The following is a 54,716-nucleotide window of genomic DNA, read 5'->3' as shown; positions in this document are numbered from 1 at the left end:
CCAGGTAGCCCCTGTCGTAGGAGGCCACCCAGACAAGCGCAGCAGATATCAGTGCGATCATGCCAATTTTGATGTTAACGCTACGTAGCTGGCCAGAACCCAGCACCCAAAGGCAGATCAGCGCGACCAGAAGCACAGCCAGTCCGTATTTGTGTCGTTCAAGAAAGTCGGGTTTGAAAAGCAAGTACGATGAATGCTGCGTCCACAGCGCCAAAAGCACTCCAAGCGCCAATGCATCGGTACGAAAGGCCATTAGTGCAGGCGTACGCACCAAGAAGAACTGCAGCAGTACCAACAAGATCATGGCGTGCAACAAATAGCGGCGCGCTAAGAGGATCACCAGAGGGAACAACAGGTAAAACTGCTCTTCCAGCGAAAGGCTCCAGTAAACGAAGCTCGCTCCATAGGGCCATTGCATAAAGGCCTCGGCGAAGCGGAAGTTGGCCACCTGTAAAAGCCCGGCAACCGTTGCCTCCAAGTTAGTGCGAAACGGGCCGAATGCGCCGGTTTGATTGACGGCTAGCGAGGCAACTAGCATTACCAGCAGCCATAGCCATGCCGATGGCAGCAGCCGCCAAGCCCGACGTACCCAGAAGGCCAGCACCATACGTGTGGTCGCTTCGCCGCGCGGTGCCGCCAACAACCGTGGCACCAGATCGCGCGCAATCACAAACCCAGAGATAGCGAAGAACAGATCCACTCCGACCCAACCACTAAAATAGGCATAGAAGCGCTCCATATTGGGGGTGGTCCAGGTAAACAGGTTGCCGGAGGCGTGGTGGAAGACCACCATCAACACCGCGATTCCACGCAGGATTTCGATATCACCGATGCGGGTTCTCATTGGATAACGGTGACCTCAGGGTTTGCGCGCAACTACAACCTGGCTTTTCGGCATAACAGTATCCAGCGCCGTCTTGATACGCGGCCCGGCGGGCAGCGACAGTAGCGTCGACCAAGTCTCCGACCAATTTTCCAGCAACGGATGCCAAGGCGGGCTGAGCGGTTGGTTCTCGCAGGCCCAGTACAACGACCACCATACGGCGTGATAGAAACCGTACTGCATGGTGCTCTCCACGCTCAGTCCCGCCTCCAGCGCCAATTGTTCCAATTCGCCGCGCTTGAAGATACGAATATGGTTGGGGCGTTCGAAATAGACAGAGGGGGCGATATGTTTCTGCACGCCCTCGATGATTTCGTCCGGGACCGTCAGCAGAAACAGAGCGCCCGGCCTGGCGACGCGCACCAGCTCGGCCATGAACTGGGCGGGGTCGTCGACGTGTTCGAGAACTTCCATGGCGACGACCCGACTGATTACTCCATCGTCCAGCGGTATAGGATTGGCATCGGTAACCAGTGTGCGAACGCTGCGCGCGCCCTCTTTCTCAAGCCGCGCGCGAGCGGTATCGAGCTTATCGGCATCGACGTCGGCGAGAATGATCTCGGCCCCTTGCCGGGCGCTAAAGAGGGCATAACCGCCTTCGCCACAACCGATATCAAGTACTACATCTTCAGCCGATATCGCAAAGCCACGAACCAGCTCGCCTGTGTCGTTCTGCAGCCAGCCGCTCTGATGAATATCGATCAGGCCGATATCGATCTCGGGTTCTGTGGGTGCAAGCATCTTGGGAGCTGGCTCGCGGGTGGGCTGGAGCTCGGAAGATGAAGACAGTAGGCGCTTGAGCCGATTCAGCATGTGCTAATTCTCATAATGGGACGGTGAGTCTGACTGCACGGATCAAAAGGGTTTGCGCGCAACAATGACCTGACTCTTGGGCATCAGGCGATCCAGTTGCTGTTTAACCGGGGAAAACTCGGGCATCTGGATAAGTCGGTGCCACAGGCCCGCCCAGTCATCAAGCAGTGGCGAGTAGGGTGGATGCACAACGTCATGGGTTTCGCCTGCCTGTTGCTCGCCGGAGGCCTTGAGCTGCGACCAGTAGATCATCATCCACATGCTCCAATAAAAGCCGTATGAGGCGCGCCGTTCGATAACGAGGCCGGCGTCTTCCACCAATCGGCCAAAGGCTTCGCGCTCGAAAATGTGAATATGATTGGGTGTTTGGAAATAATGCGCAGGCGCACAACCCTGCTGGATGTGTTCGCCAACTGGATCGGGTACCGCTAACAGGTAGAGAGCCCCCGGACGTCCCACCCGAACCAGCTCACGCAATACGGTTGCCGGATCATCGACGTGCTCAAGCATCTCCAGGGCAATTATCCGACTTGCGTAGTCAGCTGCCAGTGGCAGTGGGTTGCTGTCTGACACCAGTCCTTCTACGACCCGAGCTGGTGTTTGCTCAAGTTTCTGCCGCAGGGCTTCGATTTTCTCTGGTACGACATCACTGAACACCACATGGGCACCACGGTTGGCGCAAAACAGGGTCGCGCCGCCTGCACCGCAGCCGACGTCGAGCACTACGTCCTGCGGTCCGATGGCGAAGCCGGAAAACAGTTCGTCGCTGGCGTTCAGAAACCAGCCGCTCTGCACCGCATCCACCAAGCCACAATCGCGGGCGTCGACATAGTCGGGCGCTGGAGTTGGGGCGGGAGGGGGAGGGCTCTGTAATTTAGGGCCGCCGATCAGCCGATGCCACCAGGCCAATACCCGTCTCATGCGCTCACCCTTTGATCTATCTTAAGAAATGCGGACAGCGCTTCTTGCGCAACATGCCGGGAGCAGTGGCCGCGCATGCGTTCAATCGCATTCTGGGCGAGTTGCTGGTAGCGCTCGGGTTGGTGCTTGGCGCAGTCATAGGCTGCCAGGTAGGCCTCTTTCAGGGAGGCCCAGTCAATCTGGTGGCGCTGCGTGCGATAAGCCAGGCGCGGATCATGAGACCAGGCGGTGGCGTCAAGCCAACTGTCGACAACAAACCCCACGTCTTCGTCCATGTAGTCGACCATTGCCGAGTGGCGGGGCGCAATCGCGGGTTTGCCGCAGGACAGGAACTCCATCAATGGCAGGCACTGGCCTTCGCCATGCGAGGCATTGACTGCGAAGGCGCTCGCTCGGATCAGTGCATCGAACTCGCTGCCGTCGAGGTAGCCGTGAAGCAGGACTACCCGGCATTGGAATTTGGGCATGCGCGCCATCCAGATCAGCATGTCGTGCATGGCGGACAGGTACTCGTTATGCCCAAGCTTGAACACTAACGTGGCATCGGGGGTGTCGCGGAACGCTGCGCAGAATGCGGTCAGCATATCTGCCCAGTTCTTGCGGCCGTCATAAGGATTGAATAGTGCGGTAAAAATCACCCCGGACAATTTCAGCTCAGAATCGCCCGGCAGCCATTCGGGCATCAGCGGTTTGACGCCTGTAGCGAGCGGATGCGGCGGCTCGACGGTGTTACGCGGCTCCAAGCGCTTGTCCGGATCTTCGCGAACCAGTTCGAACCGCGGAAGCGCTTTTTCTTTGGCGTTGGGCAGGAAGGGTATGTTCTGCCGCAGCACCTTCAGGTACCACTCGCCCAGATAACGTCGAGTTACTTGGACGCGTGATTGCTGGCGAGTGGCGGGGGCTGCAACGGTGTTCTCGGCGGGCTGTTGGCGGACCATGGCCTGTTCGTGTTCGCGGATGGCCTGCACCACTCTGGCCGTTGCATGCTCGCCGAAAATATAGGGGCTTAATGCCGGGTCGTGGCTATCGACGACTACTCCCGCGCGGACGCTGATGGCGATAGTGCTGGTCAGAGGCAATTCGGCGGGTTGCGCCCTGATCGTGGCAAATTTGTCCCAGACCGGCGAGGGGATCGCCACGATCGGGAATTGCGGGCCCATTTCCTTGCGCACGGCATCGACGATCATCTGCGAGTGCGTGATACCACTGCCGCAAGTATTCAAGACATATCGCCAGTCCTGCTGTCGCTCATCCAGCCAGCATTCAGTGGGGATACTGTCGAACTCCCAGGCAAACACCGGGGTGGTCGGACAGCGGAGCCCCAGCAGGGTTTTCTGGGGGGGCGAGAATGACAGAAACAGGCAGCGTTCGCCTGCTGCACAGGCTTGATCATAGAGCGCATCGACTTGCTGTTCGGGGTCTTCGACCACCTGCACATCGCCCAAGGCCTTCAGTACAGGCAAGAAGTCACGCAGAACAAAGTAATAGCTGTACTCCGGCAACCCCATGCTGGTGGCAATACGTGCAGCCGAGACTTCCGAGTAAACCAGAAACTTCATGGCAGCATGCCCTCTTCCCGTTGCACGAACGTCTCGCTGTTGCGGTCGTTTACCAGCGCGCGCAGGAACACATCCAGTGGCGTAGTCACTACATCAACCGAGGCGAATGCCTGCATTCTCTTAAAGGCATGTTGCGACATGTTGCGGTAATGCTCAGGTCCCGCTTGGGCAACCTGATAGCTGTCTTGATAAGCCTTCACCAGGGAGTGCCAGTTCAGGCGATGACGATGGGTCATAAACACGCCCGTAGGATCGTGGGGCCAGCAAAAGGGTTCGAGTGAGCACTTGAGGAGAAACGCCAGGTGTTCGTCGACATAGTCGCTCATGGCGCTATGTACGGGCGCTATGCCTGGTTTGCCGGCGGAAAAGAACTCCATAAGAGGCAGGCACAGGCCTTCTCCGGAAGAGGCGTTCACGTAATAGGTCGACGCGTTTATAAGCTCACGGTACTGCTCATCCTCGAGAAAGCCATGCAGCACAATCACCCGGCAGCTGAAGGGGGCCAGCCGCGATAACAAGGTGATCAATACGATGCGGTAATACTCCAGGTCGTGATGGGTCATTTTCACGACCAGGGTGGCATCCTCGCGCTCCTTGAATGCCCAGCAGAAGGCGGTAATCAACTCGACCCAGTTTTTGCGACTGTCTGCGGGGTTCAGCACTGTTGTGTAGACCACGCCGGAGACATGAATCTGATGCAGCGGCGGTGCTGCAGGTGCTGCGTCATCGGCTGGCGCAACGGCAGGTGTCGAGGTCTCTGTCGTGGGGGCGATATGTGAGGTGGGCTGTAGAGGGCGGCGAATTTCTTCCAGCCAGCCATTAAACAGCGCTTTGCTGAGTTGCCAAGCCTGGGTAAGTGCTCCTGATGGCGGTGGAAGCTCTGGTTCTGGTTCTGGTTCTGGTTCAGTGGGCACTTCGCTTGGCTTGCGTACCAGGCCATCGGCGGACAGCCCCAAGAGGGGGCTGTCAATAACGATGCCGGCGAATGGGAATACCCGGTCGCCTAGTTCGACGGGCAATCCGTCGGCGCTACCAAGGCTTTTATAGCGATCCCAGACCGGTGCCGGCAGCGAGATAACCGGAAAGTCCTCAGCCGTGGCCTGTTTAACCAGGTTGGCGGTTTCCTGGCTGGTGCAAATGGCTCCTTGCAGGTTGGCCAGCGTATAGCGCCAATCATTCTGCGGGTTGTCATCCCAGGCGACTGACGGCAGGGTATCGAACTCCCAAGCGAAGACCACCACGGTAGGGCAGCTCAGGCCGAGAGGGACCTGGTGCGGCGGGCTGAAACTGAGAAATACTACCTCTTCGCCGGCCGCCCGGTACTGCTCGGACAGCCGTTCTATCTCATCGGTACTTTTGACCGGCAGCACAGTCCCCAGGCGCTCCAGCGCCGGAAGGAAGTCCTTCATCAGGAAAAAGTAACTGTATTCCGGCTTACCGAGAGAGCCCTGGATGCTGGCCTGATCGATTTTCGACCCAACGAGGATGATCATGTTGCGAGAAGAACTCCTATACGCCGTACCCATGTGCCCCGGTCAGCGCAATTAATTGTTATTTAGTTGCCAATATCCAGAAAGGTTCGCTGCCCTGCAATTGCCTTCTTCCACGCCTCATCCAGTGTCTGCAACTTAGCTTGCAGAGCGTACATGATCTATGACAAATCGCACCATTACGCGGATATTGGCCGCAGTTTACACAAACCTGCACGGCTAATCTTCGCCCAGAACAGCCTCTTGTCCGCTACCTCGTACGCCGTTTCAGCCTTATCTTGCCGGTTGGGATTGGCATCCAGTAATTGACCCGAGCCAGCATGCTTGAGCTAGTCTTGCAATCGCAAGCAGCGACTGTGCTGTTTGCGTTGTCCTCGCTTGTACGGAGCTTCGTCATGACCCTTTTTCGTCTTTTTAGCGCTGCCGCACTGCTGACCCTGGCCAGTGTTGCTTCGGCCAGCAGCTTTGTAGTGACCACCGACTCCCTGGTTTCCGGTCTGGCCGCGTCTTCGGAAGCCACATCCGATATTTCCTCCTCGCTGCGCGATGACAAGGTCGTGCTCGCCGCGCGTGATGATGCCGCCAGTTTCGTCGCCAGCCAGGGCAGCATTCGCGGTGTGCAACTGGAGGCCGCGCTGCTGCATATCCGTCAGCAGGCACCGCAGTTGCAAGCGGATGACCTGCAGCTGGCGCAGGCCATCCTCAGCCTCTAACAGGGGGGGCGTGCCGGCTGCGGATCTGCTCCTAAGCCGGTATTTTGCTGCGCCGCGGCTTGGCGCTCAGGCTGTTGTTCGTACTGCCGGAACCGAGCCGCGGGTTGTGGGTTCCAATCAGTGTCCTTCCTGCTTTTCCCTGCCTTACCGGAGATTGCCATGTACCGTTCCCTGCTTAGCGCTGTAGTCGTTGTTGCCCTATTTGCCGGCAGTGTCCAGGCGCAGACCCTGGTGGCCAGCAGCAATGTGATCATCCGAGCGGTGGATCGCACGTTTGATTTCACCTCGGATACCACCACCTCGATTCGCGATTCGAAAATCGTCCTGGCGGCCCGTGACGATGCCGCCAGTTTCGTCGCCACTCAGGGTGCCATCCGTGGTGTGCAGCTGGAGGCCGCGCTCGGTGCCATCCGTAGCCGTGTGCCCGAAGCCCAGGGTGCCTCCGACCTGGTACTGGCCGAAGCCATTCTGGCGCTGTGAGTTTGCCGCGTGCCTGGCTGTTGATGCTGGCGTTGTTGGTCAGCGTCGGCAGCCAGGCCGAACTGCGCCTGGTACTTAGCGAAAGCGACCTGAGCCCGGCCGAGCGCCAGGCCACTCAGGTGCTGCTCGACGAGGCCCTGCAGGCCCTGCCGCCACGCTTCAAGCAGCAACTGGATCGGCGGGTAAAACTGCGTTGGCGCGACCTGCCGGCCGAGGTCTATGGCCGCGCCGGGCGCTTTAGCGGTATCGAACTCAACGCCCTGCTGCTGCCGGCCCTCACCGATGGCCGCGCCGCCACTGCGCGCACCGAGCGCCCCCACGGCAGCGTGCGCCGCGAGCTGCTGGCCACCGTGCTGCACGAATTGACCCACCTCTATGACCGCGCCCAACTCTGGTCGCCGGCGCAGAAAAGCCTGTTGCAGCATTGTCGCCAGCGCCTCAATAGTTTCGGCCCGGTGGGCTTGCCCGATGACTGTCGCGGCCAGAGCGCGCGGCGCTTTACCCTTAGCGACGACCCGCAGCTGCTTGACCTGGCAGGCTGGCCGCAGCGGGTTGGCAGCCGTGGCCAGCGCGAGGCAGAGAACGGCCAGCTGGCACGCAGCCCCGACAGCTATGAGCTGAGTAACCCGCGGGAGTTCGTTGCGGTGAATATGGAGTACTTCCTCCTCGACCCCGCCTATGCCTGCCGCCGCCCGTCCCTGGCGCGCCATCTGGCCCGGCACTTCGCCTGGACGCCGCCTGACCAGGCGCAGTGCGATGATGGCCATGCCTACCTGAATGCCGGCCGCGACTTTGCCCGTCAGCCCCTGGGCAGGCTGGAGCCGGCGCGGGTCTATGCCGTCGACTATCTACTGGCCGAGGCCAACGATGCCTGGGCCAGCCGCTGGGGCCACAGCATGTTGCGCCTGGTGATCTGCGCGCCCGGTCGGGCGCTGGGGCCGGATTGCCGGCTGGACCTGGATCAGCACCTGGTGCTGTCCTACCGCGCCTTTGTCGGCGACGTGCAGCTGTCCAGCTGGGACGGCCTGACCGGTGCCTACCCCTCGCGGCTGTTCGTCCTGCCGCTGGAGCAGGTGGTCGAGGAATACACCAAGATCGAGCTGCGCAGCCTGGCCTCGATCCCGCTGCAGCTGACCCGCGAGCAGCTGGAAAACCTGGTGACCCGCGCCGCCGAGCAGCACTGGAGCTATGACGGCGACTACTACTTCATCTCCAACAACTGCGCGGTGGAAACCCTCAAGCTGTTGCGCAGCGGCAGTCAGCACCCCGACCTGCATGCCTTGGACAGCATTATGCCCAACGGCCTGCTCGACAGCCTGCTGGCCCGTGGCCTGGCCGATGGCAGCGTGCTGGATGACCCCCGCGAAGCCCTGCGCCTGGGCTATCGTTTCGACTCCTTTCGCGAGCGTTACCAGGCCATGTTCGCGGTGCTGCAGCAGCGTCTGCCGATCGAGCAGAGCAGGGTCGAAGACTGGCTGGAGCAACCCGCCACGGCGCGCCAGCCCTGGTTTGCCAAGGCCGATCTGCGCGCCAGCGCCGCGCTGCTGCTGCTTGAGCAGGCGGCTTTGCGCCGTCAGTTGCTGCTGGCTCAGGAGGAGCTCAAGCAGCGCTACCTCAGTGGTCGCGCCGGCCAGGATGCAAGCCTGGGCAAGGCCGGTGGCGCGCTGGAGCAGATCCTGGCCAACAGTGGCTTTCTCAGTCGCCCGGCGGAGTTGCTCGAAGGTGGCTATGGCCTGCCGCAAAGCAGCGAATGGCAGCGCCTGGAAGCCGAAAGCCGCAACCGTCAGCAGCACTTGCGCCGGCTTAGCGACGACCTCGACCAGGAGGTGCGCAGCCTGCTGGAACCTGAACGTCTGGCCGAGCTGGAGGCCAGCGAGAACAACCTGGCGCAGCTTGGCGCGCACCTGCGCGGGCTGCACAAGGCCAGTGGCGGCCTGACGCTGCCGTAGCTATGACGAGTGCCGAGTAAACCCGCTGGTGAGCGGGATAGCGGTTACAGGGTTCTTTTCGGCAGGTGCGGCGGCAGGTAGAGGCCCAGATAGGCATCGAACACGCGCATGCCTTCCTCGGCCATGCGTGGGGTGATCACCCCGTGCAGTTGCACCGAGCGTGCATACACCCGATCCCCCAGCTCCATGGCCAGGGCGAATACATCCACATCCTCCGGCAGTTGCGGCAGGGGGAAGTGGTGGTCGAACAAGGACTGCATCAGGTGCCCCAGCTCGATGTCGTGCTGACGGTCGGCCTGGGTCACTTCCGCCAGGCCGTGCTGGGCCAGAATCAGCTGGCGCGCCGCGGCGTCGGCGGCGTAGATCGCCAGCATGCGCTGTTCCACCAGTCGCGAAAGATCACGCCAGTCACGCAGCTGATCATGCTCGATCGGCTCCTGCAGGCAGGCGCGAAACGCCCCGTGAATATCTGCCGTCAGCGCTTCCAGCAGGGCCGGTACGCCGGCGAAGAAGTGATACACCGAGGACGGCGGAATCCCCGCGCGCTCGGCCACACTGTAGATCGACAGGCTGGCCACGCCCTGCTCGGCTAGCAACTCGCGGGCAGCGGCCAGGATGCCGGCGATACGGCTCTGGCTGCTGGCGCGGGGTTTGCGGGCGATAGGTAGGCGTGACATGGCGAGACTCGGGGCAGGGAACCAAGGGTGGGTAACGTTTCGCCGCCCACCCTACACCGAACCCGTAGCCCGGATGAAATCCGGGAACGGTTTTACAGACAATTAAGGCTCCCGGATCGCATCCGGGCTACCAGAGCTATGTAGGGTGAACATGGCAGAGCCTTGTCCACTCTACCTGGGCTGATTAACCGCGCGCGCCGCGCACACCTTCAGCCAGCTGGCTGCACAGGCTCAGCACGCCCTCCACCGCCTGCTCGCTGCTGGTGGCGTTAGCGATCTGGTCGATCAGCGCCGAACCCACCACCACACCTTCGGCCAGACGGGCGATGGTCGCGGCATGTTCCGGGGTGCGGATGCCGAAGCCGATGCACAGCGGCAAATCGGTGTGCCGGCGCAGACGGGCAACAGCTTGCTCGACGTGGTCCAGAGTCGCCGAACCGGCACCCGTCACACCGGCTACCGAGACGTAATAGACGAAGCCGGAGCTGCCGTTGAGCACCTTGGGCAGGCGCTTGTCGTCGGTGGTTGGGGTGGTCAGGCGGATAAAGTCCAGGCCCGCGACCTGAGCCGGATCGCAGAGGTCGACGTTATGCTCTGGCGGCAGGTCGACCACGATCAGGCCATCGACGCCCGAGGCCACGGCTTCGGCAATAAAGCGCTCGACGCCGTACTTGTGAATCGGGTTGAAGTAGCCCATCAGCACCAGCGGCGTGGCCTGCTCGCCTTCACGGAATTCGCGGACCATCTGCAGGGTCATGGCCAGGTCCTGACCGCCTTCAAGGGCGCGGATATTCGCCAGCTGAATCGCCGGGCCATCGGCCATGGGGTCGGTAAAGGGCATGCCCAGCTCAATCACATCGGCACCGGCAGCCGGCAGGCCCTTGAGGATCGCCAGGGAGGCGTCGTAGTTCGGGTCGCCGGCGGTGACGAAGGTCACCAGGGCGGCGCGGTTCTGTTCTTTCAGCTCGGCAAAGCGGGTTTGCAGGCGGCTCATCAGTGTTTCTCCTGCGAAGTGTTTTCCATGTGGTGCATAACAGTCTGCATATCCTTGTCGCCACGGCCGGACAGGTTGATCACCATCAGGTGCTCCTTGGGCAGCTTCGGCGCACGCTTGAAGGCTTCAGCCAGGGCGTGGGCGCTTTCCAGGGCGGGGATAATGCCCTCCTGACGGCAGCAGGTGTGGAACGCGGCCAGGGCTTCTTCGTCGGTCACCGAGGTGTATTCAACCCGGCCAACGTCGTGCAACCAGGCGTGCTCAGGGCCAATGCCGGGGTAATCCAGGCCGGCGGAAATCGAGTGAGCGTCGATGATCTGGCCGTCGTCGTTCTGCAGCAGGAAGGTACGGTTGCCGTGCAATACGCCGGGTACGCCACCGTTGAGGCTGGCGGCGTGCTTGCCGGTTTCGATGCCGTAACCGGCCGCTTCGACGCCAACGATCTGTACATCCTTATCGTCGAGGAAGGGGTGGAACAGACCGATGGCATTGGAACCGCCGCCGATGCAGGCCACCAGGCTGTCGGGCAGACGGCCTTCCTGGGCGAGGATCTGCTCGCGGGTTTCCTTACCGATCACCGCCTGGAAGTCGCGCACCATCGCTGGATACGGGTGCGGGCCGGCCACGGTGCCGATCATGTAGAAGGTGTTGTGCACGTTGGTCACCCAGTCGCGCAGCGCTTCGTTCATCGCGTCTTTCAGGGTGCCGGTGCCGGCGACCACCGGGATCACGGTGGCACCCAGCAGCTTCATGCGGAACACGTTGGCCTGCTGGCGGTCGATGTCCGTGGTGCCCATAAAGATCACGCATTCCATGCCGAAACGCGCAGCCACGGTGGCGGTGGCCACGCCGTGCATGCCGGCACCGGTCTCGGCGATGATGCGCTTCTTGCCCATGCGCCGAGCCAGCAGGGCCTGGCCGATGCAGTTATTGATCTTGTGCGCGCCGGTGTGATTGAGCTCTTCGCGCTTGAAGTAGATCTTCGCCCCGCCGCACATCTCGGTCAGGCGCTCGGCGAAATACAGCGGGCTCGGACGGCCGACGAAATCTCGCTGGAAGTAGGCCAGTTCCTTCTGGAACTCGGGATCGAGCTTGGCCTTCTCGTATTCGGCGGCCAGGTCGTGGATCAGCGGCATCAGGGTTTCGGCGACATATTGGCCACCGAACGAGCCGAACAGGCCGTTGGCGTCTGGGCCAGTGCGCAAGGAAGTCATGGCGTTCTCCACAGCAAGATAAAAAGGCGTGGTCGCGGGTAGGGCGACTAGGCGTCCCCCCGCTTCTACGGCGATGGGCACAGGATAAGGCTGTGGCGCGCGCGGTAAAAGCGATAAGATCGCCGCAACCTGTCAGGAAAACTCACATATGAGCCAAGACCTTCCGCCGCTTAATGCCCTGCGCGCCTTCGAGGCCGCCGCCCGCCTGCACAGCGTCAGTCAGGCGGCAGAAGAGCTGCATGTCACCCATGGCGCGGTCAGCCGACAACTCAGAACCCTGGAAGAGCATCTGGGCCTCGCCCTGTTCGCCCGGGAAGGTCGCGGCCTTAAACTCACAGATGCGGGTGTGCGCCTGCGCGATGTCAGCAGCGAGCTGTTTGCCCGCCTGCGCAGCACCTGTGCCGAGCTGCAGCAGGGCCAGGCCGATGCACCCTTTGTCCTGGCCTGCCCGGGCAGCCTGCTGGCGCGCTGGTTTATCCCGCGCCTGGACCGGCTCAACCGCGAGTTGCCAGAACTGCGCCTGCAGCTGTCCGCCAGCGAAGGCGAGCTGGACCCGCGTCGCCCCGGGGTGGACGCCACCCTGTGGTTCGCCGAGCCGCCCTGGCCGGCAGATATGCAGGTTTATGAGCTGGCCGTCGAGCGCATCGGCCCGGTGCTTAGCCCGCGCTACGCACGCTTCGCCGAATTGCATCAGGCACCGCCCGCCGCCTTGCTCGGCGAGCCACTGCTGCACACCAGTTCACGGCCCCAGGCCTGGCCGAGCTGGGCCAGCGGCAATGCCCTGGATAGCGGCGCGCTGCGTTACGGCCAGGGCTTCGAGCACCTCTACTACCTGCTGGAAGCGGCCGCCGCTGGCCTCGGCGTAGCTATCGCGCCGCAGCAACTGGTGGCCGACGATCTGGCCGCTGGTCGCCTGGTCGCGCCCTGGGGCTTTGTCGAAACCGCGGCGCGCCTGGTGCTCTGGCGGCCGCTGCGCAGCCGCGACAACCGCGCCGAACGGCTGGCCCAGTGGCTGGCCAGTGAACTCGGCGAGCCGCATAACAGTCACACGCCGTAGCGCCGATAGCGGCCGGTGTCCTTGTGCTTTCCCCTGGCTTGGCTAGCGTGAAGCTATGGCACTTAAGCCTAACTGCCCGAGGAAATGCGCATGTCCGATCATCATGTCTACAAGAAAATCGAAGTCGTCGGCTCGTCCAAGACCGGTATCGAGGACGCCATCGAAAACGCCCTGGCCGAGTGTGCCAAGTCGGTGCGCAATATGGACTGGTTCGAGGTGGTGGACACCCGCGGCCATATAGTCGACGGCAAGGTTGGCCACTATCAGGTCACCCTGAAGGTCGGTTTTCGCCTGAGCAACAGCTGAACGCCCGGCGCACCGATACCCCCTCAGTTGCAGCACCAGCGGCCTCGTGGGTGGGGTGAGGCCTCATCCATATAGCAACTGCAGGGGTGGATGAAAATCCAACCCACACAGCCGCCGCAGGGCCTTGGCGCAATCCGGGATTGCAACCCCGGATTGCGCTGCGCCTATCCAGGCGATGAGGCCGAATAAATTCCTGTGATTATCCCCGCGTCAGCTCGGTGCCCTTGGAATCCGCAGAATAAGCCCCACTATCTAACTCAGGTATTGGCACATTGCTGCGCCCACGCAAACGGATAACCAACAGGCAGGCCCGATGAGCACACTCGCCCAAACTAAATTCTCCACCCTCGACCTGGCACCGATCCGCGATGACGGCAACGCGGCCCAGGCCCTGCGCAACTCCCTGGCGTTGGCGCAACATGTCGAGCGCCTGGGCTTCGAGCGTTTCTGGGTCGCCGAGCACCATAATATGGACGGCATCGCCAGCTCGGCCACCGCCGTGCTGCTCGGTTATCTGGCCGCCGGCACTTCAACCATTCGCCTGGGCTCCGGTGGGGTGATGCTGCCCAACCATGCGCCGCTGGTGATCGCCGAGCAGTTCGGCACCCTCGCTACGCTCTACCCCGGCCGTATCGAACTGGGCCTGGGCCGCGCCCCTGGCGCAGATCACTTCACCGCCCAGGCGCTACGCCGCGACCGCATCGGCAATGCCGACGACTTCCCGGCGGATGTCGAAGAGCTACAGCGCTACCTCGGCCCGCGCACGCCGGATCAGCGGGTGATCGCCGTACCCGGCACCGACACCAATGTGCCGATCTGGCTGCTCGGTTCCAGCCTGTTCAGCGCCCAGCTGGCCGGGGAAAAAGGACTGCCCTATGCCTTCGCCTCGCACTTCGCGCCGCGCTATATGCACGAGGCGATTCGTGTCTACCGCAATCACTTCAAGCCCTCGGCAGTGCTCGACAAGCCCTATGTGATGCTCGGCGTACCGCTGATTGCCGCCGACAGCGACGAGCAGGCCGAATACCTGGCCACCTCGGCCTACCAGCGCATCCTCGCCCTGATCCGCGGCCAGAGCCTGGTGCAGAAGCCGCCGGTGGCGAGCATGCAGGGCCTGTGGCTGCCCCATGAGAAGGAGGCGGTGGGCAGCTTCCTCGGTATGGCGATGATCGGCGGCCCGGAGAAAATCCGCGCGCGCCTGGAGGTGCTACTGGAGCAGACCGGTGCCGACGAGCTGATCTTCACCTGCGACCTCTACGACTTCGCCGACCGCTTGCACGCCTTCGAAATCCTCGCCCAGGTGCGCGCCGGCTAAATCGCCGCGAACTTGTCGCGCCGATAGCTCTCTGAACTCTGTAGTCCTTAAAGCAATGGAGAGCTCAGATGAAAAAGACAGCATCGGCCCACTGGCAAGGTGGCATCAAAGATGGCAAAGGCACTATCTCGACCCAGAGCGGTGCCTTGTCGAACAGCCCCTACGGCTTCAATACGCGCTTCGAGGATCAGCCCGGCACCAACCCGGAAGAGCTGATCGGCGCGGCCCACGCCGGCTGTTTTTCCATGGCCCTGTCCAAGGAGCTGGGTGACGCCGGCATGACCGCTGAAAGTATCGAGACCACGGCCGAGGTTACTCTCGACAAGTTTGACAACGGGTTCGCCATCACCGCCGTGCACCTGACCTTGCGCGCCAAGATTGCCGGTGCCGACCGCGCGGCCTTCGAACAGGCGGTGGCAGCGGCCAAGAACGGCTGCCCGGTATCCAAGCTGTTGAATGCCGAGATCACCCTGGAAGCGGTGCTCGACGCCTGATCCGCTGGGCGTCGTGAAGGGTTTCGCAGGCCGCTGTGCAACAGCCTGCTAGAACATCCCGCAACGCAGCACCTTGGCTCGCGCCAGCACATTGCGCTGCTCGTCGTAGAGCCAGGCCTGGGCGCTCATCGCCAGCGTCCGGGCTTCGATCCGGTAGCGCTGGCCTGCGGCGAAATCGTCGTAACGCACGCGCAGCTCACAGGTGCGCTCTATCGGCTCGGCCATCAGATCGCCGCCGCCCTGCACTTCGAAGCGAAAACGCGCGATCAGCTCATGGCTGCCGGGGCTTACCTGGAAGTAGCGGCCATCGTTGAGGCGTTTGCCGTCGAGTTCCTCGGCCATCAACAGATCGCTGGCAGGGGTGTACAGATCGACCCAGGCCATCCCCGGGTCGCGGACAGGTAGCGGCGAGGCGCATGCGCCGAGAAGCAACAGACTGACAAGCAGGGCCAGGTAACGCATGGGAGCCTCCGGGGTGTTGGCGTGATGCAGTCAGCTTACGCCTGTTAGTGGCTGTTGCCTTTCGTCGCGAGCCGCGAACGAAACGGCAACAGACCCTAGTGCGGGCAGTAGCAGCAATGCGCTAATTTGGCGGGCATGACCACTCGCCTTGCTCGTTTCCTTATCGACTTCGCCTGCCGCCTCGGGGTTCCATTGGCCGCGGCGCTGCTACTGGGCGGCTGCAGCACGCTGGATTACTACGGCCACCTGGCGAGGGGCCACCTGCAACTGCTGCAGGCCCGTGAACCCATCACCGAACTACTCGCCGATCCGGGCACCGATGCCGGCCTCAAGCAACGCCTGGCCATGGCCCTGCAGGCGCGCCGTTTCGCCAGCACCGCGCTGCACCTGCCCGACAACCGCAGCTATCGCCTGTACGCGGATATCCAGAGGCCTTTTGTGGTGTGGAATGTGTTCGCCACCACCGAGTTTTCCCTGGACCCGCAGCAGCACTGCTTCCCGATTGCCGGCTGCGTGGCCTATCGCGGCTTCTACAGCCAGGGCCGGGCGCGGGGCATGGCCGCCCTGCTCAAGCAGCGCGGGCTGGATACCTACCTGGGCGGCGTGGAGGCCTATTCCACCCTGGGCTGGTTCGACGATCCCATTCTCAACACCATGCTGCGCTGGAGCGATGAACGCCTGGTGGCGGTGATCTTCCATGAACTGGCGCATCAGCAGCTGTATGTCGCCAACGACACCGCCTTCAACGAATCCTTCGCCACCTTTGTCGAGCGCCAGGGCCTGCGCCAATGGCGTGCGGCCCGCGGTCTGGCCCCGGCGGACCATCAGGGCGAACGCCAGCGCGAACAGTTCACCGCCCTGGTGCTGGCAAGTCGCGAGCGCCTGGAGCGGCTCTACGCCAGCGGGTTGGCGGAGGAGCAGATGCGCGCCGGCAAACAGGCCGAATTCGCCCGCCTGCGCGCCGAGTACCAGGCCCTGCGCGAGGGCGAATGGGGCGGCACCGGTCGTTACGATGGCTGGATGGCCGCGCCATTGAACAATGCCAAGCTGCTGCCGTTTGGCCTCTATGATCGCTGGGTGCCGGCTTTCGCCGCCCTGTTCGCGCAAGCCGAAGGCGACTGGCCGCGCTTCTACCAGCGTGTCACGGCTCTCGGTAAACTGCCTGAAAACGAGCGCCAGCAAGCCCTGCAGGCCTGGTCTGACGGGGCGAGAACTTGCCCAGCCGAGCAGCGGTCAAAACCCCACAACTGCCATTCCGGCAAAGGAGCGATGCAATGAACAAATGGACCCTGGCCATGCTGCTTGCTGTGCTCAGCAGCACCGCCCTGGCGGCAGCCAAGCCCTGCGAAGAGCTGAAGCAGGAAATTGAAGTGAAGATCCAGGCCGCCGGCGTTGCCAGCTACACCCTGGAGATCGTGCCCAACGACGAAGCCCAGGACCCCAATATGCTGGTTGGCAGCTGCGACGGCGGCACCAAGAAGATCATCTACCAGCGCAACGACTAGGCCTGCACCTGCGCCCTATGTAGGAGCGGTCTTGACCGCGATGTTCGCCCAGTTGCCGTGCCCTTGGCGGTGAAAGGTTTTTCACCGCCCTGGCTAGCCCATAAAAGCCCGATGCAACTCGGCCAGGGTCGAAAAGTGATAGCGCGGCGCTTCGGCCTGCAGCTCCTCGACACTGCCGAAGCCATAGCCCACCGCTGCCGCGTCCAGGCCATTGTGCCGAGCGCCGATCAGGTCGTGTTTGCGGTCGCCGATCATCAGGGCAGTGTCCGCCGCGAAGCCTTCCTGCTCGAGCAGGTGAGCGATCAGCTCGACCTTGTCGGTGCGCGTGCCATCCAGTTCGCTGCCGTAGATAACCTTGAAGTGCCGAGCAAAATCGAAATGCCGGGCAATCTGCTCGGCAAACACCCGTGGCTTGCTGGTGGCGATATACAGGGTGCGGCCCTGCTCGCCCAGCAGCTGCAGCAGCTCGCCAACGCCAGCAAACAGCTGGTTTTCATACAGCCCGACCTCGGCGAAACGCTCGCGATAGTGCCCCACGGCCCGCCAGGCCGTGGCCTCGTCGAAGCCATAGGTGTGCATAAAACACTGCAGCAGCGGCGGCCCGATAAAGTGCTCCAGCGTCTGCAGGTCGGGCTCGTCGATACCCAACTGCGCCAGTGCATGCTGCACCGAGCGGGTGATGCCCTCGCGCGGGTCGGTCAGGGTGCCGTCGAGGTCGAAGAGGATGTGCCGGTAGTTCAAGTCCCCCTGGATCATCGACTGCTATAGCCTTCCATCAGGTGCTGATCCTTCAGGCGCACATAGTTGTCGGCGCTGTAGCGGAAATAGCTGCGTTCCTTCTCGGTCAGTGCACGGGCCTTCTTGGCTGGGCTGCCGACGTACAGGTAGCCGCTTTCCAGATGGCTGCCGGCGGTGACCAGGCTGCCGGCACCGAGCAGCACTTCCTCTTCGATCACCACGCCGTCCATGATGATGCTGCCCATGCCGATGAGGACCCGGTTGCCGATTTCGCAGCCATGCAGGGTGACGTTATGGCCGATGGTCACATCGTCGCCGATATTCAGCGGGTAGCCACGGGGGTTGAAGGGGCCGGCGTGGGTGATATGCAGCACGCTGCCATCCTGAATGCTGGTACGTTCGCCGATGCGGATGCTGTGCATGTCGCCGCGGATCACCACCAGGGGCCAGATTGAGCTGTCCGCACCGATTTCCACATCGCCCAGAACCACGGCCGAGACGTCGACAAACGCCCGCGCGCCGAGCAATGGAGTGAACTGTTGGTAAGTACGTATCGCCACGATAGAAACCTCTTAAGCTGCGCCTAGCCTTGATTGTAATTAAGATGGCACCCATGTTCAGAACATTGCCGCGATTTTTGCCCCGGCTTTTGTTCACTCAAGCCAGTCACCGGAAGCGCTTTGCGGCCACCGGGGCATGGCTGCCAACCCATTTCGTTACAGGTGACCCGTAGTGACTGCCACTAATCCTCTGCTGCAAGCCTTCGATCTGCCGCCCTATTCCGCTATTCGCCCCGAGCATGTGGAGCCGGCGGTGGACGCAATTCTTGCCGACAATCGCAAGGCAATTACCGAGTTGCTCAAGCAACAGTCTGGCACACTGAGCTGGAAAGGGCTGGTGCTGGTCCTCGACGAGTTGAATGCGCGCCTGGGCCGCGCCTGGAGCCCGGTTAGCCACCTCAATGCGGTGTGCAACAACGCCGAGTTGCGTGCTGCCTACGAGGCCTGTCTGCCCAAGCTGTCGGAATATGCCACCGAACTGGGACAGAACCGCGCGCTGTTCCAGGCCTACGAGGCCCTGGCAAGCAGCCCGGAAGCCGAAGGCTTCGAGGTGGCGCAGAAGACCATCCTGGAACACGCCCTGCGCGATTTCCGCCTGTCCGGTATCGACCTGCCGGAGGCCGAGCAACAGCGTTACGGCGCGGTGCAGATGAAACTCTCGGAGCTGGCCAGCAAGTTTTCCAACCAGTTGCTCGACGCCACCCAGGCCTGGACCAAGCAGGTAACCGATGAAGCGGCCCTGGCCGGGTTGACCGATTCGGCCAAGGCGCAGATGAAGCAGGCCGCCGAGGCCAAAGGCCTGGACGGCTGGCTGATCAGCCTGGAGTTCCCTAGCTACTTCGCGGTGATGACCTACGCTGACGACCGCGCGCTGCGCGAAGAGGTCTACGCCGCCTACTGCACCCGCGCCTCCGATCAGGGGCCGAATGCCGGGAAGTACGATAATGGCCCGCTGATGCTGGAAATCCTCGCCCTGCGTCAGGAGCTGGCCAAGCTGCTGGGCTTCGCCAATTACGCCGAGCTGAGCCTGGCCAGCAAGATGGCCGAGACCACCGATCAGGTACTGCACTTCTTGCGCGACCTTGGGGTGCGCGGCAAGCCGTTTGCCGAGCAGGACCTGCGCGAGCTGCAGGCCTTCGCCGCCGAACAGGGCTGCGCTGATCTGCAAAGCTGGGATGTCGGTTACTACAGCGAGAAGCTGCGCGAGCAGCGCTACAGCATTTCCCAGGAAATCCTTCGTGCCTACTTCCCGGTGGACAAGGTACTCAGCGGCCTGTTCGCCATAGTCGAGCAGCTCTACGGCATCCAGATCGAGGAATTGAGCGGTTTCGACAGCTGGCATCCGGACGTGCGCCTGTTCGAGATCAAGGAGAACGGTGCGCACGTCGGGCGCTTCTTCTTCGACCTCTACGCCCGCGCCAACAAGCGCGGCGGTGCCTGGATGGACGGCGCGCGCGACAAGCGCCGCGACGCCGATGGCAAGCTGATCAGCCCGGTGGCCAACCTGGTGTGCAATTTCACCCCGGCGGTGGGCGACAAGCCGGCACTGCTGACCCACGACGAAGTCACCACCCTGTTCCACGAATTCGGCCACGGCCTGCATCACCTGCTCACCCGCGTCGAGCATGCCGGCGCGTCCGGGATCAACGGCGTGGCCTGGGATGCGGTGGAGCTGCCGAGCCAGTTTATGGAGAACTGGTGCTGGGAACCCGAGGGCCTGGCGCTGATCTCCGGCCACCATGAGACCGGCGAGCCGCTGCCGCAGGACCTGCTGGACAAGATGCTGGCGGCGAAGAATTTCCAGTCCGGCCTGATGATGGTGCGGCAGATCGAATTCAGCCTGTTCGACTTCGAACTGCACGCCACCCACGGCGACGGTCGCAGCGTGCTGGAGGTGCTCGAAGGCATCCGCAACGAGGTCTCGGTGCTGCGCCCGCCGGCCTACAATCGCTTCCCCAACAGCTTTGCGCATATCTTCTCCGGCGGTTACGCGGCCGGTTACTACAGCTACAAATGGGCCGAAGTGCTCTCGGCCGATGCGTTTTCCCGGTTCGAGGAAGAGGGCGTGTTCAACCGCGACACCGGCCGCGCCTTCCGCGAGGCGATCCTCGCTCGCGGCGGTTCGCAGGAGCCGATGCAGCTGTTCGTCGATTTCCGCGGCCGTGAGCCGAGCATTGACCCACTGCTGCGCCACCTCGGCCTGAGCCAGGAGGCGGCATGAGCGACGCGCCCAAGGTGAGCAAGCGACGCTTTATCGCCGGGGCCGTATGCCCGGCGTGCAGCGAGATGGACAAGATCCAGATGTGGGACGAGGCCGGCGTGCCGCACCGCGAATGCGTGGCCTGCGGCTATGCCGACACCCTCGACGAGCGCGGCAACTCGGTGCCCCGTGAGCTGCCGACCCGGGTCAATATCAGCGCCCTGAAACCCAAGGCCGCCGACCCCAAGGTGCAGGCTGTGCAGTTTTTCCCCAATCCCAAGCTGAAAAAATAGCCGGGAGTCATTTTTAACGTCGCACAGCGACGGCCCGTAGGGTGGCCGCCAGGGATGGCGGGCCATAAAAAGCCAAGCGAGTCAGCGCAGCGCTCGCTTCCTGGCTGTCGTCTGGCGCTTAAGTGCACGGGTGGGGGTGGCTGTGGCTGCCTCATCAGCCGTTCGGTGCTGTCGGCTCACCTGCTTACGTTTTAATCGACTAACTCAGCCGACCAGTGACCCGACCTCCGTTCCCCCACCTTCCATACTTAGCAACTGGGATTTGCCACCCGTGTTTCCCCGTATCTGCCGGGTACCTCCATGGTGACGTGGTTGCCAAAACCCGAGCACGGCGCGAGCCATGGAAGCAGCGGCGTGAGTTCAGCTCAACCATGCATTGAAAGATGTTGCATGCGCTCTGGGGTCGGCTAATACAGACGCCCCCACGCTAATGGCCGTATTTGCCAAACGCCAGGGGGCGATTCACTCCACTCGATATGAGCTGGATGAATTTGTAGGGGGCTTTAGCACGAGGGTGCATGCACGCGGTGAGTGTGCCCTAGAGATCGAAGGAGTTAGCTGTATGTTTCGGCCTCCCCGCACGGAGCAACAGGTGCCAACGGCGAACTTCCCTGGCCATGCCCGCAGCTACTTTTCGTGCAGGAGAGCTATCATGCACAACATTCGCAAAACCTTGGTCGTGGTGGACCCCGATCAAGATCAGGAGCCACTCCTTGATAAAGCCAAGATGATCGCAAGCGCCACTCGCTCGCACCTGCATCTACTGATTTGCGATAAACAGCTTAACCATACCTCCCTCCTCGAAACCCTCGAAGCGGAACTAACCGCCCAAGGCTTCAGCATCACGGCTCAGCATGCCTGGCATGGCTGCCCGGCCAACACCACCATCACAGTCGCTGCCGCCGAAGGCTGTGGCCTGGTGATCAAGCAACACCGCCCCGACAACCCGCTGCTCAAGACCATCCTCACTCCGGATGATTGGAAACTGCTGCGCGACTGCGCCTGTCCGGTGCTGATCGTGAAAAACGCAATCCCCTGGCCTGGCGGGATCATCCTGGCTGCAATCGACGTAGGAAATACGGACGTCCAGCACCGTCTGCTCCAGGCCGGCATTGTCAGCCACGGTTACGATATAGCTCGGCTGATGGGTGGCACCTTGCACCTGATGAGTGCCCACCCCTTCCCTACGCTTGCCGCGGCTGACCCTGTCTTTCAGCTCAAGGATAGCCTTGCGGCCTTCTATCGGGCGGAGTGCACCACCTTCCAGAAAGAATTCGGCATCGACGACCCGCAACTGCATATTGAAGAGGGCCCAGCCGAGCTGCTGATTCCAAAGGTGGCACACAAGCTCAGGGCCGTCGTCACCGTAGTGGGTGATGTAGGCCGGCGCGGATTGGCCGGTGCGTTAGTCGGCAATACCGCCGAGATGATTCTGGACAGCCTCGATACCGACTTGCTCGTGATCAAGCCCGGCGATGTGATCGCTCATCTGGAAGAGTTGGCCGCTCCCATGCCCGCCACTGTCGATCCGGCACTGGTGCACTCCTGGCCCTACCATCACCATCATCGGACGTAACCTTGAGGTAGTCGTCAGCAGGCTGCCGAGCCTGCGTGTGGAGCATGATGTGGTCGCAGTCATGGTCGCGGGTACCAGAGGCGGACCGATGTGAACATCTCAGCATGATACTGTATATTCAAACAGTATCATGCTGAGGTTCTCCCATGCCTATTTCCCTGCCTCCACGCGGTCGCGGCACCGCCAGCAACCCGCATAACCGCTTTGCCCCGACTCGCTCGCTAGCGGAGGACGACGGCTGGTTTCAGGACGAGACGCCGCCGTCCCGCGCCACCGAGGTGCGCAGCGAGCTGGCGAAGACGGTGATCAGCCGCAACAGCTCGCCGGATGTCGGTTTCGACCGTTCGGTGAACCCCTATCGGGGTTGCGAGCATGGCTGCATCTACTGCTTCGCTCGGCCCAGTCATGCCTATTGGGATATGTCGCCGGGTATCGACTTTGAAACCAGGCTGATCGCCAAGACCAATCTGGCCAGCCGCCTCGAGGAAGAACTGCAAAAGCCCGGCTATGTGCCGCAGCCGATCGCCCTGGGCATCAACACCGACGCCTATCAACCGATCGAGCGCGAGCAGCGCCTGACCCGCCAGGCTCTGGAAATTCTCCTGCGCCACAAGCATCCGTTGCACATCATCACCAAGGGCTCGCTGATCCTGCGTGACCTCGACCTGCTCGGCGAGCTGGCCAGTCAGCGCCTGGTCAGTGTGGCCTTCAGCCTGACCACCCTCGACGATGAACTGAAACGCATCATGGAGCCGCGCGCCGCATCGCCGGGGGCGCGCTTGCGCGCCATGCGCACGCTGCACGAGGCCGGCGTGCCGGTCAGCGTGATCTGCGCGCCGATGATCCCGATGATCAACGACATGGAGCTGGAACACCTGCTTGAGGCCGCTCGCGATGCCGGTGCGCGCTCCGCCAGTTACGTGCTGCTGCGCCTGCCGCTGGAGATCGCGGAATTATTCGAGGGGTGGCTGCAGGCGCACTTTCCCGAGCGCGCCGAGCATGTCATGAGCCTGATCCGCCAGTCGCGCGGCGGCAAGAACTACGACAGCCGCTTCGGCAGCCGCATGCGGGGCGAAGGCCCGTTCGCCGAGTTGCTGGCCCAGCGCTTTCGCCTGGCCAGCCGTAAGCTCGGCCTGGACCTCCGTGATACCCAGGGCCTGGACTGCTCGCAGTTCTGCCCGCCGGGGGCGCAGCTGAGCCTGCTCTGAGAGCAGTGCTCTGGCTGTAATCAGCGCGGAGCAGACTGTCGACAGCTGTGACTCGGCCGCCTCCTGAGGAGTCCTGTATGAGCCGGTATTAACGCGGTTCGCAATGGGTGCCGAGCCGACAATATTTAGATGCGTGCAGCTTTCGAGGTTGGCCCTATGGATAAGCAACAGCAACAGACCAGCAGCCCGGCGGAGAGCGCGCAAGAGGCACTGCAACATATCGTTGAGGGCTTCCAGCGTTTTCGTCAGGAGGTGTTTCCGCAACAGCAGGCGCTGTTCAAGAAACTCGCCCACCAGCAGACGCCACGGGCCATGTTTATCACCTGCGCCGACTCGCGCATTGTCCCCGAGCTGATCACCCAGAGCGACCCGGGCGATCTGTTCGTCACCCGCAACGTCGGCAATGTGGTGCCGCCCTACGGGCAGATGATGGGGGGGGTGTCCACCGCCATCGAGTACGCGGTGATGGCCCTCGGCGTGCAGCACATCATCATCTGCGGGCATTCCGATTGCGGCGCGATGAAGGCGGTGCTCGATCCGCAAACCCTGGAACGCATGCCCACGGTCAAGGCCTGGCTGCGTCATGCCGAAGTGGCCAAGACGGTGGTGGCGGACAACTGTGGCTGCGCCGATCACACCACCCTCGGCATCCTTACCGAAGAGAATGTGGTGGCCCAGCTCGATCACCTGCGCACCCACCCCTCGGTGGCCTCGCGTCTGGCCTGCGGCCAGCTGTTTATCCACGGCTGGGTTTACGACATCGAGACCAGCGAAATCAAGGCCTACGACGCCGAGCAGGGCGCATTCCGCCAGATCGGTGACGGTCCGCTGCCCATGGCCACGCCGCGCCCACGCTATCTGCCCAGCTAACCTGCGCCCCGCGCAACGACGCCCTCCCTATTAGCCTTCTCCCCCCGGGAGACCAATCGGCAGGATTGCCGATTGGCACGGCGCAAGCCGCCCGCAGGGTGAGGTACAGGGATGTACCGAATGCAGGTGGCGCGAAGCGCCGGATGAGGGAGCGCCACAGTAACCCCAGGATGAGTGGGCCGCTTAGGTGACAACCCATCGCCGCGATTGATGGGTTGCCACCCATGCTACGGCCTTGATCCTTGAGTGCCCCTTTGCTGCGCGACTGCGCGGGGGCTCAGCGCATACTGCGGGCAATCCTGCTTAACCGGCCGCGCGCGACTCATCCAGCTGCAACTCCAGCCCCAGCTGCTGCGACAGGCACGGCCAGCGCTGCCAGGCCGCCTCGGTCTGCGGGTCGCTCAGGCGTTCGCGGTAGGCCTGCACCGAGTCCTGGGCAAAGCTGGCGTCATCGAGCATGCCCTCCACCGCATGCTGCACGGCTTCGTCCAGCTGGTTGGCGAAGGGCTCGCCGATCAGCTGATGGGCGATCAGGTTGGCCACCGTGGTATCCAGCGGAATCAGCGGCTGGCCGAGGTGGGCGATGTAACGATCATTGACCTCCTCGACCAAGCGGTGGGCCAGATAGGCCTCGTCGAGCAAGCCATCGAGACCTTCGTGGCCGGCCATCAGCGCTGGCGGCTGCAGGAAGAACTGTTCGGCGACCTTGAGCACCGGCTTGATCTGCGCCTCGATGCCGGCCTCGCGCGCCACCTGATTGGCCGCCTGCAGAACCTCGGGCACCTGGCCAATATAGGCGCTGACAAAACCCTGTAGCACCCCCGAACTATCGTCGCTTGGTACGCGAATGGAGGGATGCAGACGTTCCAGTTGGGCGTGCATCTGCGCGGCCAGCTGACCGGTACTGGCTTCGTGCTGATGCGCACGTTCGATCAGTTCGTTTAAGGCAGCAATATTCATGACGGCTCCGAAAAAAGGACATGGGCGTGAACCATAGCTGGCTGAGCAGCGTGGCTAAGACTCGATTGTCATAATTATTAAATACTTATGCGAGTCCGCTATATAGCAGGCTCCATTCAAGGGTCCCTGCCGCCGTCGCAGTGGCCGTCTGCCCATGGCGCGGCCAGGCGATTCATTTCTGTTTCCGCGTTGCCAGGTGCGGGTCCGTGTCTATACTCGATCTCGAAAGGCAGTACCTGATAACACCGGATAAACCTCGGCATGGATAGGGCGGGTTGGCGTTCGTACTCTTTTGAACGCCCGAGACCTTGGCCGCTGGCCTATTCGGCGGGATAACAAGAATCATAAGGGGAACCCGCAATGATGCGACATCCACGAGTCTGGATGGGCCTCCTGTTGTGGCTGGTATTCAGCTCGGCTTACGCCGGCTGGGGTGTCAACATGATGCCCGGTGCTACCGAGGTCAGCCGCTCAGTATTCGACTTGCACATGACCATCTTCTGGATCTGCGTCGTTATCGGCGTGATCGTGTTTGGTGCCATGTTCTGGTCGATGCTCGTCCACCGCCGCTCCACCGGCCACAAACCCGCACACTTCCACGAAAGCACCACAGTCGAGATTCTCTGGACCGTGGTCCCCCTGGCCATTCTGGTTGTAATGGCCATACCGGCTACCAAGACCCTGATCGAGATCTACGACAGCTCGGAATCCGAACTGGATATCCAGGTGACCGGCTATCAGTGGAAGTGGCACTACAAGTATTTGGGCCAGGATGTCGAGTTCTTCAGCAACCTGACAACGCCCAGAGAGCAGATCAATAACAAGGCCGAGAAAGGCGAGAACTATCTGCTTGAGGTCGATGAACCTCTGGTGGTGCCGGTCGGTACCAAGGTGCGCTTCCTGATCACCTCCGCCGACGTCATTCACTCCTGGTGGGTGCCCGCGTTGGCGGTGAAGAAAGACGCCATTCCAGGCTTCGTCAACGAATCCTGGACGCGTATCGACGAACCCGGCATCTACCGCGGTCAGTGCACCGAGCTATGCGGCAAGGACCACGGCTTTATGCCGGTGGTGGTCGAGGCCAAGTCGCAAGAGGACTACGTCGCCTGGCTGGCCGAACGCAAGCAGGCCGCGGCCGCCGAGCGCGAGCTGACCAGCAAGCAATGGACGATGGAGGAGCTGATGGCACGCGGCGAGAAGGCCTATGTCACTGCCTGCGCCGCCTGCCACCAGCCCACCGGCGAAGGCCTGCCGCCGATGTTCCCGGCGCTCAAGGGCTCGGCCATCGCCACCGGCCCGGCTGCGGACCATATCAACATTGTGGTCAACGGCAAGCCAGGAACCGCCATGGCCGCCTTCGGCAAGCAACTCTCGGAAGTCGATCTGGCCGCCATCATCACCTACGAACGCAACGCCTGGGGTAACAAGGTCGGTGACATGGTCACTCCACAGGACATCGTTGCCTTCAAACAGGCTCAGGAGTAAGGGACATGAGTGCAGTGATCGATCCGGGCCATGCTGGCCACGGTCATGCCGGACATGACCATCACCACGGCCCGGCCAAGGGCCTGATGCGCTGGGTGTTGACCACCAATCACAAAGACATCGGCACCATGTACCTGTGGTTCAGCTTCGCCATGTTCCTCCTTGGCGGCAGCATGGCCATGGTGATTCGTGCCGAGCTGTTCCAGCCGGGCCTGCAGATCGTGCAGCCCGAGTTCTTCAACCAGATGACCACCATGCACGGCCTGATCATGGTCTTCGGCGCGGTCATGCCGGCCTTCGTCGGCCTGGCCAACTGGATGATCCCGCTGATGATCGGCGCGCCGGACATGGCCCTGCCGCGGATGAACAACTTCAGCTTCTGGCTGCTGCCGGCGGCCTTCAGTCTGCTGGTCAGTACCCTGTTCATGGAAGGCGGCGGGCCCAACTTCGGCTGGACCTTCTACGCGCCGCTGTCCACCACCTACGCACCGGAGTCGGTGACCTTCTTTATCTTCGCCGTGCACCTGATGGGCATCAGTTCGATCATGGGCGCGATCAACGTGGTCGCCACCATCCTCAACCTGCGTGCCCCCGGCATGACCCTGATGAAGATGCCGCTGTTCGTCTGGACCTGGCTGATCACCGCCTTCCTGCTGATCGCGGTGATGCCGGTGCTGGCCGGTTGCGTGACCATGATGCTGATGGACGTGCACTTCGGTACCAGCTTCTTCAGCGCCGCCGGTGGTGGTGACCCGGTGCTGTTCCAGCACGTGTTCTGGTTCTTCGGCCATCCCGAGGTGTACATCATGATCCTGCCGGCCTTCGGCGCGGTCAGTTCGATCATCCCGGCCTTCGCCCGCAAGCCGCTGTTCGGCTACACCTCGATGGTCTACGCCACGGCGTCCATCGCCTTCCTCTCGTTCATCGTCTGGGCGCACCACATGTTCACCGTCGGCATTCCGCTGACCGGCGAGCTGTTCTTCATGTACGCGACCATGCTGATCGCCGTGCCGACCGGGGTGAAGGTTTTCAACTGGGCCAGCACCATGTGGCGCGGATCGATGACCTTCGAGACGCCGATGCTGTTCTCCGTGGCGTTCGTCATCCTGTTCACCATCGGCGGCTTCTCCGGCCTGATGCTGGCCATCGCCCCGGCGGACTTCCAGTACCACGACACCTACTTCGTGGTAGCGCACTTCCACTACGTGCTGGTGCCGGGGGCGATCTTCGGCATCTTCGCCTCGGCCTATTACTGGCTGCCGAAGTGGACCGGGCACATGTACGACGAAACCCTCGGCAAGCTGCATTTCTGGATGAGCTTCGTCGGCATGAACATGGCGTTCTTCCCGATGCACTTCGTCGGCCTGGCCGGCATGCCGCGGCGCATCCCGGACTACAACATGATGTTCGCCAACTTCAACATGGTCTCGAGCATCGGTGCCTTTATGTTCGGCGCGACCCAGTTGTTGTTCCTGTTTATCGTCATCAAGTGCATCCGTGGTGGCAAAGCGGCTGGGAATAAGCCTTGGGATGGTGCCGAAGGGTTGGAGTGGACGGTGCCGTCGCCCGCGCCCTACCACACCTTCCAGACCCCGCCGGACGTGAAGTAAGGAGCCGCGGCCATGAGCGAAACCCTGACGACTCGTCGCCTGGTTATCCGCCTGTCATTGGTGGTGGTGGCGATGTTCGGCTTCGGTTTCGCCCTGGTGCCGATCTACGACGTGATGTGTCAGGCCTTCGGCATCAACGGCAAGACCGCGGGTGCCTACGAGGCAGGGGAACAAGGTGTGGATGCATTGCGCCAGGTACGCGTGCAGTTTCTCGCGACCAACGCCGCCGACATGGTCTGGGAATTCCGCCCGTTGGCCGATGAGGTGACGGTGCACCCCGGCCAGAGCACCGAAATGCTCTATGTGGCCTACAACCCTACCGACAAGCCGATGTCCGCCCAGGCGATCCCCAGCGTTGCGCCGTCCAAGGCCGCCGCCTTCTTCCACAAGACCGAGTGCTTCTGCTTTACCCAGCAGGTTCTGCAGCCAGGCGAACGCATCGAAATGCCGGTACGTTTTATCGTCGATAGAGACTTGCCGGCCGATGTACGCCACCTGACCCTGGCCTACACCTTGTTCGATATCACCGCGCGCAAGCCGCCGGTGGCACAGGCGACCCTTACCCGGGCGACTCCATAAGGAGAACAACAATGTCGAGTCACGAGAGTCACGAAAACTATTATGTTCCGGCGCAGAGCAAGTGGCCGATCATCGCTACCCTCGGCCTGCTGATCTCGCTGTACGGGGTCGGCACCTGGTTCAACGATCTTTCGGCCAATCGCGAGGGCTCCAATGGCCCGCTGATCTTCTTTGTCGGCGGCCTGTTCCTCGCCTATATGCTGTTCGGCTGGTTCGGCAACGTGATCAAGGAAAGCCGCTCCGGCATGTACAGCCCGCAGATGGACCGCTCGTTCCGCTGGGGCATGAGCTGGTTTATCTTCTCCGAGGTGATGTTCTTCGCCGCCTTCTTCGGCGTGCTGTTCTATGTGCGCACCTTCGCCGGGCCCTGGCTCGGCGGCGAGGGCGACAAAGGCGTAAGCAACATGCTCTGGCCAGGCTTCGAATACACCTGGCCGTTGCTCAACACGCCTGATCCGAAGCTCTATCCTGCACCGAGTGGCACCATCAGCGCCTGGGGCCTGCCGCTGCTCAATACCGTGCTGCTGGTCAGCTCCAGCTTTACCCTGACCTTCGCCCACCACGCGCTGCGCAAGAATCACCGCAAGCCGCTGACCCTCTGGCTGGCGCTGACCCTGATTCTCGGTGCGGCGTTCCTGGTGTTCCAGGCCGAGGAATACGTGCATGCCTACACTGAGCTGGGCCTGACCCTTGGCTCCGGGATCTACGGAGCGACCTTCTTTATGCTCACCGGCTTCCATGGGGCCCACGTGACCTTCGGCGCGATCATGCTGACGGTGATGCTGGTGCGGGTAATGCGCGGACACTTCAGCGCCGAGCAGCACTTCGGCTTCGAAGCCGCTGCCTGGTATTGGCATTTTGTCGATGTGGTTTGGCTGGGGCTGTTCGTGTTCGTTTACGTGCTGTGATGCCTGTGCCAGGTTGCGGAGCCGCACTCGCGGCTCCGTGCCTTACCAGGTAACAGTTGTACCCAGTTGGCCCGTGTAAAAGCCCCAGGCAATAAGGGCGATGGTCAAGGCCGTGAGGCTGACGCGCAGCGTCAGTGCGTTAACCACCCTGGAGGTCTGACCTTCATCCTTGACCAGAAAGAACAGGCCACTGAATAAGCTGACCAGAGTAGCCAGTAGTAACAGGATGATCGCGGCCTTGAGCATGCGTAACTCCGGGGGAAGCAAATGGGGTGCAGGTGCAGTATAGCCAGCTTCGGCGGGCCTTCAGGGAGGGCGTTATGAGCGCTTTTCGACCCGGTTTGCTGCCCAGCATTCTGGTCCTGTTGCTGTTGCCCGGGCTGATTGCCCTGGGTTTCTGGCAACTGGCCCGCGCCGAGGAAAAGCGCGAGCTGCTGGCCGCCCATCAGGCCCAGCAAAGCGCCGCACCCGTGAGCCTCAGCGAACTTGAGCGCTATCCCGATCCAGCCTATGTGCGGGTGCAGCTGCAGGGCTTCTTCGATGCACGGCACAGCCTGCTGCTGGACAACCGCACCCGTGGCGGCCAGGCCGGGGTGGAGGTGCTGCAACCTTTCTATGACCAGGCCAGCGGCCTGTGGCTGCTGCTTAATCGCGGCTGGCTGCCCTGGCCGGATCGCCGCATCCCCCCGGCCTTTGCCACGCCCGATACGCCGCTGCATCTGCAGGCCTCGATCTATGTGCCGCTGGGCGAGGCCTGGCATCTGCAGGCCGCCCCGCCCGGCAGTGACTGGCCGCGGCTGGTCAGCACGGTCAGCCCCGACACTCTGTGGCATCAGCTGGGCCGCGGCGGTCTGGCCTACGAGGTGCGCCTGGAGCCCGGGCCCGCCTCATTCCAGGTCGACTGGCCGGTGGTGGCCATGAGCCCGGACAAACACCTTGGATATGCCGTGCAATGGTTCGCCCTGGCGGTGGCATTGCTCTGCCTGTTTATCTATTTAGGTCTATCTAACGCGCGGGAGACTCGCCATGAACCCAGCCACCGCTCTGCCTGACGCCTTGCCTGAAGTGCCGCCCGCACAGCGTCGTCGTGGGCGTTTGCAGTTGATCCTGATCCTCGCCGTGGTGATCGCCCCGATGATCCTCGCCAGCGCCATGTATCAGTGGCGTTTCTGGGTGCCGGAAACCCGCAGCTACCATGGCGAGCTGATCGGCAACGGCCAGAGCCGCGCGGACCTGGGCATCGCTGCCGCCACGGAAACCCGCTGGCAGTTGCTGGTGACGGTGCCGCAAGCCTGCGACAGCGCCTGCAAGGAACTGGTGTTTCTCGCCCGACAGATCCATATCGGCCTGAACCGTGATGTGTCCCGCGCCAGCCATGCTCTGGCCGTCGCCCAGCCCCTGACCGCGGAGTATGACGCCCAGCTGCGGCGCGAATACCCGCAACTGACGCGCTATCCGCTGGAGCTTGATGCCTACGGCAAAACCGCCGGCGAGGCCAAGGGCGCGCAACTCTGGATAGTCGACCCCCACGGCAATCTGGTGCTGCGCTACGACGCTACCAGCAAGGGCAAGGAGATTCTCAACGATCTGCGCCATCTGCTGAAAATTTCGCAGATTGGTTAACCCATCGGCGCGTTGTTGGTGTCCACCCCTGCTAACGCCGCTACAAGGAGTCCATCGATGGCTAGACCCGGTTACCGCTTTGCCCTGTTCGCCACCCTGCTGGCGGTCGTGGTGGTCATGCTCGGGGCCTACACCCGCCTGACCCATGCTGGCCTCGGCTGTCCGGATTGGCCTGGCTGCTACGGCTTTCTCGGCGTGCCCATGAGCGAGCACAAGCAGACGCTGGCCGAGGCGCGCTTCCCCGAGGCTCCGGTGGAAGTGGCCAAGGGCTGGTACGAGATGGTCCATCGTTATTTCGCTGGGGCCCTGGGCCTGGTGATCCTCGGCTTGGCCGTGCAGGCTCTGCGCCGCCGCGGTGAGCCCGGGCAGCCGTTGAAGCTGCCGCTGTTCCTGCTGGCTCTGGTATGCCTGCAGGCGGCCTTCGGTATGTGGACGGTGACCCTGAAACTCTGGCCGCAGGTGGTCACGGCCCATCTGCTCGGCGGTTTTGCCACCCTCAGCATGCTGTTCCTGCTGACCTTGCGCCTATCCGGCAGGGCGGCGCTCATGCCCAATCTGTCCGCGCGGCTGCGCAGCCTGGCGGCGCTGGCGCTGCTGTTGGTGGTCGGCCAGGTGGCTCTCGGCGGCTGGGTCAGCAGCAACTACGCGGCGGTGGCCTGTGTCGATCTGCCGACCTGCCATGGCGAGTGGTGGCCGGCGATGGATTTCGCCAACGGTTTCCACCTGACCCAGCATATCGGCCCCAACTACCTGGGCGGCCAGCTCGACAGCGACGCGCGCACCGCCATCCATATGAGCCACCGCCTGGGCGCATTGCTGCTGACCCTGGTATTGCTGCTGCTGGCCTGGCGACTCAGGGCCAATGGCCTGCCACGCCTGGCCGGCCTGCTGCTGCTGGCTTTGGCGCTGCAGATCGGCCTGGGCATCAGCAACGTGGTCTTCCACCTGCCGCTGCTGGTGGCGGTGGCGCACAACCTCGGCGGGGCGATATTGCTGCTGACCCTGGTGCTGATCAATTACCGGGTGCGCAGTGCCGTAGCGCTGGCATCCCAGGTGACAGGCGCGCAAGCTGGCCTTGCCCTGTTGCCAGGCAAATAACAAGAAAAATCAAGGAGAGACCCGATGGCTACTCTATTGCGTGAACAGCAAGCCCACGCCACCTGGCGCGACTATCTGGAGTTGACCAAGCCCAAGGTGGTGGTGCTGATGCTGATCACCTCCTTGGTCGGCATGTTTCTCGCCACCCGGGCGGGTGTGGCCTGGCAGGTGCTGATCTTTGGCAACCTGGGCATTGGCCTGTGCGCCGGCGCGGCCGCGGCGGTCAATCATGTGGTGGATCGGCGTATCGACTCGATCATGGCGCGCACCCTCAAGCGGCCGGTCACCAGCGGCCGGGTGTCCCCCGTCGCGGCGCTGGGCTTTGCCCTGCTGTTGGCGGTAGTCGGAATGGCGCTGCTGCTGACCTTTACCAACGAACTGGCAGCTTGGCTGACCCTGGCCTCGCTGCTCGGTTACGCGGTCATCTATACCGGCTTTCTCAAGCGCGCCACGCCGCAGAATATCGTCATTGGTGGGCTGGCCGGGGCGGCACCGCCGCTGCTCGGCTGGGTAGCCGTGACCGGGCATATCAGTGCCGAGCCGCTGCTGCTGGTGCTGATCATCTTCGCCTGGACCCCGCCGCACTTCTGGGCCCTGGCCATTCACCGCAAGGACGAGTACGCCAAGGCCGATATCCCCATGCTGCCGGTGACCCATGGCGAGCACTACACCAAGGTGCACATCCTGCTCTACACCTGCGTGATGTTCGCCGTCACCCTGCTGCCCTACGCCATCCATATGAGCGGCCTGCTCTACCTGGTCTGCGCCATCGGCCTGGGCGCGCGCTTCCTGCACTGGTCCTGGGTGCTGTACCGTGACAGCAAACCGCACGCCGCGATCAACACCTTCAAGTACAGTATCTGGTACCTGTTTGCGCTGTTTATCGCCCTGCTGGTCGACCACTACCTGCTGCTCAACCTGTAATTGTTGGTGCCATGACCCGAACCCAGATCACCGTTTTTGTTCTCGTTGCCATTGTGGCGCTCGTCCTCGGCCTGACGGTCAACAAGGTTCTGAACGCTAAAGGCCAGGGCGATCCCACGGTATTGCTCGATGCCGGTATCGTCCTGTTGCCGCAGAGCCGCAAACTGCCGGAGCTGAGCCTGACCAATCAGGACGGTCAGGCCGTGGCGGTCGACCAGCTCAAGGATCAGTGGAGTCTGTTGTTCTTCGGTTACACCTTCTGCCCGGATATCTGCCCGGCGACCCTCGCCCAGCTGCGCCAATTGCAGGGCCAGTTACCGCCGGAAACCCTGAGCAAGCTGCGGATCGTGCTGGTCACGGTCGACCCCAACCGGGACACCCCGGAGCAGCTGAAAAAGTACCTGGATTACTTTGACGCCGGCTTTATCGGCCTGACCGGCGAGGAGGCAACCCTGCAGAAACTCGCCAATGCGGTCAGCATCCCCTATATCCCGGCTGACACCAGCAAGGAAAACTACACCGTCGACCACAGCGGCAACCTGGTGATCATCGGTCCGGATGGTACCCAGCGCGGCTTTATCCGCGCGCCCATCAACAACGCCAAGCTGGCGGCGCAGCTGCCTGGGTTGCTTGAGCGTCCATAGTCCGCTACTTGGCGAATAACTGGCCGATATCCTTGAACGCCTTGAACTCCAGGGCGTTGCCGCAGGGGTCGAGCAGGAACAAGGTGGCCTGCTCGCCGACCTGGCCGGCGAAGCGCACGTAGGGCTCGATCACGAATTGGGTGCCTTTGGCCTTTAGCCGCGTCGCCAGGGCTTGCCAATCGTCCCAGCCCAGCACCACACCGAAATGCGGCACCGGTACGTCGTGGCCGTCCACCGGGTTGCTGTGGGCATCCTGCTGGTAGGCCATTTTCGGGGCCTGGTGGATCACCAGTTGATGGCCGAAGAAGTCGAAGTCCACCCACTGCGCGCTGCTGCGGCCCTCGGCGCAGCCGAACACTTCGCCATAGAAGTGCCGTGCGGCCGCCAGGTCGTATACGGGAATAGCCAGGTGAAACGGGGCGAGTGCCATAGGGTGACTCCTTGGAATTGCGGTCTGTCGATTCTCAGCAGCAGCGATACTGATTAAAAGCGAATATTCTTGCTCGCAAGCACAAATAAAATCGATCAGTCGGGGCCTCGATGCTGCGTGAGTTGAAAACCTTTGTGGCGGTGGCCCGCCATGGCACCTTCGCCGCGGCCGGCCAGCAGGTCGGCCTGACTCAGTCGGCGGTAAGTGCGCAGATGCGCGTGCTGGAGCAGGGCCTGGGTGTGCGGCTGTTCGACCGCAGTGGACGCTCGGCGGTACTCAATGCCGCCGGCCGGCATGCCCTGCCCCTGGCGGAGCAGATGCTCGGGCTCTATGGGCAGATGGCCCTGCCCACCGCGGCAGCCGAGTGGCGGGGCGAGCTGAAGGTCGGCGCGATTGCCACGGTGCAAACCGGCCTATTGCCCGAGGCGCTGCCGCCGTTTCGCACGGCCGCCCCGCGGGTCGAGCTGAAGCTGGTACCGGGGGTGTCGCTGAACCTGCTGAGCCAGATCGATGCCGGTGAGCTGGACCTGGCGCTGCTGATCAAGCCACCCTTCGAGCTGCCCAAGGAGTTGTTGCAGATCAGCCTGGCCCGCGAGCCTTTCGTGCTGATCACCCCGCTCGCGGTGAGCGCGGACGACCCGCTGCAGATCCTCGCCGAGCAACCCTTCGTGCGTTACGACCGGCGCTCCTTCGGCGGCCGGCGGGTCAGCCAGTTTCTCCGCGAGCAGCGCCTGAACGTGCAGGAAGCGCTGGAGCTGGACGAGCTGGAAGCCATCGTGCGCATGGTCGAGTGCGGCCTGGGCGTATCGCTGATTCCCCGGGCCGGCCTGTGGCTGCAGCGGCCGACGCAGTTGCGGGTGATCGAACTGGGCGAGCTGACCTTCCACCGCGAGCTGGTGGCGATACTGCGCCGCGCCCAGCGCCAGCCGGCCCTGGAATGCCTGCTCGACTGCCTGCTGGCAGCGGGTGCGCGTGCCATAAACTCGCCGGCAACAAAAAGCCCGCACGGGGCGGGCTCTCTGTAGCGTAACGCGAGTGTTCGGCTTAGAACGCCGGAACCACGGCACCCTGATACTTCTCGGCGATAAAGGCCTTCACCTCGGCGCTGTTCAGGGCCTTGGCCAGCTTTTGCATGGCGGCGCTGTCCTTGTTGTCCGGGCGCGCCACCAGGATGTTGACGTAGGGCGAGTCGCTGCCTTCGATCACCAGGGCATCCTGGGTCGGGTTGAGCTTGGCTTCCAGGGCGTAGTTGGTGTTGATCAGCGCCAGATCGACCTGGGTCAGCACCCGCGGCAGGGTGGCCGCTTCCAGCTCACGCACCTTGATGGCTTTGGGGTTTTCCACAATGTCCTTGGGCGTGGCGAGGATGCCCGCTTCCGGCTTGAGGGTGATCACCCCGGCCTTCTGCAGCAGCAGCAGGGCACGGCCGCCGTTGGTGGCGTCGTTGGGGATGACCACGTTGGCACCCTGGGGCAGGTCGGCCAGGCTCTTGTGCTGGCTGGAGTAGGCACCGAAGGGCTCGACGTGCACGCCGGCAACGCTGCTCAGCTCGGTGCCGCGGCTCTTGTTGAACTCATCCAGGTACGGCTGGTGCTGGAAGAAGTTGGCATCCAGGCGCTTCTCGGCGACCTGCACGTTGGGCTGCACGTAGTCGGTGAAGACCTTGATGTTCAGCTCAACGCCCTCGGCGGCCAGGGCCGGTTTGACGAACTCGAGGATTTCCGCGTGGGGGACGGCAGTGGCCGCCACGCTCAGGCTTTCGGCCTGGGCGGAGAAGGCTGCCAGGGCAGCGACTGCAGCGATCAGTTTTTTCATCATAAAGCTCCTTGTTGAATAGGGGTTGGGCGGTCGGTAGCCGCACACGTCAAAAAATCTATTTGCGGGAAAAGTGCACCACCAGCCGGTCGCCGACGCTTTGCAGGATCTGCACCAGCACCAGCAGCAGAATCACCGTCACCGCCATCACGTCCGGCTGATAACGCTGATAGCCGTAACGCACCGCCAGATCGCCCAGGCCGCCGCCGCCGATCAGGCCGCTCATGGCGGTGTAGGACACCAGGGTGATGGCGGTGACCGTCACGGCGGCAAAGATGCCCGGCAGCGCCTCGGGCAGCAGGGCGTTGAACACGATCTGGCGGGTGCTCGCCCCCATGGCCTGGGTCGCTTCGATAATGCCGCGGTCCACCTCGCGCAGGGCGGTTTCCACCAGCCGTGCGAAGAACGGCGTGGCCCCCACCACCAGCGGCGGAATGGCCCCGGCGACCCCCAGCGAGGTGCCGGTGACCAGCACGGTGAAGGGGATCATCAGGATCAGCAGGATCACGAAAGGCACCGAACGCAGAATGTTCACCAGCAGCGACAAGCCGCCGTAGAGGGCCTTCTGCTCGAACATCTGCCGTGGGCCGGTAAGGAACAGCAGCACCCCCAGGGGCAGACCGAGGATCACGGTGAACAGCAGCGAGCCGCCGAGCATGCTCAGGGTGTCGAGGCTGGCGTAGCCGATTTCCGCCCAATCGACGTTCGGCAGCAGACGGGTCAGTAGGGCGTCCATCAGCGCAACACCTCCAGGTGCACGTCGGCGGCGGCAAAGCGCGCCTGGGCGGCGTCGAGGTCGCCGCCGGTCAGGGCCAGGGTCAGCTGGCCGTAGGGGGTGTCCTTGATGCGGTCGATACGCCCGGCCAGGATGCTGTAATCCACTCCGGTTTCCCGCGCCACGCTGCCCAGCAGCGGCGCATAGGTGGCCTCGCCCTGGAAGGTCAGGCGCAGGATGCGGCCCTGCACATGGGCGAAATCGTCATGCTGCTCGTTTTCGTCGACCTGCTCGGCCTCCTGGACGAAGCGCTTGGTGGTGGCATGTTGCGGGTGCAGAAAGACCTGGGCCACCGGGCCCAGCTCGACAATGCTGCCGGCATCCATCACCGCCACGCGGTCGCAAACCCGGCGGATCACGTCCATCTCGTGGGTGATCAGCACGATGGTCAGGCCCAGCTCGCGGTTGATCTCGGCCAGCAACTGCAGCACCGAGGCGGTGGTCTGCGGGTCGAGGGCGCTGGTGGCCTCGTCGCACAGCAGGATCTTCGGCTCGGTGGCCAGGGCGCGGGCGATGCCGACGCGCTGTTTCTGCCCGCCGGAGAGCTGTGCGGGGTATTTATTGGCGTGATCCTGCAGGCCAACCCGTGCCAGCAACTCGGCGACGCGGGTGTTGATGGCGCTGCGCGACAGCTCGCCGGCCAGTTTCAGCGGCAGGGCGACGTTGTCGGCGACGGTCTTCGAGGACAGGAGGTTGAAGTGCTGGAAGATCATCCCGACCCGCTGGCGGAAACGGCGCAGGCCGGCCGCGTCGAGGGCGGTGACCTCTTCGCCGTCGATCTCGATACGCCCGCCGGAAGGCGTTTCCAGACGGTTGATCAGGCGCAGCAGGGTGCTCTTGCCGGCACCGGAGTGGCCGATGATGCCGAACACTTCGCCACGGCCGATCTGCAGGTCGGTGGGCCGCAGGGCGGGAATATCCTGGCCACTGACGCGATACGCCTTGTGCACCTGGTGGAAGTTGATCACGGGTTAAACCTTTTGGGTTTGCTTGAACGGCCGGGTAGGCGCAGAGGTTGCGTAGTCTACCCGGCGCTGTTTAGGCCGCAAAAATCTTTGTAGACCTATGGTTATAGCTAAATTGCATTAGTTTCGCGTCTGTCCGAGGCCGTCTGGCCAGCGTCCATGGACGCGATCGGGCAAGCCTGCCGATGCGCTTGTCCCGCGTGGTCAACCCTGTGGGCTGATGAGCGGGCGCGGTCAGCCGGCCGGAACGAGAACCAGGGCGAGCGCCTGGCCCCGCATTGTGCAAAAAACGCGCAAGTTTACACGGCCGAATCGGGCAGAACCAATCTTTCAGGCCGTGCGTCGGGGCAGGGCAAAGCTCAGCAGAAACAGGCTGGCGGCGGACACCACGATGGACGGCCCGGCCGGGGTGTCCTGGAACCACGACAGGCTGAGCCCGCCGCATACCGCGACTATTCCCAGCAGGCTGGCACCGAAGGCCATCTGCTCCGGAGTGCGCGCATGGCGCTGGGCGGCGGCGGCGGGAATGATCAGCAGCGAGGTGATCAGCAGCACCCCGACTATCTTCATGGCCACGGCGATCACCACGGCGATCAGCAGCATCAGGCTCAGGCGAATCGCCGCCACCGGCAGGCCTTCGACCTTGGCCAGCTCCTCATGCACGGTAATCGCCAGCAACGGCCGCCAGAGCAGCGCCAGCAGCACCAGCACCAGGGCGCTGCCGCCGATGATCCAGGCCAGATCAGTGGGGCCGACGGCCAGCAGGTCGCCAAACAGGTAGCCCATCAGGTCGATGCGTACATCGCGCATAAAGCTCAGCACCACCAGGCCGAGGGACAATGTGCTGTGGGCCAGAATCCCGAGCAATGTGTCGGAGGCCAGGGGTTGGCGGCTCTGCAGGGTCACCAGCAGCACCGCCAGCAGCACGCAGCCCACGGTCACCGCCAGGGTCGGGCTGACGTCGAGCATCAGGCCGAGGGCGACGCCGAGCAGGGCGGCGTGGGACAGGGTGTCGCCGAAATAGGCCATGCGCCGCCACACCACGAAGGAGCCCAGGGGGCCTGCGACCAGGGCCAGCGCCAGGCCGGCAAGCAGGGCGTTGAGCAGGAAATCAGCCATGCTTGCAGTCGTCTCCGTGGACATGGGGTTTGACCGGGCCCTTGATGCTCAGGCCGGTGGGTGTTTCCCCGACCACCGCGCCATGCAGGTCGTGTTCGTGGTCGTGATGGTGGGTGTAGATCGCCAGGCTCTTGGCATCCTGGCCGAACAGCTCGACGAAGGCCGGGTCGAAACTGACCTGCTCGGGGTGGCCGGAGCAGCAGACGTGGCGGTTCAGGCAGACCACCTGGTCGGTGGTGCTCATCACCAGATGCAGGTCGTGGGAGACCATCAGCACGCCGCAGCCATGGCGGTCGCGCAGCTGGGTGATAAGTCGGTACAGCTCGGCCTGGCCGCTGACGTCGACGCCCTGCACCGGTTCGTCGAGCACCAGGAGCTCGGGCTCGCGCAGCAGTGCCCGGGCCAGCAGCACGCGCTGCAGTTCCCCGCCGGAGATGCTCTGCAGCGGGCTGTCGATCACCTGTTCGGCCCCCACTTCGGCCAGCGCCGCCAGGGCCTGTTCGCGCTTCACGCTGGGGACCAGGCGGAGAAAACGCAGCACCGAGAGCGGCAGGGTGGCATCCACATGCAGCTTCTGCGGCATATAGCCGATGCGCAGCCTGGGCTTGCGCCAGACGCTGCCGCTATCGGGCTTGAGCAGGCCGAGTACGGCGCGCACCAGGGTGGTCTTGCCGGCCCCGTTGGGGCCGATCAGGGTGACGATTTCCCCCGGCTTGACGCGCAGTTGCACGTCCTGCAGCACCTTCTGCCCGGCGAAGGTCACGCCAATACCGGCGAGACGGATCAACGCATCGCTCATAGCGACTCCCGGCAGCCGGCACACAGACCGACCACTTCCACGGTCTGGCCTTCCACGGCAAAACCCACCGCCGCGGCGCTGGCGACAATCGCCTCGCTGATCGCCGGCTGTTCCAGTTCGATGGCGGCGTGGCAGCTGCGGCAGATCAGGAACTGGCCCTGATGGGCGTGCTCCGGGTGGCTGCAGCCGACAAAGGCGTTGAGCGAGGAAATCCGGTGCACCAGGCCGTTTTCCAGAAGGAAATCCAGGGCGCGGTAGACGGTCGGCGGTGCGGCGCGGCGGCCATCTTCATCGCTCAATACGCCGAGAATATCGTAGGCCCCCAGCGGCTTGTGGCTGGCCCAGACCAGCTCCAGCACGCGCTTGCGCAGAGCGGTCAGGCGCAAACCCTGGCGCGTGCAGAGGCTTTCCGCTTCGGCCAGGGCATGGCTGACGCAGTGGGAATGGTCGTGTGGGCGTGAAGCCAGAGGCGCTTGGGTCATGGGCAACGACGAATAAGGCGAGAGACGTTATTATATTACCCGTTCCTTCCTGCTTGAGTGCTCCCCGTGTCGCGTCTTTTTCCGGCTTTAGGCCTGTTGTTGATCACTTTTCCTCTGAGTTTCGCGGTTCAAGCCGATGTGCGGGTGCTGACCAGCATCAAGCCGCTGCAGTTGATTGCCGCTGCCGTGCAGGATGGCGTCGGCCAGCCCGATGTACTGCTACCGCCGGGCGCTTCGCCGCACCACTATGCGCTGCGCCCCTCCGATGTGCGCAGCGTGCGCAATGCCGGCCTGCTGTACTGGATCGGTCCGGATCTGGAAAGCTTTCTGCCGCGGGTACTGGCTGGTCGCGACAAGCCGAGCGTGGCCGTGCAGGATGTGCCGGGTATGTCCTTGCGCCATTTTGGCGATAGCCAAGGGCAACATGCCGAGCATCAGGATGACCACGCAGATGCCGACCAGCATGACCATGCGCACCGCCCCGGCAGCCTGGACGCTCACCTCTGGTTGCAGCCGGCCAATGCCCGGGTGATCGCCGGCAAGATCGCCGCCGACCTGGCGCTGGCTGACCCCGACAATGCCGCGCGTTACCAGGCCAATGCCGAGGCGTTCGGCAAGCGCCTGGATGCATTGGATCAGCGGCTGAAAACGCGTCTGAACGGCTTGGCCGGCAAGCCTTACTTCGTCTTCCACGAAGCCTACGACTACTTCGAGGCGGCCTATGGCCTCAAGCACGCCGGGGTGCTCAGCGTACTCGGTGAAGTGCAGCCAGGTGCCCAGCACGTCGCCGCCATGCGTAAACGTCTGCAACAAACCGGGCCGACCTGCGTTTTCAGTGAGCCGCCATTTCGCCCACGCCTGGCGCAAACCCTGAGCGCTGGTCTGCCGGTCACCCTGGCCGAACTGGACGCCATGGGCGGCGCATTGCCCGTGGATGCCAACGGCTATGAGGCTCTGCTGGAAAACCTGGCGAATGAGCTGGCGGGCTGTCTGGAGGCGCTGTAATCAGCGCCACTTCCTAGAAGGCGAACGGCAGCGCCAGCTCCACCTGTTGGCGCTCGGCCAGACGCCGCTGGAACTCGTTCGGATCGTGGATCAGCACCTGCTGGCCGGCGAAGGATTGTGCGGCGATCAGGCGTGACAGCCAGAAGCGCACGCAGGCGATGCGCAGCATGGCTGGCCACAACTCGGCCTCTGCCGCGGTAAACGGCCGCAGCGCCGCATAGGCACCCAGCAGCGCCTGAGCGCGTTTGCCGTCGAGACTGCCGTCTGCGCAAGAGCACCAATCGTTCAGGGCAATCGCCAGGTCGTAGAGCATCGGCCCCGAGCAGGCGTTATAGAAGTCGATCACCCCGCTCAGGTGGTTGCCGTCGAACAGCACGTTGTCGCGGAACAGGTCGGCATGCAGGTTGGCCCGTGGCAGAGCCAGAATCCGCGGCTTGAGCGCATGGATTTCCGCCAGGGCATCACGCAGCAGCGGCAGCTGGTTGTCCGGCAACTGCAGGGCCAGGCTCGGCCCCTCGGCCAGCATCCAGTCCAGGCCGCGGTCGCTCTGGCGCTCCAGGACCTGGCCGCGGGTGGCCAGGTGAATGTGCGCCAGCAGCCTGCCCACTTCCTGGCAGTGGTGCGGGTTGGCCTCGTGCACATGCTGGCCGGCCAGGCGTGGCTGCAGCAGTGCCGGCTTTTCCGCCAGGCTGCGCAGGGCCTCCCCGCTGTCGGTGCGCAGGGCGTAGGGCACGGGCAAGCCGGCGTCATGCAGCACGTCGAGCAGTTCGATAAAGAACGGCAGATCGCTGCTGGGGCCGCGTTCGATCAGGGTCAGAACGAATTCGCCACGTTCCAGGCTGACGAAGAAGTTGCTGTTCTCGCTGCCCGCCGCTATGCCCTGGAAGTCGCGCAAGCGACCCAGGCCATAGGGGGCAAGAAAGTCCTCGAGCTCATGGCGCTCAAGCGGGGTAAACACCGACATTGCAGAACTGCCTTCTTACCAGCTGAAAATTTCCCAGGCCGGAATCAACATATCCGGGCTGTCCGAACGGACGAAGTTGCCATCGCTGCCGTCGGCGCGTACCAGGAAGTACGGCTTGCCGCCTTTGGGGATGACCTTGACCGCGTAGAGAAAGCCGTTGACCCGGTATTCATGGATGGTGCGGTCGCCATCCTGGCGGATGGTCACGTCAGGATCGGCGGAGACCGGGTCTTCGGCGTGAGCGGCCAGGGTGGTGAATGCCAGCAGGCTGGCCAGCAACAGGCGATTGAGTGCGCGCATGATAACCTTGTCCCTTTGATTCCAATGGTGTGGCCATTCTACCGCCGCCCCCGCCGAAAAGGTTGATCCTGCTCATGAGCCAAGCCCCTCTCGTTCTGGTTGACGGTTCTTCTTACCTGTACCGCGCCTTTCACGCCCTGCCGCCGCTGACCACTTCCAAGGGTCTGCCCACCGGCGCGGTCAAGGGCGTGCTGAATATGCTCAAGAGCCTGCGCAAGCAGTACCCGGACAGCCCCTTCGCGGTGGTATTCGACGCCAAGGGCGGCACCTTCCGCGACGCGCTGTTTGCCGAGTACAAGGCCAATCGCCCGTCCATGCCGGACGAGCTGCGGGTGCAGATCGAGCCGCTGCACGCCAGCGTCAAGGCCCTGGGTTATCCGCTGCTGTGCGTCGAAGGCGTGGAGGCCGACGACGTGATCGGCACCCTGGCCCGCCAGTGCGCCGGCGAGGGCCGCGACGTGGTGATCTCCACCGGCGACAAGGACATGGCCCAGCTGGTGTGTCCGCACGTTACCCTGGTCAACACCATGACCGGTAGCGTCTACGACATCGATGGCGTGAAAGCGAAATTCGGGGTCGGTCCCGAGCTGATCATCGACTACCTGGCGCTGATGGGCGACAAGGTCGACAACATTCCCGGCGTCCCCGGCGTGGGCGAAAAGACCGCCCTGGGCCTGCTGGTCGGTGTCGGCGGCGGCCTCGATGTGCTCTACGCCAACCTCGACAAGGTGCCGGCGCTGCCGATTCGCGGGGCCAAGACCCTGCCGGCCAAGCTCGAAGAACACCGCGACATGGCCTATCTGTCCTACGAGCTGGCCACCATCAAGCTCGATGTGCCACTGAATATCCAGATCGAGGCGCTGCATCCGGGGCAGATGGATGTGCCGGCACTGGTGGAGCTTTATGCCGAACTGGAATTCAAGAGCTGGCGCGATGAACTGCTGCGCAGCAACCCGGCCGCCGCGGTTAAGCCGCAGGCTCTGCCGGCTGCCGACGATCTGTTCGCCCTGACGTCCAGCGCCAGTGCCGCACCCAAGGTCGCTGCAGCCGTGCCGGCCGCCGACGAGGCCGCCACTGTTGCGCCCGCTGCGCCGCCCCTGGGCGATTATCAGTGCATCCTCGAGCAGGCGCAGTTCGACGTCTGGCTGGAGAAACTGCGCAGCGCCGAACTGATCGCCTTCGACACCGAGACCACCGGCCTGGATGCGCAACAGGCTCAGTTGGTCGGCCTGTCCTTTGCGGTCAAGGCCGGCGAGGCGGCCTATATCCCGGTCGCCCACAGCTATATGGGCGTGCCGACTCAGCTCGATCGCGATGCGGTGCTGCAGGCGCTCAAGCCGATTCTCGAAGACCCGAACAAAGCCAAGGTCGGTCAGCACGCCAAGTACGACATCAATATTCTCGCCAATGCCAGCACGCCCATCGCGGTGCAGGGCGTGGCCTTCGACACCATGCTCGAATCCTACGTGCTGGACTCCACCGCCACCCGTCACGATATGGACAGCCTGGCGCTCAAGTACCTGGATCACAGCAATATCCGTTTCGAGGACATCGCGGGCAAAGGGGCCAAGCAGCTGACCTTCGACCAGATCGATCTGGCCCAGGCCGCGCCCTATGCCGCCGAGGATGCCGACGTGACCCTGCGTCTGCATCAGCACCTGTGGGCCAAGCTTTCGGCGGAGCCGAGCCTGGCCAAGGTGCTGCAGGAGATCGAAATGCCGCTGGTGCCGGTGCTGGCGCGTATCGAGCGCCAGGGTGCGCTGGTGGATGCCAAGCTGCTCGGCCTGCAAAGCAACGAGCTGGGCGAGAAGCTGGTGGCCCTGGAGCGTCAGGCCTTCGAGATCGCCGGCGAGGAGTTCAATCTGGCCTCGCCCAAGCAGCTCGGGGTGATTCTCTACGAGAAACTCGGGTTGCCGATCATCAGCAAGACCGCCAAGGGTCAGGCGTCCACCGCCGAAGCGGTGCTGGCGGAACTGGCCGAGCAGGACTTCGAACTGCCCAAGGTGCTGATGCAGTATCGCACCCTGAGCAAGCTGAAAAGTACCTACACCGACCGTTTGCCGGAGCAGATCAACCCGCGCACCGGGCGCATCCACACCAGCTATCACCAGGCGGTGGCCGCCACCGGGCGCTTGTCGTCAACCGATCCAAATCTGCAGAACATCCCGATCCGCACCGCCGAGGGCCGGCGGATTCGCCAGGCTTTCGTCGCGCCCAAGGGTTACCAGCTGCTGGCGGCGGACTATTCGCAGATCGAGCTGCGCATCATGGCCCACCTGGCCAAGGACGAGAGTCTGCTGGACGCCTTCCGCCATGGCCGCGACGTGCACAAGGCCACCGCAGCCGAGGTGTTCGGCGTACCGCTGGATGAAGTCAGCAGCGATCAGCGGCGCAGCGCCAAGGCGATCAACTTCGGCCTGATCTACGGCATGAGCGCCTTCGGCCTGGCCAAACAGATCGGCTGCGACCGCAAGCAGGCCCAGGCCTATATCGATGTGTATTTCCACCGTTATCCCGGCGTGCTGGCCTATATGGAGCGCACCCGTGAGCAGGCGGCTGAGCAGGGCTATGTGGAAACCCTGTTCGGTCGCCGCCTTTACCTGCCGGATATCCATGCCAAGAACCAGGGGCTGCGCAAGGCGGCCGAGCGCACGGCGATCAACGCGCCGATGCAAGGCACGGCGGCGGACATCATCAAGCGCGCCATGGTCGCGGTGGACAACTGGCTGAGCGAGTCGGCCCTGGACGCCAAGGTGATTCTGCAGGTCCACGACGAACTGGTGCTGGAGGTGCGCGAGGATCTGGTCGAGCAGGTCAGCGAGCGGATCAAGGCACTGATGAGCGCGGCCGCCGAACTGGATGTGCCGCTGCTGGTGGAAGTGGGGGTGGGCAACAACTGGGACGAGGCCCACTAATCGGCGCAGTGGCCGGTGCTGCGGTGCGCGGGCCAGACCCTGCAAGGCTTAAAACCAAAACGAATTAATCGATTGGTTTTTATAGTTAATCGGTTCAAGAAAAAGGCTGAACTTTGCTTCAGACCCGGCAGTCAGAGATTACGAATGGCCCTTAAAGCCTTCAATGCTCCTTGTTGTGTTAAGTGTTGGCAGACATCTGAACCCCCGCCCTAGCGGTTCAGACACTTAAACCCCGAACTTCCCTCCCCCATAAGAAGTTCGGGGTTTTTTTTGGCCCGCCAGCCATGGCTGCCACCCTGCGGGCGCAGCGTTAAAAATTGCTCACGGCAATTTATTCTCTTCGCCGTCCCTGGCGAGCTTAATCAGGCTTCGGCTTGTTCATCGTCCGGCAGGGCGAATTCGCCCAGTTGCAGCCATTCGGCCAGCACCGCCTGGGCGTCTTCGATGCCTATGCGCTTGGGGGCGGAAAACAGCTGGATGCTGACCCGTTCGCCCCAGCCCTTGCGAATGTCCTGCTGGACCTTGAGCAGGGCGGTCTTGGCTGCGCCGAAGGCCAGTTTGTCGGCCTTGGTCAGGAGGATATGCATGGGCATCTCGCTGGCCGTGGCCCAATCCAGCATCAGGATGTCGAATTCGGTCAGCGGGTGACGGATATCCATCATCAGCATCAGTCCGCGCAGACTCTCGCGGCTGCCCAGGTAGGCTTCCAGGTGTTTCTGCCAGTGCAGCTTCAGCGGGATCGGCACCTTGGCGTAGCCATAACCCGGCAGGTCGACCAGGCGACGCTCGTCGTCGAGGCGGAAGAAGTTGAGCAGCTGGGTACGCCCCGGGGTCTTCGAGGTGCGCGCCAGGCTGGCGTGGGTCAGGGTATTCAGGGCGCTGGACTTGCCGGCGTTGGAGCGTCCGGCGAAGGCCACTTCATGGCCGAAATCTTCCGGGCACTGGTCGACCTTGGCGGCGCTGATAAGGAAGCTGGCCTGTTGGCACAGACCGATAATAGGGTTCTTGGCTTGCATCTGGGTATCCGTAAGGGCGTGCGTATAGGGGCGTTGCGGGCGCGCTGCCCTTGCGACATAAGCGCGCAGGCTGCCTTGCAACATGCAGCGCGGCAAGCTGCGTCGTTTCAGTTTCAATGACGCCAGTATATAATGGCGCAGATTTTGTGTGCGCTTTCTCCCATCCGCTGGACAAGTGTTCACGGGAACGCTTTAGATCATCCGCGCAAAGAACGCGGTACGTTCCCCTCCCTGATGAGGTTGGTCTGATGAAAAAATTGCTGATTGTGGCCGGTGTGCTGATGCTCTCGTTCAATGCCCAGGCCGCACAAGACCCGGAAGCCGTATACGCTCGTGCATGTGGTGTTTGCCATAATGGGGCGATTCCGACCGCGCCACAGAAAGGCGACAAGGCCGCTTGGGAGCCACGTTTGGCCAAAGGTATGGATGCATTGGTGCTGAGCGTGACCAATGGCTTGAATGCCATGCCGCCACGCGGTCTGTGCATGGACTGCTCGGCCGAGGATTACCAAGCCGTCATCAAGTTGATGACCGAGTAAGCCCAGCTTATAAACTCTTTCTCTTAGCCGTAAATTGGATTAGCTGATGAACAAAGTAATCGTGAGTCTGCTGTTGACCCTGGGCCTCTCCGGCCTGGCCCACGCCGCAGGTGACGCCGAAGCCGGCCAGGCCAAGGTTGTCGTATGTGGTGCCTGCCATGGTGCTGATGGCAACAGTGCTGCCCCGAACTTCCCCAAGCTGGCTGGGCAAGGCGAACGTTACTTGCTCAAGCAGTTGCAGGACATCAAGTCGGGTGCCCGTCCGATCGTTGAGATGACCGGCTTGCTGGATAACCTCAGCGATCAGGACATGGCGGACATTTCCGCATACTTCGCCAGTCAGCAGATGAGTGTCGGCGCAGCCGATCCGAAGTTGATCGAGCGTGGTGAAGCCCTGTTCCGCGGTGGCAAGCTGGCCGAAGGCATGCCGGCCTGCATCGGTTGCCATTCGCCTAATGGTGCTGGCCTGGCTGCCGCCGGTTACCCGAAACTGGGTGGCCAGCATGCTACCTATTTGGCCAAGCAACTGACCGATTTCCGCGAAGGCAACCGCACCAACGATGGCGACAGCATGATCATGCGCGCCATCGCGGCCAAGCTGAGCAACAAGGATATCGAGGCGGTTTCCAGCTTCGTGCAAGGTCTGCACTGATCGCGCCAGCAGGCAAAATCCTGTAGTAGAAAATGGGTGGCTTAGGCCACCCATTTTCGTTGCATGCATCGCTACAATAGATTGAACCTGCCTGTACCCCGCTGGTCGAACCATGGTTCGTCACTGCGCACCGTTTATAACCAAGGAGTAACGCATGCGTAACCTGATTCTCAGTGCCACCCTGATGGTGGCCAGCCTGTTTGGCGCGACGGCTCATGCCGAATTCGAAGCCGGCAAGCAGTATGTCGAGCTGAACAATCCGGTACAGATTGCCAAGCCGGGCAAGATCGAAGTGGTCGAGCTGTTCTGGTATGGCTGTGGCCATTGCTACCAGTTCGAGTCGACCCTCAACCCCTGGGTCGAGCAGCTGCCGGATGACGTCAATTTCGTGCGCATCCCGGCCATGTTCGGCGGCATGTGGAACGTCCACGGCCAGCTGTTTATCACCCTCGAAGCGATGAAGGCCGGGCCTAAGGTGCACGCCGCCGTATTCGATGGCATCCACAAACAGGGCAAGAAGCTGGCAACCCCGGAAGAGATGGCTGACTTCCTCGCGGGCGAAGGCATCGATAAGGACACCTTCCTCAAGACCTACAATTCCTTCGGGGTGAAAAGCCAGCTGGAAAAGGCCAAGAAACTGGCCATGGCCTACCAGATCAGCGGCGTACCGGTGATGGTGGTCAACGGCAAATACCGCTTCGACATCGGCAGCGCCGGTGGCCCACAGAAGGTACTGCAGGTGGCCGACCACCTGATCGGCAAAGAGCGAGCGGCCCAGTAAGCGGCGGCCGCGCCGATGCTGCGCCGCCGCCCCGCCCGCCGCACCGTTGGTCTGTGCGACCCACAGATCAACGCGGCTTGTGCGCCAGCCGGCGACTGGCCCAGTGACGGTTGCCTGCGCCTGCTCAGCTTCAATATCCAGGTCGGCATCAGCACCCAGCGCTATCACCACTACCTGACCCGCAGCTGGCAGCACTTGCTGCCCCATGCGGGGCGCGCCAGCAACCTGCAACGGATTGGCAACATGCTCGGCGATTTCGACCTGGTGGCCCTGCAGGAGGTCGATGGCGGCAGCCTGCGCTCTGGCTACGTCAATCAGGTCGAACACCTGGCCCATCTGGGGGCCTTCCCCTACTGGTACCAGCAACTCAACCGCAATCTCGGGCGTTTTGCCCAGCACAGCAATGGCGTCCTCAGTCGTCTGCGCCCGACCCTGCTGGAAGATCACCCACTGCCTGGGCCGGCCGGCCGGGGCGCGATTCTGGTGCGTCTCGGCGAAGGGGCCGAGGCCATTGTGGTGGTGATGATGCACCTGGCCCTGGGGGCGCGCACCCGTACCCGTCAGCTGGCCTATATCCGCGAACTGATCGGCGACTATCGGCATCAGGTGCTGATGGGTGATATGAATACCCACGCCAGCGACCTGCTGGAGCATTCACCGCTGCGCGACCTCGGTCTGCTGGCACCGCAGATCGAAGCCACCTTCCCCAGCTGGCAACCGCAACGCTGTCTCGATCACATCCTGCTCAGCTCGGGCTTGCAACTGGAGCGCTGTGAAGTACTGTCACACGCGATCTCCGATCACCTGCCCGTGGCCATGCAGATTCGCTTGCCCAGTTCACTCTGCCGCCCGCCAACGCCTATGCTGATAGAGCCCTAATAGCGAATCGCAACCATGACCGACGATGCCCAGCGCTGGAAAAGCAAATATCTGCAGAGCCTGGAGCAACAGGAACAACTGGAACGGCGCTGGGAAGCCCGGCTCGACCTGCTCAGGCGCGGCCTGGTACGCAGCTCCCTGGCCGCCGAAGGCAGTGACAAGGCCGTCGACCAATGCATGCAGGAACTGCGCGACATCCTGCGCCGCGACGATATCGACAGCGGCCTGGGAGCCCTGATTCCGCGCCTGGAAAAAGCCGTACTGGATTCGGAAAAACGTCGCCAGGAGCGCGCCGCGCAGAATATCTCCGGGGTCACCAACCTGACCTCCCAGCTGCTGGCGCTGGATCCCCCGCGGGAGGTGCGCAAAGCGCTCAAGCAGTTTGCCAAGCGCATCGAGGAACGGGCCAGCCAGCCGCGCGAACTGCCCGCGCTGCTCAGTGAATTAGGTAGCCTGCAACAGCAAGCCCTGGCAGTGCTTGAGGTTGAGCCCGGTGCGGAGCGCCCAGGGTTTCTCCAGCGCCTGTTTGGCGGCAAGGAGGCTGCGCCTGCGAGTCCTGCTGGCAGTCCGGCCGACATGGCGGGCCCCGCTGTCGTTGGCCAGCCTGAAACCCCGCAACCGCCTGTTGAGGCTCCGGTACGCCCGGGCCGCGAACTGTCAGCGCCAGCAGCTGCCCCGGTAGACGCTGAGCCAGAGCCAGAGCCGCCACCTGCGGCCGCAGTCGTGCCGCGCGCCGCACTGCCAGCTGAAACGACTGCGTCAACCGAGGGGGTGGTCGACCCAGCCTATGTCCTGCCTGAGCTTCCCGAGCCCGGTTATAGCGCCGTGGCCCCGCATATCGGCGAGAGCCTGCTCGGCCTGCTCGATGAACTGGAGCTGCCGTCCAATCACCGCCCTCAGGGCGATGCTCTGCGCCAACGGGTGCGTGGCGGCCTGAACTGGTACGAGCTGGTGGCCGTGCTGGATGACCTGGCGGTGCTGGTGCTGGCGGTCACCGACAGCGGTCAGCGCGAGTTCGCCAGCTACCTGAAACAGCTCAATGAACGCCTGGCCTCGTTTCTCGGCACGCTCAACGAAGCCCACGAGGGCTATAGCGAGTCGGTGCATATCGCCCGCAGTTTCAACCTGGAGTTGCGCGAGCAGGTCAACAACCTGCAGGCCAGCGTGCAGGAAGCGGCCGACCTGCCAAGCCTCAAGCAGTCCCTGGAGACGCGTCTCGATGGCCTGCTGCAGACTGTCACCGAACACCAGCGCCATCGTGACGGCCGCGAGGAAGAAGTGGCTCAGCGGCTACAGGCGCTGGGGCAGAAGGTCAGCGAGATGGAGCAGGAGGCGCAGAACTTCCGCGATCATCTGGAGGAGCAGCGGCAGAAAGCCCTGATCGACCCCCTTACCGGCCTGGCCAACCGCGCCGGCTGGAGCGAACGTCTGGAGCTGGAGATGGCGCGCTGGAAGCGCTATGGCGGTGAGCTGCTGCTGGCGGTGCTGGACATCGATCACTTCAAGCGTATCAACGACAACTATGGCCACCTGGCCGGCGACAAGGTGCTGAAAATCATCGCCGGCGAACTGTCCAAGCGCATGCGCAAGACCGACTTTATTGCCCGTTTCGGCGGCGAGGAATTCGTCCTGCTGATTCCCAGTACCCCGCTGGAAGGCGGTCGGCAACTGCTGCAGACCCTGCTCGACGGGGTCGAACAATGCCCATTCCACTTCCGTGGCGAACGGGTGGTGATCACCCTGTCGGCCGGGCTCAGTGCCTTCAACCGTGACGCGGACAGCAGCGACATGGTGTTCGAACGCGCCGACCAGGCCCTCTACCGGGCCAAGAGCGGCGGGCGCAACAGAATCGAACTGGGCTGAGGGCGCGCCGGTGCCGCCGCTGCAACAGTGTCAGGCGACATGGTTCAGATAGGGCTTCCAGCTCTCCGGGATAAGCGTCAGCTGGGGGTAGCCCAGGCTGCGCAGCTGTCCGTCGGCAAGCAGGAACGGCGTATGCCGCAAGGCTGGCGGAAGATTACGCAACTCCGGTAGCCAGAGGCTGACGTAATGCGCTTCGGGGTCGTATTGCCGGGCCTGACGCAGGGCATTGAACACCCGCTGTTGCCGCGGGTCATTGCCGACCCCGGCCAGATAAGCCCAGTTGCCCCAGTTACTGGCCGGGTCGTAGTCGATCAGGTGTTCCTCGAACCAGGCCGCGCCGTAGCGCCAATCCTGCTGCAGATCATGGATCAGGTAGCTGGCGACCACTTGGCGGCCGCGGTTGGAGATAAAGCCGGTCGCCGCCAGCTCGCGCATGTTGGCGTCCACCAGCGGCATGCCGGTACAGCCCTGGCACCAGGCCTGAAAGCGCCGGTCGAGCGGTCGCGCTGCAGTGTCGCCGCCCTTCAGCCCCGCGGCCTGGAACAGGGCCGCACCATGGCGTGCCAACGTCCAGCGGAAGAAGTCGCGCCAGAGCATTTCCACCCACAACCACTGGGTCGACTCATTGCGGGTGAACTGCGCCTCGTGGCGGCGCAATTCGGCCACTACCCGGCGGGCAGAGAGGCTGCCATTGGCCAGCCAGGGCGAGAACTTGGATGAATATTCACTGCCGATCAGGCCGTTACGGGTCTCCTTGTACTGGCGCACGCCCTGGCTTTTCCACAGGTAATCGCGCAGCCGTGCCAGCGCTGCGGGCTCGCCGCCGGCGAAGGGGAAGGCACTGGCGGGGACGCTGAGCGGTTCCCCCAGGCCGAGCCGCGACAGGCTCGGGATGGGCTGCATCAGGGCCTGCGCGCCATCTGGCAGGGGCGGCAGGTGCTCCGGGGCGTGGCGCGGTTGAAACACTTGCAGACGCTCTTCGACCCGCTCGCGGAAACGGCTGAATACCGTTGGCAACTGCGCCAGGTCGCAGGGCAATTCTTCCCGGCGCAGCAGGTTATTGGCCGGGGCCTGCAACAGCGGCACCTCGCCGAGGCGGTCAGCCACCCGGGCAACCTGCGCCTGCTCATCAGGCGCGATCTCCTCCAGGGTCAATACCTGCTGCAGGCCAAGGCTGCTCACCAGCTGCGGAATCAGCTGCTCGGGCTCGCCTTCGAGTACCAGCAGCTGCGAGCCACGCTGGCGCAATTCGCCATCCAGGGCCGCCAGGCTTTCCAGCAGGAAGCGCGCGCGGTGCACGCCCATGCGGCGCATGCCGAAGGCGTTGGCCTGCAATTGCCGCGGCTCCAGCACATAGACGGGCAGCAGGTATTCTGCGCTCAATCCGGCCTGCAGCGCCGGATGATCGTCGAGGCGGAGGTCCTTCTTGAACCACAACAGCGCGCGCATGGGGCGGGCCTCCAAATCCATACAATAGCTATACAGAATCATGGTCTGTGTAGAGTTTTATTCTAGCAGGGCCGATGCATTCCCGCCTGGCCAGTGGACCGACGTTATCAATCTGCCGTGTCAAAGGCGTTTTATCCGCTGACAGGTACGCAGGCACTAGACTGCGACAACCTGTTGAGGAGTTCCACCATGGATATTTTCGGCATCGCCGTACTGCTGTTTCTGGTCACCGATCCCTTCGGCAATATCGCCATCTTTATCGCCGCGCTGAAGAACGTGCCGGCCAAGCGCCGCCTGTGGATTGCCGCGCGCGAATTGCTGTTCGCCCTGGCCCTGCTTCTGCTGTTTCTCACCTTTGGTGACAAAGTGTTGAGTGCCCTTGGCCTGTCGAGGGAGGCAACCGCGATCGCTGGCGGTATCATCCTGTTCGTGATCGCCATGCGCCTGATCTTTCCCGGCCCGCAGGGCGTGCTCGGTGATGTGCCGGATGGCGAGCCCATGCTGGTGCCGCTGGCCACTCCGGCGGTGGCGGGGCCTTCGGCCCTGGCCGTACTGATGACCCTGCGCAACACCCATGAGGGACCGCTCTGGGAACTCTACGCCGCGCTGCTGCTGGCCTGGGCGGCGACCGCATTTATTCTGTTGCAGGCCTCGTGGCTGCAGCGTTTTCTTGGACCCCGCGGGCTGACCGCAGTGGAGCGGCTGATGGGCATGCTGTTGATCATGCTCAGCGTCGACATGCTGCTGGACAACCTGCAAAGCGTATTGCATATCAGCCCATGAGATTTGTCTGTCTTGCCCTATTTCTCGCCCTGCTCGCCGGCTGCGCCAGCGGTCCGCGCATCGACACCCGCTACAACGCCGTCGGCCAGAACAGCCGGGTGCAGTACATCGTCCTGCATTACACCTCCACCGACCTCGCGCGCTCGCTGCAGCTGCTGACCGAGGGCGAGGTGAGCAGCCACTATCTGATCGGCGACAGCCCCGCGACCATCTACCGTCTGGTCGATGAGGACCGCCGCGCCTGGCATGCCGGGGTCAGCCAGTGGCAGGGGCGCACCTGGCTCAACGGCACCACTATCGGTATCGAACTGGTCAACCAGGGCTTTTATCAGGGCCCGAACGGACGTTACTGGCAGCCCTTCGCCCCGGCACAGATCGAGGCGCTGATCCCGCTGCTCAAGGACATCGTGCAGCGTCACCAGTTGCCCCTTGGCAGCATCATTGGCCACAGCGATATCGCCCCACAGCGCAAGGTCGACCCCGGCCCGCTGTTCCCCTGGAAGCAGCTGGCCGACGCCGGGCTGGTGCCCTGGCCGGACGCCACCGCGGTGGCGCGCCAGCAGGCGCTGTTCAGCGTCAGCCTTCCCAGCGTGGCCTGGTTCCAGGCGCAACTGGCGCGCCAGGGCTATGAGGTGGCGGAACATGGCGAGCTGGATACGGCCACGCGCAATGTGCTGGCCGCCTTCCAGATGAAATACCGTCAGGCCAATTACGACGGCGAGCCGGATGCCGAAACCGCCGCCCTGCTGCTGGTGCTTAATCAGCAGATGCAGCCTTGAGGCATTACGCCTGCAGCGGCTGGCTTTTAGCGGCCGAGTCAGGCGAGACCGGCAATAGCAGGTAGAACTGCGCGCCCTGGCCGACCTGGGAGCGCACGCCGATATGACCGCCGTGCAGCTGGACGATTTCCTTGCACAGGGCCAGGCCCAGGCCGGCCCCCCCGCGGCGCTGGCCGAACTGGACGAAGGGCTCGAAGATCCGTGCCTGGCGGTTATGGGCAATGCCCTCGCCGCTGTCTTCCACGCTGATCAGCACCCGTCCGCCCTGGGGGCTGGCGTGCAGGCGGATTTCACCGCC

The 54,716-nt window shown here is 63.1% G+C and carries 58 protein-coding genes (2 of these 58 cut by a window edge); 33 read left to right on the top strand and 25 right to left on the bottom strand.

The features are described from left to right. The 5 genes in view from WMW70_RS18370 to WMW70_RS18350 are tightly spaced (at most 42 nt apart) and all read right to left on the bottom strand, a layout consistent with a single transcriptional unit that may run on beyond the window. On the bottom strand, positions 1–844 hold the 5' portion of the coding sequence (locus WMW70_RS18370; protein WP_341438904.1) for an acyltransferase family protein. The gene continues 314 nt to the left of window position 1, outside the view; only the first 844 of its 1,158 coding nucleotides appear in the window; its start codon is at positions 842–844; its stop codon lies off the left edge, out of view. 15 nt (positions 845–859) lie between these two features. Further along, the gene (locus WMW70_RS18365) at positions 860–1,696 is read right to left on the bottom strand and encodes a class I SAM-dependent methyltransferase (RefSeq protein ID WP_341438903.1); all 837 of its coding nucleotides are present in this window, start codon (positions 1,694–1,696) and stop codon (positions 860–862) included. 42 nt (positions 1,697–1,738) lie between these two features. Continuing rightward, positions 1,739–2,617 carry a class I SAM-dependent methyltransferase gene (locus WMW70_RS18360; protein WP_341438902.1) on the bottom strand — a complete coding sequence of 293 codons (879 nt, stop codon included), beginning with the start codon at positions 2,615–2,617 and terminating at the stop codon, positions 1,739–1,741. Further along, positions 2,614–4,176, bottom strand: coding sequence for a glycosyltransferase (locus WMW70_RS18355; RefSeq protein ID WP_341438901.1), 1,563 nt, complete (start codon positions 4,174–4,176; stop codon positions 2,614–2,616). The genes WMW70_RS18360 and WMW70_RS18355 overlap by 4 nt, the downstream gene beginning before the upstream one ends. Further along, a complete protein-coding gene (locus WMW70_RS18350) occupies positions 4,173–5,669 on the bottom strand; it encodes a glycosyltransferase (RefSeq protein WP_341438900.1) in 1,497 nt (498 codons plus the stop codon). The genes WMW70_RS18355 and WMW70_RS18350 overlap by 4 nt, the downstream gene beginning before the upstream one ends. Before the next feature lie 392 nt (positions 5,670–6,061). On the opposite strand from WMW70_RS18350, the gene WMW70_RS18345 reads away from it, so the two are divergent. From WMW70_RS18345 to WMW70_RS18335, 3 genes are all read left to right on the top strand, one after another. Beyond that, positions 6,062–6,379 carry a DUF2388 domain-containing protein gene (locus WMW70_RS18345; RefSeq protein ID WP_341438899.1) on the top strand — a complete coding sequence of 106 codons (318 nt, stop codon included), beginning with the start codon at positions 6,062–6,064 and terminating at the stop codon, positions 6,377–6,379. Positions 6,380–6,538: 159 nt separating this feature from the next. Continuing rightward, complete coding sequence (locus WMW70_RS18340; RefSeq protein WP_341438898.1) at positions 6,539–6,859, top strand: DUF2388 domain-containing protein; 321 nt, start codon at positions 6,539–6,541, stop codon at positions 6,857–6,859. A 23-nt stretch (positions 6,860–6,882) separates the two neighbouring features. Beyond that, on the top strand, positions 6,883–8,808 hold the full coding sequence (locus WMW70_RS18335) for a DUF7844 domain-containing protein (RefSeq protein WP_445942168.1): 1,926 nt from the start codon (positions 6,883–6,885) through the stop codon (positions 8,806–8,808). Between the two features lie 44 nt (positions 8,809–8,852). On the opposite strand, the gene WMW70_RS18330 is transcribed toward WMW70_RS18335, so the two are convergent. From WMW70_RS18330 to trpB, 3 genes are all read right to left on the bottom strand, one after another. Beyond that, entirely contained in the window at positions 8,853–9,485 is a 633-nt protein-coding gene (locus tag WMW70_RS18330; RefSeq protein ID WP_341438896.1) for a TetR/AcrR family transcriptional regulator, read from the bottom strand. A gap of 184 nt (positions 9,486–9,669) precedes the next feature. Next, positions 9,670–10,479 carry a tryptophan synthase subunit alpha gene (gene trpA / locus WMW70_RS18325; protein WP_341438895.1) on the bottom strand — a complete coding sequence of 270 codons (810 nt, stop codon included), beginning with the start codon at positions 10,477–10,479 and terminating at the stop codon, positions 9,670–9,672. Beyond that, a complete protein-coding gene (gene trpB / locus WMW70_RS18320; protein ID WP_341438894.1) occupies positions 10,479–11,693 on the bottom strand; it encodes a tryptophan synthase subunit beta in 1,215 nt (404 codons plus the stop codon). The genes trpA and trpB overlap by 1 nt, the downstream gene beginning before the upstream one ends. 148 nt (positions 11,694–11,841) lie before the next feature. Here trpB and WMW70_RS18315 point away from each other — a divergent pair, with 148 nt between their 5' ends. From WMW70_RS18315 to WMW70_RS18300, 4 genes are all read left to right on the top strand, one after another. Beyond that, positions 11,842–12,750 (top strand): LysR family transcriptional regulator, encoded by a 909-nt coding sequence (locus WMW70_RS18315; protein ID WP_341438893.1) that lies wholly within the window; start codon positions 11,842–11,844, stop codon positions 12,748–12,750. 90 nt (positions 12,751–12,840) lie between these two features. Beyond that, a complete protein-coding gene (locus WMW70_RS18310) occupies positions 12,841–13,056 on the top strand; it encodes a dodecin (RefSeq protein WP_341438892.1) in 216 nt (71 codons plus the stop codon). A 313-nt stretch (positions 13,057–13,369) separates the two neighbouring features. Beyond that, positions 13,370–14,371 carry an LLM class flavin-dependent oxidoreductase gene (locus WMW70_RS18305; RefSeq protein ID WP_341438891.1) on the top strand — a complete coding sequence of 334 codons (1,002 nt, stop codon included), beginning with the start codon at positions 13,370–13,372 and terminating at the stop codon, positions 14,369–14,371. 68 nt (positions 14,372–14,439) lie between these two features. After that, positions 14,440–14,865 carry an OsmC family protein gene (locus tag WMW70_RS18300; RefSeq protein ID WP_341438890.1) on the top strand — a complete coding sequence of 142 codons (426 nt, stop codon included), beginning with the start codon at positions 14,440–14,442 and terminating at the stop codon, positions 14,863–14,865. A gap of 48 nt (positions 14,866–14,913) precedes the next feature. On the opposite strand, the gene WMW70_RS18295 is transcribed toward WMW70_RS18300, so the two are convergent. Next, positions 14,914–15,327: a PA0061/PA0062 family lipoprotein gene (locus WMW70_RS18295; RefSeq protein WP_341438889.1), complete on the bottom strand. Its 414-nt coding sequence runs from the start codon at positions 15,325–15,327 to the stop codon at positions 14,914–14,916. Between the two features lie 135 nt (positions 15,328–15,462). Here WMW70_RS18295 and WMW70_RS18290 point away from each other — a divergent pair, with 135 nt between their 5' ends. Both WMW70_RS18290 and WMW70_RS18285 read left to right on the top strand, forming a co-directional pair. Then, on the top strand, positions 15,463–16,605 hold the full coding sequence (locus tag WMW70_RS18290; protein ID WP_341438888.1) for an aminopeptidase: 1,143 nt from the start codon (positions 15,463–15,465) through the stop codon (positions 16,603–16,605). Beyond that, positions 16,602–16,832, top strand: a complete 231-nt coding sequence (locus tag WMW70_RS18285; protein ID WP_341438887.1) for a DUF1161 domain-containing protein — start codon at positions 16,602–16,604, stop codon at positions 16,830–16,832. The genes WMW70_RS18290 and WMW70_RS18285 overlap by 4 nt, the downstream gene beginning before the upstream one ends. 93 nt (positions 16,833–16,925) lie before the next feature. On the opposite strand, the gene WMW70_RS18280 is transcribed toward WMW70_RS18285, so the two are convergent. Further along, positions 16,926–17,588, bottom strand: coding sequence for an HAD family hydrolase (locus WMW70_RS18280; protein ID WP_445942164.1), 663 nt, complete (start codon positions 17,586–17,588; stop codon positions 16,926–16,928). Continuing rightward, the gene (locus WMW70_RS18275) at positions 17,585–18,130 is read right to left on the bottom strand and encodes a gamma carbonic anhydrase family protein (protein WP_341438886.1); all 546 of its coding nucleotides are present in this window, start codon (positions 18,128–18,130) and stop codon (positions 17,585–17,587) included. Before WMW70_RS18275 ends, WMW70_RS18280 begins: the two co-directional genes overlap by 4 nt. Before the next feature lie 172 nt (positions 18,131–18,302). Between WMW70_RS18275 and prlC the strand changes: the two genes are divergently transcribed. The 5 genes from prlC (at position 18,303) to WMW70_RS18250 (ending at position 24,277) form a co-directional block, all read left to right on the top strand. After that, a complete protein-coding gene (gene prlC, locus WMW70_RS18270) occupies positions 18,303–20,351 on the top strand; it encodes an oligopeptidase A (RefSeq protein WP_341438885.1) in 2,049 nt (682 codons plus the stop codon). Then, on the top strand, positions 20,348–20,623 hold the full coding sequence (locus WMW70_RS18265; RefSeq protein ID WP_341438884.1) for a YheV family putative zinc ribbon protein: 276 nt from the start codon (positions 20,348–20,350) through the stop codon (positions 20,621–20,623). Before prlC ends, WMW70_RS18265 begins: the two co-directional genes overlap by 4 nt. Before the next feature lie 652 nt (positions 20,624–21,275). Continuing rightward, positions 21,276–22,199 (top strand): universal stress protein, encoded by a 924-nt coding sequence (locus tag WMW70_RS18260; protein WP_341438883.1) that lies wholly within the window; start codon positions 21,276–21,278, stop codon positions 22,197–22,199. Positions 22,200–22,345: 146 nt separating this feature from the next. Then, positions 22,346–23,407, top strand: coding sequence for a PA0069 family radical SAM protein (locus WMW70_RS18255; RefSeq protein WP_341438882.1), 1,062 nt, complete (start codon positions 22,346–22,348; stop codon positions 23,405–23,407). Between the two features lie 156 nt (positions 23,408–23,563). Beyond that, positions 23,564–24,277 carry a carbonic anhydrase gene (locus tag WMW70_RS18250; RefSeq protein WP_325508907.1) on the top strand — a complete coding sequence of 238 codons (714 nt, stop codon included), beginning with the start codon at positions 23,564–23,566 and terminating at the stop codon, positions 24,275–24,277. 303 nt (positions 24,278–24,580) lie between these two features. On the opposite strand, the gene WMW70_RS18245 is transcribed toward WMW70_RS18250, so the two are convergent. Continuing rightward, complete coding sequence (locus WMW70_RS18245; protein WP_341438881.1) at positions 24,581–25,237, bottom strand: hypothetical protein; 657 nt, start codon at positions 25,235–25,237, stop codon at positions 24,581–24,583. 360 nt (positions 25,238–25,597) lie between these two features. Here WMW70_RS18245 and coxB point away from each other — a divergent pair, with 360 nt between their 5' ends. Genes coxB through WMW70_RS18225 form a run of 4 tightly spaced genes read left to right on the top strand, consistent with a single transcriptional unit; the run spans position 25,598 to position 29,819 of the window. After that, on the top strand, positions 25,598–26,722 hold the full coding sequence (gene coxB / locus WMW70_RS18240) for a cytochrome c oxidase subunit II (RefSeq protein WP_341438880.1): 1,125 nt from the start codon (positions 25,598–25,600) through the stop codon (positions 26,720–26,722). A 5-nt stretch (positions 26,723–26,727) separates the two neighbouring features. Then, a complete protein-coding gene (gene ctaD, locus WMW70_RS18235; RefSeq protein ID WP_341438879.1) occupies positions 26,728–28,332 on the top strand; it encodes a cytochrome c oxidase subunit I in 1,605 nt (534 codons plus the stop codon). A gap of 12 nt (positions 28,333–28,344) precedes the next feature. Continuing rightward, a complete protein-coding gene (locus tag WMW70_RS18230) occupies positions 28,345–28,911 on the top strand; it encodes a cytochrome c oxidase assembly protein (RefSeq protein WP_341438878.1) in 567 nt (188 codons plus the stop codon). Positions 28,912–28,922: 11 nt separating this feature from the next. After that, positions 28,923–29,819, top strand: coding sequence for a cytochrome c oxidase subunit 3 (locus WMW70_RS18225; protein WP_341438877.1), 897 nt, complete (start codon positions 28,923–28,925; stop codon positions 29,817–29,819). A 42-nt stretch (positions 29,820–29,861) separates the two neighbouring features. Here WMW70_RS18225 and WMW70_RS18220 read toward each other — a convergent pair whose 3' ends face one another. Then, a complete protein-coding gene (locus tag WMW70_RS18220; RefSeq protein ID WP_341438876.1) occupies positions 29,862–30,065 on the bottom strand; it encodes a twin transmembrane helix small protein in 204 nt (67 codons plus the stop codon). A gap of 74 nt (positions 30,066–30,139) precedes the next feature. Here WMW70_RS18220 and WMW70_RS18215 point away from each other — a divergent pair, with 74 nt between their 5' ends. From WMW70_RS18215 to WMW70_RS18195, 5 genes are read left to right on the top strand one after another with little or no spacing between them, the layout of a single operon-like run. Then, entirely contained in the window at positions 30,140–30,871 is a 732-nt protein-coding gene (locus WMW70_RS18215; RefSeq protein WP_341438875.1) for an SURF1 family protein, read from the top strand. Next, on the top strand, positions 30,846–31,442 hold the full coding sequence (locus tag WMW70_RS18210) for a hypothetical protein (RefSeq protein WP_341438874.1): 597 nt from the start codon (positions 30,846–30,848) through the stop codon (positions 31,440–31,442). The genes WMW70_RS18215 and WMW70_RS18210 overlap by 26 nt, the downstream gene beginning before the upstream one ends. A gap of 57 nt (positions 31,443–31,499) precedes the next feature. After that, entirely contained in the window at positions 31,500–32,540 is a 1,041-nt protein-coding gene (locus WMW70_RS18205) for a COX15/CtaA family protein (protein ID WP_341438873.1), read from the top strand. Positions 32,541–32,564: 24 nt separating this feature from the next. Then, positions 32,565–33,464, top strand: coding sequence for a heme o synthase (gene cyoE, locus WMW70_RS18200; protein WP_341438872.1), 900 nt, complete (start codon positions 32,565–32,567; stop codon positions 33,462–33,464). An 11-nt stretch (positions 33,465–33,475) separates the two neighbouring features. Further along, positions 33,476–34,108, top strand: a complete 633-nt coding sequence (locus WMW70_RS18195) for an SCO family protein (RefSeq protein WP_341438871.1) — start codon at positions 33,476–33,478, stop codon at positions 34,106–34,108. Between the two features lie 4 nt (positions 34,109–34,112). On the opposite strand, the gene WMW70_RS18190 is transcribed toward WMW70_RS18195, so the two are convergent. Continuing rightward, positions 34,113–34,538 carry a VOC family protein gene (locus tag WMW70_RS18190; RefSeq protein ID WP_341438870.1) on the bottom strand — a complete coding sequence of 142 codons (426 nt, stop codon included), beginning with the start codon at positions 34,536–34,538 and terminating at the stop codon, positions 34,113–34,115. A gap of 110 nt (positions 34,539–34,648) precedes the next feature. On the opposite strand from WMW70_RS18190, the gene WMW70_RS18185 reads away from it, so the two are divergent. Continuing rightward, positions 34,649–35,563, top strand: a complete 915-nt coding sequence (locus WMW70_RS18185) for a LysR family transcriptional regulator (protein ID WP_341438869.1) — start codon at positions 34,649–34,651, stop codon at positions 35,561–35,563. Positions 35,564–35,582: 19 nt separating this feature from the next. Here WMW70_RS18185 and WMW70_RS18180 read toward each other — a convergent pair whose 3' ends face one another. From WMW70_RS18180 to WMW70_RS18155, 6 genes are all read right to left on the bottom strand, one after another. Beyond that, positions 35,583–36,353: a MetQ/NlpA family ABC transporter substrate-binding protein gene (locus tag WMW70_RS18180; RefSeq protein ID WP_341438868.1), complete on the bottom strand. Its 771-nt coding sequence runs from the start codon at positions 36,351–36,353 to the stop codon at positions 35,583–35,585. Positions 36,354–36,411: 58 nt separating this feature from the next. Next, on the bottom strand, positions 36,412–37,089 hold the full coding sequence (locus WMW70_RS18175) for a methionine ABC transporter permease (protein WP_341438867.1): 678 nt from the start codon (positions 37,087–37,089) through the stop codon (positions 36,412–36,414). Beyond that, complete coding sequence (locus WMW70_RS18170; protein ID WP_341438866.1) at positions 37,089–38,096, bottom strand: methionine ABC transporter ATP-binding protein; 1,008 nt, start codon at positions 38,094–38,096, stop codon at positions 37,089–37,091. Before WMW70_RS18170 ends, WMW70_RS18175 begins: the two co-directional genes overlap by 1 nt. 327 nt (positions 38,097–38,423) lie before the next feature. Beyond that, positions 38,424–39,212, bottom strand: coding sequence for a zinc ABC transporter permease subunit ZnuB (gene znuB, locus WMW70_RS18165; protein WP_341438865.1), 789 nt, complete (start codon positions 39,210–39,212; stop codon positions 38,424–38,426). Further along, positions 39,205–40,011 (bottom strand): zinc ABC transporter ATP-binding protein ZnuC, encoded by an 807-nt coding sequence (gene znuC / locus WMW70_RS18160; RefSeq protein WP_341438864.1) that lies wholly within the window; start codon positions 40,009–40,011, stop codon positions 39,205–39,207. The genes znuB and znuC overlap by 8 nt, the downstream gene beginning before the upstream one ends. After that, positions 40,008–40,493 (bottom strand): Fur family transcriptional regulator, encoded by a 486-nt coding sequence (locus tag WMW70_RS18155; protein WP_341438863.1) that lies wholly within the window; start codon positions 40,491–40,493, stop codon positions 40,008–40,010. The genes znuC and WMW70_RS18155 overlap by 4 nt, the downstream gene beginning before the upstream one ends. A gap of 66 nt (positions 40,494–40,559) precedes the next feature. Between WMW70_RS18155 and WMW70_RS18150 the strand changes: the two genes are divergently transcribed. Then, positions 40,560–41,498: a zinc ABC transporter substrate-binding protein gene (locus WMW70_RS18150; protein ID WP_445942163.1), complete on the top strand. Its 939-nt coding sequence runs from the start codon at positions 40,560–40,562 to the stop codon at positions 41,496–41,498. Positions 41,499–41,511: 13 nt separating this feature from the next. Here WMW70_RS18150 and WMW70_RS18145 read toward each other — a convergent pair whose 3' ends face one another. Beyond that, complete coding sequence (locus WMW70_RS18145) at positions 41,512–42,462, bottom strand: homoserine kinase (RefSeq protein WP_341438862.1); 951 nt, start codon at positions 42,460–42,462, stop codon at positions 41,512–41,514. 15 nt (positions 42,463–42,477) lie between these two features. Beyond that, entirely contained in the window at positions 42,478–42,762 is a 285-nt protein-coding gene (locus WMW70_RS18140; protein ID WP_341438861.1) for a DUF2782 domain-containing protein, read from the bottom strand. A gap of 74 nt (positions 42,763–42,836) precedes the next feature. Here WMW70_RS18140 and polA point away from each other — a divergent pair, with 74 nt between their 5' ends. Continuing rightward, positions 42,837–45,677 (top strand): DNA polymerase I, encoded by a 2,841-nt coding sequence (polA, locus tag WMW70_RS18135; protein WP_341438860.1) that lies wholly within the window; start codon positions 42,837–42,839, stop codon positions 45,675–45,677. A gap of 362 nt (positions 45,678–46,039) precedes the next feature. Here the strand turns inward: polA and yihA are convergent, their stop codons facing one another. After that, entirely contained in the window at positions 46,040–46,693 is a 654-nt protein-coding gene (gene yihA, locus WMW70_RS18130) for a ribosome biogenesis GTP-binding protein YihA/YsxC (protein ID WP_341438859.1), read from the bottom strand. A 248-nt stretch (positions 46,694–46,941) separates the two neighbouring features. On the opposite strand from yihA, the gene WMW70_RS18125 reads away from it, so the two are divergent. The 5 genes from WMW70_RS18125 (at position 46,942) to WMW70_RS18105 (ending at position 51,407) form a co-directional block, all read left to right on the top strand. Beyond that, positions 46,942–47,232, top strand: coding sequence for a c-type cytochrome (locus WMW70_RS18125; protein ID WP_341438858.1), 291 nt, complete (start codon positions 46,942–46,944; stop codon positions 47,230–47,232). 46 nt (positions 47,233–47,278) lie between these two features. Further along, positions 47,279–47,884: a c-type cytochrome gene (locus WMW70_RS18120; protein ID WP_341438857.1), complete on the top strand. Its 606-nt coding sequence runs from the start codon at positions 47,279–47,281 to the stop codon at positions 47,882–47,884. A 154-nt stretch (positions 47,885–48,038) separates the two neighbouring features. Then, positions 48,039–48,665 (top strand): thiol:disulfide interchange protein DsbA/DsbL, encoded by a 627-nt coding sequence (locus WMW70_RS18115; RefSeq protein WP_341438856.1) that lies wholly within the window; start codon positions 48,039–48,041, stop codon positions 48,663–48,665. Between the two features lie 15 nt (positions 48,666–48,680). Further along, positions 48,681–49,544 (top strand): endonuclease/exonuclease/phosphatase family protein, encoded by an 864-nt coding sequence (locus WMW70_RS18110; protein ID WP_341438855.1) that lies wholly within the window; start codon positions 48,681–48,683, stop codon positions 49,542–49,544. Positions 49,545–49,559: 15 nt separating this feature from the next. Then, on the top strand, positions 49,560–51,407 hold the full coding sequence (locus WMW70_RS18105) for a diguanylate cyclase (RefSeq protein ID WP_341438854.1): 1,848 nt from the start codon (positions 49,560–49,562) through the stop codon (positions 51,405–51,407). Between the two features lie 30 nt (positions 51,408–51,437). On the opposite strand, the gene WMW70_RS18100 is transcribed toward WMW70_RS18105, so the two are convergent. Beyond that, positions 51,438–52,856 (bottom strand): DASH family cryptochrome, encoded by a 1,419-nt coding sequence (locus WMW70_RS18100; RefSeq protein WP_341438853.1) that lies wholly within the window; start codon positions 52,854–52,856, stop codon positions 51,438–51,440. Positions 52,857–53,045: 189 nt separating this feature from the next. Here WMW70_RS18100 and WMW70_RS18095 point away from each other — a divergent pair, with 189 nt between their 5' ends. Next, a complete protein-coding gene (locus WMW70_RS18095) occupies positions 53,046–53,639 on the top strand; it encodes a MarC family protein (RefSeq protein WP_325508875.1) in 594 nt (197 codons plus the stop codon). Beyond that, complete coding sequence (locus WMW70_RS18090; protein ID WP_341438852.1) at positions 53,636–54,418, top strand: N-acetylmuramoyl-L-alanine amidase; 783 nt, start codon at positions 53,636–53,638, stop codon at positions 54,416–54,418. The genes WMW70_RS18095 and WMW70_RS18090 overlap by 4 nt, the downstream gene beginning before the upstream one ends. 4 nt (positions 54,419–54,422) lie before the next feature. Here the strand turns inward: WMW70_RS18090 and WMW70_RS18085 are convergent, their stop codons facing one another. Then, on the bottom strand, positions 54,423–54,716 hold the 3' end of the coding sequence (locus WMW70_RS18085; protein ID WP_341438851.1) for an ATP-binding protein. 1,521 nt of this gene lie beyond the right edge of the window; the window shows 294 of its 1,815 coding nt (coding positions 1,522–1,815); its start codon lies off the right edge, out of view; it ends in the stop codon at positions 54,423–54,425.

Source organism: Pseudomonas sp. XK-1 (assembly GCF_038069885.1).
Classification (GTDB): domain Bacteria; phylum Pseudomonadota; class Gammaproteobacteria; order Pseudomonadales; family Pseudomonadaceae; genus Aquipseudomonas.
This window is presented reverse-complemented; position numbering and strand designations above follow the sequence as displayed.

Bases quoted from the DNA above. Each gene is read 5' to 3' on its own strand.
- WMW70_RS18335 (WP_445942168.1), top strand. From the start codon at position 6,883: ATGCTGGCGTTGTTGGTCAGCGTCGGCAGCCAGGCCGAACTGCGCCTG.
- znuB (WP_341438865.1), bottom strand. From the start codon at position 39,212: ATGGCTGATTTCCTGCTCAACGCCCTGCTTGCCGGCCTGGCGCTGGCC.
- WMW70_RS18205 (WP_341438873.1), top strand. From the start codon at position 31,500: ATGGCTAGACCCGGTTACCGCTTTGCCCTGTTCGCCACCCTGCTGGCG.
- WMW70_RS18280 (WP_445942164.1), bottom strand. From the start codon at position 17,588: ATGATCCAGGGGGACTTGAACTACCGGCACATCCTCTTCGACCTCGAC.
- yihA (WP_341438859.1), bottom strand. From the start codon at position 46,693: ATGCAAGCCAAGAACCCTATTATCGGTCTGTGCCAACAGGCCAGCTTC.
- WMW70_RS18265 (WP_341438884.1), top strand. From the start codon at position 20,348: ATGAGCGACGCGCCCAAGGTGAGCAAGCGACGCTTTATCGCCGGGGCC.
- WMW70_RS18110 (WP_341438855.1), top strand. From the start codon at position 48,681: ATGCTGCGCCGCCGCCCCGCCCGCCGCACCGTTGGTCTGTGCGACCCA.
- WMW70_RS18315 (WP_341438893.1), top strand. From the start codon at position 11,842: ATGAGCCAAGACCTTCCGCCGCTTAATGCCCTGCGCGCCTTCGAGGCC.
- WMW70_RS18210 (WP_341438874.1), top strand. From the start codon at position 30,846: ATGAACCCAGCCACCGCTCTGCCTGACGCCTTGCCTGAAGTGCCGCCC.
- WMW70_RS18215 (WP_341438875.1), top strand. From the start codon at position 30,140: ATGAGCGCTTTTCGACCCGGTTTGCTGCCCAGCATTCTGGTCCTGTTG.
- WMW70_RS18140 (WP_341438861.1), bottom strand. From the start codon at position 42,762: ATGCGCGCACTCAATCGCCTGTTGCTGGCCAGCCTGCTGGCATTCACC.
- WMW70_RS18125 (WP_341438858.1), top strand. From the start codon at position 46,942: ATGAAAAAATTGCTGATTGTGGCCGGTGTGCTGATGCTCTCGTTCAAT.
- WMW70_RS18300 (WP_341438890.1), top strand. From the start codon at position 14,440: ATGAAAAAGACAGCATCGGCCCACTGGCAAGGTGGCATCAAAGATGGC.
- WMW70_RS18250 (WP_325508907.1), top strand. From the start codon at position 23,564: ATGGATAAGCAACAGCAACAGACCAGCAGCCCGGCGGAGAGCGCGCAA.
- WMW70_RS18350 (WP_341438900.1), bottom strand. From the start codon at position 5,669: ATGATCATCCTCGTTGGGTCGAAAATCGATCAGGCCAGCATCCAGGGC.
- WMW70_RS18115 (WP_341438856.1), top strand. From the start codon at position 48,039: ATGCGTAACCTGATTCTCAGTGCCACCCTGATGGTGGCCAGCCTGTTT.
- WMW70_RS18220 (WP_341438876.1), bottom strand. From the start codon at position 30,065: ATGCTCAAGGCCGCGATCATCCTGTTACTACTGGCTACTCTGGTCAGC.
- WMW70_RS18340 (WP_341438898.1), top strand. From the start codon at position 6,539: ATGTACCGTTCCCTGCTTAGCGCTGTAGTCGTTGTTGCCCTATTTGCC.
- WMW70_RS18305 (WP_341438891.1), top strand. From the start codon at position 13,370: ATGAGCACACTCGCCCAAACTAAATTCTCCACCCTCGACCTGGCACCG.
- WMW70_RS18285 (WP_341438887.1), top strand. From the start codon at position 16,602: ATGAACAAATGGACCCTGGCCATGCTGCTTGCTGTGCTCAGCAGCACC.
- WMW70_RS18310 (WP_341438892.1), top strand. From the start codon at position 12,841: ATGTCCGATCATCATGTCTACAAGAAAATCGAAGTCGTCGGCTCGTCC.
- WMW70_RS18155 (WP_341438863.1), bottom strand. From the start codon at position 40,493: ATGACCCAAGCGCCTCTGGCTTCACGCCCACACGACCATTCCCACTGC.
- WMW70_RS18360 (WP_341438902.1), bottom strand. From the start codon at position 2,617: ATGAGACGGGTATTGGCCTGGTGGCATCGGCTGATCGGCGGCCCTAAA.
- WMW70_RS18190 (WP_341438870.1), bottom strand. From the start codon at position 34,538: ATGGCACTCGCCCCGTTTCACCTGGCTATTCCCGTATACGACCTGGCG.
- WMW70_RS18260 (WP_341438883.1), top strand. From the start codon at position 21,276: ATGCACAACATTCGCAAAACCTTGGTCGTGGTGGACCCCGATCAAGAT.
- WMW70_RS18345 (WP_341438899.1), top strand. From the start codon at position 6,062: ATGACCCTTTTTCGTCTTTTTAGCGCTGCCGCACTGCTGACCCTGGCC.
- trpA (WP_341438895.1), bottom strand. From the start codon at position 10,479: ATGAGCCGCCTGCAAACCCGCTTTGCCGAGCTGAAAGAACAGAACCGC.
- ctaD (WP_341438879.1), top strand. From the start codon at position 26,728: ATGAGTGCAGTGATCGATCCGGGCCATGCTGGCCACGGTCATGCCGGA.
- WMW70_RS18090 (WP_341438852.1), top strand. From the start codon at position 53,636: ATGAGATTTGTCTGTCTTGCCCTATTTCTCGCCCTGCTCGCCGGCTGC.
- WMW70_RS18255 (WP_341438882.1), top strand. From the start codon at position 22,346: ATGCCTATTTCCCTGCCTCCACGCGGTCGCGGCACCGCCAGCAACCCG.
- znuC (WP_341438864.1), bottom strand. From the start codon at position 40,011: ATGAGCGATGCGTTGATCCGTCTCGCCGGTATTGGCGTGACCTTCGCC.
- WMW70_RS18230 (WP_341438878.1), top strand. From the start codon at position 28,345: ATGAGCGAAACCCTGACGACTCGTCGCCTGGTTATCCGCCTGTCATTG.
- WMW70_RS18365 (WP_341438903.1), bottom strand. From the start codon at position 1,696: ATGCTGAATCGGCTCAAGCGCCTACTGTCTTCATCTTCCGAGCTCCAG.
- WMW70_RS18355 (WP_341438901.1), bottom strand. From the start codon at position 4,176: ATGAAGTTTCTGGTTTACTCGGAAGTCTCGGCTGCACGTATTGCCACC.
- WMW70_RS18100 (WP_341438853.1), bottom strand. From the start codon at position 52,856: ATGCGCGCGCTGTTGTGGTTCAAGAAGGACCTCCGCCTCGACGATCAT.
- WMW70_RS18095 (WP_325508875.1), top strand. From the start codon at position 53,046: ATGGATATTTTCGGCATCGCCGTACTGCTGTTTCTGGTCACCGATCCC.
- WMW70_RS18295 (WP_341438889.1), bottom strand. From the start codon at position 15,327: ATGCGTTACCTGGCCCTGCTTGTCAGTCTGTTGCTTCTCGGCGCATGC.
- WMW70_RS18225 (WP_341438877.1), top strand. From the start codon at position 28,923: ATGTCGAGTCACGAGAGTCACGAAAACTATTATGTTCCGGCGCAGAGC.
- WMW70_RS18105 (WP_341438854.1), top strand. From the start codon at position 49,560: ATGACCGACGATGCCCAGCGCTGGAAAAGCAAATATCTGCAGAGCCTG.
- WMW70_RS18330 (WP_341438896.1), bottom strand. From the start codon at position 9,485: ATGTCACGCCTACCTATCGCCCGCAAACCCCGCGCCAGCAGCCAGAGC.
- polA (WP_341438860.1), top strand. From the start codon at position 42,837: ATGAGCCAAGCCCCTCTCGTTCTGGTTGACGGTTCTTCTTACCTGTAC.
- WMW70_RS18145 (WP_341438862.1), bottom strand. From the start codon at position 42,462: ATGTCGGTGTTTACCCCGCTTGAGCGCCATGAGCTCGAGGACTTTCTT.
- WMW70_RS18185 (WP_341438869.1), top strand. From the start codon at position 34,649: ATGCTGCGTGAGTTGAAAACCTTTGTGGCGGTGGCCCGCCATGGCACC.
- WMW70_RS18195 (WP_341438871.1), top strand. From the start codon at position 33,476: ATGACCCGAACCCAGATCACCGTTTTTGTTCTCGTTGCCATTGTGGCG.
- WMW70_RS18180 (WP_341438868.1), bottom strand. From the start codon at position 36,353: ATGAAAAAACTGATCGCTGCAGTCGCTGCCCTGGCAGCCTTCTCCGCC.
- WMW70_RS18290 (WP_341438888.1), top strand. From the start codon at position 15,463: ATGACCACTCGCCTTGCTCGTTTCCTTATCGACTTCGCCTGCCGCCTC.
- coxB (WP_341438880.1), top strand. From the start codon at position 25,598: ATGATGCGACATCCACGAGTCTGGATGGGCCTCCTGTTGTGGCTGGTA.
- cyoE (WP_341438872.1), top strand. From the start codon at position 32,565: ATGGCTACTCTATTGCGTGAACAGCAAGCCCACGCCACCTGGCGCGAC.
- WMW70_RS18175 (WP_341438867.1), bottom strand. From the start codon at position 37,089: ATGGACGCCCTACTGACCCGTCTGCTGCCGAACGTCGATTGGGCGGAA.
- WMW70_RS18120 (WP_341438857.1), top strand. From the start codon at position 47,279: ATGAACAAAGTAATCGTGAGTCTGCTGTTGACCCTGGGCCTCTCCGGC.
- trpB (WP_341438894.1), bottom strand. From the start codon at position 11,693: ATGACTTCCTTGCGCACTGGCCCAGACGCCAACGGCCTGTTCGGCTCG.
- WMW70_RS18245 (WP_341438881.1), bottom strand. From the start codon at position 25,237: ATGAATATTGCTGCCTTAAACGAACTGATCGAACGTGCGCATCAGCAC.